Origin of the sequence: Phytobacter sp. RSE-02 (assembly GCF_040578655.1) — a bacterium.
Lineage (GTDB): Bacteria > Pseudomonadota > Gammaproteobacteria > Enterobacterales > Enterobacteriaceae > Phytobacter > Phytobacter diazotrophicus.
In genome coordinates this window covers 1-56,692 of record NZ_JBEULY010000007.1, presented here as the reverse complement: position 1 = coordinate 56,692, position 56,692 = coordinate 1, and the positions used below count along the sequence as shown (strand labels likewise).

At 52.7% G+C, this 56,692-nt stretch carries 57 protein-coding genes, 1 tRNA gene and 1 other annotated feature; of the genes, 32 read left to right on the top strand and 26 right to left on the bottom strand.

Features of this window, described 5'->3' with window-relative positions; translation table 11 throughout:
* The first annotated feature begins 59 nt into the window (after positions 1-59).
* From ABU190_RS15875 to hemH, 8 genes are all read left to right on the top strand, one after another.
* Positions 60-437 carry a DUF454 family protein gene (locus ABU190_RS15875; RefSeq protein ID WP_354691806.1) on the top strand — a complete coding sequence of 126 codons (378 nt, stop codon included), beginning with the start codon at positions 60-62 and terminating at the stop codon, positions 435-437.
* Between the two features lie 151 nt (positions 438-588).
* A complete protein-coding gene (gene apt / locus ABU190_RS15870) occupies positions 589-1,140 on the top strand; it encodes an adenine phosphoribosyltransferase (RefSeq protein WP_047371543.1) in 552 nt (183 codons plus the stop codon).
* Between the two features lie 178 nt (positions 1,141-1,318).
* Complete coding sequence (dnaX, locus tag ABU190_RS15865; RefSeq protein ID WP_354691805.1) at positions 1,319-3,259, top strand: DNA polymerase III subunit gamma/tau; 1,941 nt, start codon at positions 1,319-1,321, stop codon at positions 3,257-3,259.
* Positions 2,592-2,656 (top strand) — a sequence feature (DnaX frameshifting element). It overlaps the preceding gene by 65 nt.
* A 53-nt stretch (positions 3,260-3,312) precedes the next feature.
* Positions 3,313-3,645, top strand: a complete 333-nt coding sequence (locus ABU190_RS15860; protein ID WP_041852682.1) for a YbaB/EbfC family nucleoid-associated protein — start codon at positions 3,313-3,315, stop codon at positions 3,643-3,645.
* The gene (gene recR / locus ABU190_RS15855; protein WP_193795314.1) at positions 3,645-4,250 is read left to right on the top strand and encodes a recombination mediator RecR; all 606 of its coding nucleotides are present in this window, start codon (positions 3,645-3,647) and stop codon (positions 4,248-4,250) included. The genes ABU190_RS15860 and recR overlap by 1 nt, the downstream gene beginning before the upstream one ends.
* A gap of 146 nt (positions 4,251-4,396) precedes the next feature.
* Positions 4,397-6,271: a molecular chaperone HtpG gene (gene htpG, locus ABU190_RS15850; protein ID WP_354691804.1), complete on the top strand. Its 1,875-nt coding sequence runs from the start codon at positions 4,397-4,399 to the stop codon at positions 6,269-6,271.
* 227 nt (positions 6,272-6,498) lie between these two features.
* On the top strand, positions 6,499-7,143 hold the full coding sequence (gene adk / locus ABU190_RS15845) for an adenylate kinase (RefSeq protein WP_041852454.1): 645 nt from the start codon (positions 6,499-6,501) through the stop codon (positions 7,141-7,143).
* A 112-nt stretch (positions 7,144-7,255) separates the two neighbouring features.
* Positions 7,256-8,218: a ferrochelatase gene (hemH, locus tag ABU190_RS15840; protein WP_041852453.1), complete on the top strand. Its 963-nt coding sequence runs from the start codon at positions 7,256-7,258 to the stop codon at positions 8,216-8,218.
* Here the strand turns inward: hemH and aes are convergent.
* The gene (gene aes / locus ABU190_RS15835) at positions 8,215-9,180 is read right to left on the bottom strand and encodes an acetyl esterase (protein ID WP_354691803.1); all 966 of its coding nucleotides are present in this window, start codon (positions 9,178-9,180) and stop codon (positions 8,215-8,217) included. The genes hemH and aes overlap by 4 nt on opposite strands.
* Before the next feature lie 158 nt (positions 9,181-9,338).
* Here aes and ABU190_RS15830 point away from each other — a divergent pair, with 158 nt between their 5' ends.
* Positions 9,339-10,643 carry an inosine/guanosine kinase gene (locus ABU190_RS15830; RefSeq protein WP_110296098.1) on the top strand — a complete coding sequence of 435 codons (1,305 nt, stop codon included), beginning with the start codon at positions 9,339-9,341 and terminating at the stop codon, positions 10,641-10,643.
* 139 nt (positions 10,644-10,782) lie between these two features.
* Here the strand turns inward: ABU190_RS15830 and ybaL are convergent, their stop codons facing one another.
* Both ybaL and ABU190_RS15820 read right to left on the bottom strand, forming a co-directional pair.
* Entirely contained in the window at positions 10,783-12,459 is a 1,677-nt protein-coding gene (ybaL, locus tag ABU190_RS15825; RefSeq protein WP_041852451.1) for a YbaL family putative K(+) efflux transporter, read from the bottom strand.
* Between the two features lie 232 nt (positions 12,460-12,691).
* Positions 12,692-13,912, bottom strand: a complete 1,221-nt coding sequence (locus ABU190_RS15820; protein ID WP_354691802.1) for an MFS transporter — start codon at positions 13,910-13,912, stop codon at positions 12,692-12,694.
* A 168-nt stretch (positions 13,913-14,080) separates the two neighbouring features.
* Here ABU190_RS15820 and ushA point away from each other — a divergent pair, with 168 nt between their 5' ends.
* Positions 14,081-15,733 (top strand): bifunctional UDP-sugar hydrolase/5'-nucleotidase UshA, encoded by a 1,653-nt coding sequence (gene ushA, locus ABU190_RS15815; protein WP_041852449.1) that lies wholly within the window; start codon positions 14,081-14,083, stop codon positions 15,731-15,733.
* Between the two features lie 81 nt (positions 15,734-15,814).
* Here ushA and ybaK read toward each other — a convergent pair whose 3' ends face one another.
* The 3 genes from ybaK to copA form a co-directional block, all read right to left on the bottom strand.
* Entirely contained in the window at positions 15,815-16,294 is a 480-nt protein-coding gene (ybaK, locus tag ABU190_RS15810; RefSeq protein ID WP_041852448.1) for a Cys-tRNA(Pro)/Cys-tRNA(Cys) deacylase YbaK, read from the bottom strand.
* Positions 16,295-16,480: 186 nt separating this feature from the next.
* A complete protein-coding gene (locus ABU190_RS15805; RefSeq protein ID WP_354691913.1) occupies positions 16,481-17,281 on the bottom strand; it encodes a TraB/GumN family protein in 801 nt (266 codons plus the stop codon).
* Between the two features lie 84 nt (positions 17,282-17,365).
* On the bottom strand, positions 17,366-19,867 hold the full coding sequence (copA, locus tag ABU190_RS15800; RefSeq protein WP_354691801.1) for a copper-exporting P-type ATPase CopA: 2,502 nt from the start codon (positions 19,865-19,867) through the stop codon (positions 17,366-17,368).
* A gap of 108 nt (positions 19,868-19,975) precedes the next feature.
* Between copA and cueR the strand changes: the two genes are divergently transcribed.
* Positions 19,976-20,398: a Cu(I)-responsive transcriptional regulator gene (gene cueR / locus ABU190_RS15795; RefSeq protein ID WP_354691800.1), complete on the top strand. Its 423-nt coding sequence runs from the start codon at positions 19,976-19,978 to the stop codon at positions 20,396-20,398.
* On the opposite strand, the gene ABU190_RS15790 is transcribed toward cueR, so the two are convergent.
* From ABU190_RS15790 to tesA, 7 genes are all read right to left on the bottom strand, one after another.
* Positions 20,382-21,083: a DUF3142 domain-containing protein gene (locus tag ABU190_RS15790; protein ID WP_071195806.1), complete on the bottom strand. Its 702-nt coding sequence runs from the start codon at positions 21,081-21,083 to the stop codon at positions 20,382-20,384. The genes cueR and ABU190_RS15790 overlap by 17 nt on opposite strands.
* Entirely contained in the window at positions 21,053-23,209 is a 2,157-nt protein-coding gene (locus ABU190_RS15785; protein WP_354691799.1) for a hypothetical protein, read from the bottom strand. Before ABU190_RS15785 ends, ABU190_RS15790 begins: the two co-directional genes overlap by 31 nt.
* A 22-nt stretch (positions 23,210-23,231) precedes the next feature.
* On the bottom strand, positions 23,232-23,690 hold the full coding sequence (locus ABU190_RS15780; protein ID WP_041852442.1) for an NfeD family protein: 459 nt from the start codon (positions 23,688-23,690) through the stop codon (positions 23,232-23,234).
* Positions 23,687-24,604 carry an SPFH domain-containing protein gene (locus ABU190_RS15775; RefSeq protein ID WP_271850326.1) on the bottom strand — a complete coding sequence of 306 codons (918 nt, stop codon included), beginning with the start codon at positions 24,602-24,604 and terminating at the stop codon, positions 23,687-23,689. The genes ABU190_RS15780 and ABU190_RS15775 overlap by 4 nt, the downstream gene beginning before the upstream one ends.
* A gap of 85 nt (positions 24,605-24,689) precedes the next feature.
* On the bottom strand, positions 24,690-25,544 hold the full coding sequence (locus ABU190_RS15770) for a co-chaperone YbbN (protein ID WP_041852440.1): 855 nt from the start codon (positions 25,542-25,544) through the stop codon (positions 24,690-24,692).
* Between the two features lie 58 nt (positions 25,545-25,602).
* Entirely contained in the window at positions 25,603-26,373 is a 771-nt protein-coding gene (locus tag ABU190_RS15765) for an SDR family oxidoreductase (protein ID WP_110296092.1), read from the bottom strand.
* 28 nt (positions 26,374-26,401) lie between these two features.
* Positions 26,402-27,028 (bottom strand): multifunctional acyl-CoA thioesterase I/protease I/lysophospholipase L1, encoded by a 627-nt coding sequence (tesA, locus tag ABU190_RS15760; protein ID WP_125125191.1) that lies wholly within the window; start codon positions 27,026-27,028, stop codon positions 26,402-26,404.
* Between tesA and ybbA the strand changes: the two genes are divergently transcribed.
* From ybbA to ABU190_RS15730, 6 genes are all read left to right on the top strand, one after another.
* On the top strand, positions 26,996-27,682 hold the full coding sequence (ybbA, locus tag ABU190_RS15755; protein WP_071195803.1) for a putative ABC transporter ATP-binding protein YbbA: 687 nt from the start codon (positions 26,996-26,998) through the stop codon (positions 27,680-27,682). The two genes, tesA and ybbA, sit on opposite strands and share 33 nt — an antisense overlap.
* A complete protein-coding gene (ybbP, locus tag ABU190_RS15750; RefSeq protein WP_334749317.1) occupies positions 27,679-30,093 on the top strand; it encodes a putative ABC transporter permease subunit YbbP in 2,415 nt (804 codons plus the stop codon). Before ybbA ends, ybbP begins: the two co-directional genes overlap by 4 nt.
* 182 nt (positions 30,094-30,275) lie before the next feature.
* Complete coding sequence (locus ABU190_RS15745; RefSeq protein ID WP_110296114.1) at positions 30,276-31,421, top strand: porin; 1,146 nt, start codon at positions 30,276-30,278, stop codon at positions 31,419-31,421.
* 410 nt (positions 31,422-31,831) lie between these two features.
* Positions 31,832-32,668, top strand: coding sequence for a MetQ/NlpA family ABC transporter substrate-binding protein (locus ABU190_RS15740; RefSeq protein WP_071195801.1), 837 nt, complete (start codon positions 31,832-31,834; stop codon positions 32,666-32,668).
* Positions 32,669-32,725: 57 nt separating this feature from the next.
* Positions 32,726-33,742 (top strand): virulence-associated ABC transporter ATP-binding protein SfbB, encoded by a 1,017-nt coding sequence (sfbB, locus tag ABU190_RS15735; RefSeq protein ID WP_354691798.1) that lies wholly within the window; start codon positions 32,726-32,728, stop codon positions 33,740-33,742.
* Complete coding sequence (locus tag ABU190_RS15730) at positions 33,735-34,394, top strand: methionine ABC transporter permease (RefSeq protein ID WP_041852434.1); 660 nt, start codon at positions 33,735-33,737, stop codon at positions 34,392-34,394. Before sfbB ends, ABU190_RS15730 begins: the two co-directional genes overlap by 8 nt.
* Before the next feature lie 87 nt (positions 34,395-34,481).
* Here ABU190_RS15730 and purK read toward each other — a convergent pair whose 3' ends face one another.
* From purK to ppiB, 4 genes are all read right to left on the bottom strand, one after another.
* A complete protein-coding gene (gene purK / locus ABU190_RS15725; protein WP_354691797.1) occupies positions 34,482-35,549 on the bottom strand; it encodes a 5-(carboxyamino)imidazole ribonucleotide synthase in 1,068 nt (355 codons plus the stop codon).
* Positions 35,546-36,055: a 5-(carboxyamino)imidazole ribonucleotide mutase gene (gene purE, locus ABU190_RS15720; RefSeq protein WP_354691796.1), complete on the bottom strand. Its 510-nt coding sequence runs from the start codon at positions 36,053-36,055 to the stop codon at positions 35,546-35,548. The genes purK and purE overlap by 4 nt, the downstream gene beginning before the upstream one ends.
* Before the next feature lie 146 nt (positions 36,056-36,201).
* Positions 36,202-36,924, bottom strand: coding sequence for a UDP-2,3-diacylglucosamine diphosphatase (gene lpxH / locus ABU190_RS15715; protein WP_354691795.1), 723 nt, complete (start codon positions 36,922-36,924; stop codon positions 36,202-36,204).
* 2 nt (positions 36,925-36,926) lie between these two features.
* The gene (gene ppiB / locus ABU190_RS15710) at positions 36,927-37,421 is read right to left on the bottom strand and encodes a peptidylprolyl isomerase B (RefSeq protein WP_041852430.1); all 495 of its coding nucleotides are present in this window, start codon (positions 37,419-37,421) and stop codon (positions 36,927-36,929) included.
* 174 nt (positions 37,422-37,595) lie between these two features.
* Here ppiB and cysS point away from each other — a divergent pair, with 174 nt between their 5' ends.
* Positions 37,596-38,981, top strand: a complete 1,386-nt coding sequence (gene cysS, locus ABU190_RS15705) for a cysteine--tRNA ligase (protein ID WP_354691794.1) — start codon at positions 37,596-37,598, stop codon at positions 38,979-38,981.
* A 69-nt stretch (positions 38,982-39,050) separates the two neighbouring features.
* Here the strand turns inward: cysS and ABU190_RS15700 are convergent, their stop codons facing one another.
* From ABU190_RS15700 to folD, 5 genes are all read right to left on the bottom strand, one after another.
* Positions 39,051-39,575: a metal-dependent hydrolase gene (locus tag ABU190_RS15700; RefSeq protein WP_071195797.1), complete on the bottom strand. Its 525-nt coding sequence runs from the start codon at positions 39,573-39,575 to the stop codon at positions 39,051-39,053.
* Positions 39,576-39,917: 342 nt separating this feature from the next.
* Positions 39,918-40,934 carry a Mal regulon transcriptional regulator MalI gene (malI, locus tag ABU190_RS15695; protein ID WP_354691793.1) on the bottom strand — a complete coding sequence of 339 codons (1,017 nt, stop codon included), beginning with the start codon at positions 40,932-40,934 and terminating at the stop codon, positions 39,918-39,920.
* A gap of 92 nt (positions 40,935-41,026) precedes the next feature.
* Positions 41,027-42,526 (bottom strand): PTS transporter subunit EIIC, encoded by a 1,500-nt coding sequence (locus tag ABU190_RS15690; protein WP_354691792.1) that lies wholly within the window; start codon positions 42,524-42,526, stop codon positions 41,027-41,029.
* Between the two features lie 240 nt (positions 42,527-42,766).
* Entirely contained in the window at positions 42,767-42,979 is a 213-nt protein-coding gene (gene ybcJ, locus ABU190_RS15685) for a ribosome-associated protein YbcJ (RefSeq protein WP_041852425.1), read from the bottom strand.
* Position 42,980: 1 nt separating this feature from the next.
* Entirely contained in the window at positions 42,981-43,847 is an 867-nt protein-coding gene (gene folD / locus ABU190_RS15680; RefSeq protein WP_041852424.1) for a bifunctional methylenetetrahydrofolate dehydrogenase/methenyltetrahydrofolate cyclohydrolase FolD, read from the bottom strand.
* 222 nt (positions 43,848-44,069) lie between these two features.
* Here folD and ABU190_RS15675 point away from each other — a divergent pair.
* Positions 44,070-44,146: transfer RNA gene (locus tag ABU190_RS15675), tRNA-Arg, on the top strand.
* A gap of 165 nt (positions 44,147-44,311) precedes the next feature.
* Positions 44,312-45,481, top strand: coding sequence for a tyrosine-type recombinase/integrase (locus tag ABU190_RS15670; protein WP_354691791.1), 1,170 nt, complete (start codon positions 44,312-44,314; stop codon positions 45,479-45,481).
* A gap of 37 nt (positions 45,482-45,518) precedes the next feature.
* On the opposite strand, the gene ABU190_RS15665 is transcribed toward ABU190_RS15670, so the two are convergent.
* Together ABU190_RS15665 and ABU190_RS15660 are read right to left on the bottom strand one after the other, a co-directional pair.
* Complete coding sequence (locus ABU190_RS15665; protein ID WP_354691790.1) at positions 45,519-45,827, bottom strand: type II toxin-antitoxin system RnlB family antitoxin; 309 nt, start codon at positions 45,825-45,827, stop codon at positions 45,519-45,521.
* 40 nt (positions 45,828-45,867) lie between these two features.
* A complete protein-coding gene (locus ABU190_RS15660) occupies positions 45,868-46,941 on the bottom strand; it encodes a type II toxin-antitoxin system RnlA family toxin (RefSeq protein ID WP_354691789.1) in 1,074 nt (357 codons plus the stop codon).
* 1,252 nt (positions 46,942-48,193) lie between these two features.
* Between ABU190_RS15660 and ABU190_RS15655 the strand changes: the two genes are divergently transcribed.
* From ABU190_RS15655 to ABU190_RS15640, 4 genes are all read left to right on the top strand, one after another.
* Complete coding sequence (locus ABU190_RS15655; protein ID WP_354691788.1) at positions 48,194-48,499, top strand: hypothetical protein; 306 nt, start codon at positions 48,194-48,196, stop codon at positions 48,497-48,499.
* Positions 48,496-48,945 (top strand): hypothetical protein, encoded by a 450-nt coding sequence (locus ABU190_RS15650; RefSeq protein ID WP_354691787.1) that lies wholly within the window; start codon positions 48,496-48,498, stop codon positions 48,943-48,945. The genes ABU190_RS15655 and ABU190_RS15650 overlap by 4 nt, the downstream gene beginning before the upstream one ends.
* 213 nt (positions 48,946-49,158) lie before the next feature.
* Positions 49,159-49,356 carry an AlpA family transcriptional regulator gene (locus ABU190_RS15645; protein WP_354691786.1) on the top strand — a complete coding sequence of 66 codons (198 nt, stop codon included), beginning with the start codon at positions 49,159-49,161 and terminating at the stop codon, positions 49,354-49,356.
* Positions 49,357-49,460: 104 nt separating this feature from the next.
* Complete coding sequence (locus ABU190_RS15640; RefSeq protein WP_354691785.1) at positions 49,461-50,057, top strand: Rha family transcriptional regulator; 597 nt, start codon at positions 49,461-49,463, stop codon at positions 50,055-50,057.
* 70 nt (positions 50,058-50,127) lie between these two features.
* Here the strand turns inward: ABU190_RS15640 and ABU190_RS15635 are convergent, their stop codons facing one another.
* Complete coding sequence (locus ABU190_RS15635) at positions 50,128-50,310, bottom strand: YlcI/YnfO family protein (RefSeq protein WP_354691784.1); 183 nt, start codon at positions 50,308-50,310, stop codon at positions 50,128-50,130.
* A gap of 49 nt (positions 50,311-50,359) precedes the next feature.
* Here ABU190_RS15635 and ABU190_RS15630 point away from each other — a divergent pair, with 49 nt between their 5' ends.
* The 8 genes from ABU190_RS15630 to ABU190_RS15595 all read left to right on the top strand — a co-directional run bounded on the left by ABU190_RS15630 (position 50,360) and on the right by ABU190_RS15595 (position 55,520).
* On the top strand, positions 50,360-50,707 hold the full coding sequence (locus ABU190_RS15630; protein WP_354691783.1) for a host cell division inhibitor Icd-like protein: 348 nt from the start codon (positions 50,360-50,362) through the stop codon (positions 50,705-50,707).
* Entirely contained in the window at positions 50,700-51,140 is a 441-nt protein-coding gene (locus tag ABU190_RS15625; RefSeq protein WP_354691782.1) for a hypothetical protein, read from the top strand. The genes ABU190_RS15630 and ABU190_RS15625 overlap by 8 nt, the downstream gene beginning before the upstream one ends.
* Positions 51,141-51,143: 3 nt before the next feature.
* Positions 51,144-51,446 (top strand): hypothetical protein, encoded by a 303-nt coding sequence (locus tag ABU190_RS15620; RefSeq protein ID WP_354691781.1) that lies wholly within the window; start codon positions 51,144-51,146, stop codon positions 51,444-51,446.
* An 88-nt stretch (positions 51,447-51,534) separates the two neighbouring features.
* Complete coding sequence (locus ABU190_RS15615) at positions 51,535-51,918, top strand: hypothetical protein (RefSeq protein ID WP_354691780.1); 384 nt, start codon at positions 51,535-51,537, stop codon at positions 51,916-51,918.
* Positions 51,911-52,519 (top strand): hypothetical protein, encoded by a 609-nt coding sequence (locus ABU190_RS15610; RefSeq protein WP_354691779.1) that lies wholly within the window; start codon positions 51,911-51,913, stop codon positions 52,517-52,519. The genes ABU190_RS15615 and ABU190_RS15610 overlap by 8 nt, the downstream gene beginning before the upstream one ends.
* A gap of 9 nt (positions 52,520-52,528) precedes the next feature.
* Complete coding sequence (locus ABU190_RS15605; RefSeq protein WP_354691912.1) at positions 52,529-54,652, top strand: DUF927 domain-containing protein; 2,124 nt, start codon at positions 52,529-52,531, stop codon at positions 54,650-54,652.
* Between the two features lie 2 nt (positions 54,653-54,654).
* Positions 54,655-55,053: a single-stranded DNA-binding protein gene (locus tag ABU190_RS15600; protein ID WP_354691778.1), complete on the top strand. Its 399-nt coding sequence runs from the start codon at positions 54,655-54,657 to the stop codon at positions 55,051-55,053.
* A 53-nt stretch (positions 55,054-55,106) separates the two neighbouring features.
* The gene (locus ABU190_RS15595; RefSeq protein ID WP_354691777.1) at positions 55,107-55,520 is read left to right on the top strand and encodes an antiterminator Q family protein; all 414 of its coding nucleotides are present in this window, start codon (positions 55,107-55,109) and stop codon (positions 55,518-55,520) included.
* Between the two features lie 348 nt (positions 55,521-55,868).
* On the opposite strand, the gene ABU190_RS15590 is transcribed toward ABU190_RS15595, so the two are convergent.
* A complete protein-coding gene (locus tag ABU190_RS15590) occupies positions 55,869-56,255 on the bottom strand; it encodes a hypothetical protein (protein ID WP_354691776.1) in 387 nt (128 codons plus the stop codon).
* Positions 56,256-56,692 lie beyond the last annotated feature (437 nt).

Sequence of the window (56,692 nt, the reverse complement as noted above, 5' to 3'; positions counted from 1 at the left end):
CCTGTAAATGACGCCGACTATGCTACATTAGCCGCTCATCAATGATAATGATTCGCACTATGCAACGGACTATTTTAATCATCATTGGCTGGCTGGCGGTAGTGCTGGGTTCTCTCGGCATCGTTTTGCCATTGCTGCCGACCACGCCGTTTATTCTGCTGGCCGCCTGGTGCTTTGCGCGCTCGTCGCCCCGTTTTCATCAGTGGTTATTGTACCGCTCCTGGTTTGGCGGCTATTTGCGTCACTGGCAAACCTATAAAGCGATGCCGCCTGGCGCCAAACCCCGGGCCATCGCCGTGATACTGGTCACTTTCGCTATTTCGCTGTGGCTGGTGAAGATTATGTGGGTGCGATTGCTGCTGCTGGTCATTTTGTCTTGCCTGCTGATTTTTATGTGGCGACTGCCCGTGATTGACGCAAAGCAACAAAAACCATAAAGCTCACCGATGGAAGTTGCAATTGTCGCGTTCTGCCAGTAAATTCGAGCGTTTTCGAGCACAGGCGCGACTGGTTAAATGTTAACCGCAGGTTACATGCGAAACCTCAGTGTGCGCCGTGAGTAACACCGTTTCTATCAGGCAAAAATCCATGACAGCGACTGCGCAGCAGCTTGAATTTCTCAAAAACAGCATCAAAAGCATTCAGGATTATCCGAAGCCGGGCATCCTGTTCCGTGATGTCACCAGTTTGCTGGAAGACCCGAAAGCGTACGCTCTCAGCATTGAACTGCTGGTTGAACGCTACAAAGACGCCGGGATCACGAAAGTAGTAGGTACAGAAGCGCGTGGCTTCCTGTTCGGCGCACCAGTTGCGTTAGGCCTGGGTGTTGGCTTTGTACCGGTACGTAAACCGCGTAAACTGCCGCGTGAAACGATCGCGGAAAGCTACGAACTGGAATACGGTACCGATCAACTGGAGATCCACATCGATGCGATCCAGGCTGGCGATAAAGTCCTTGTAGTTGACGATCTGCTGGCGACCGGCGGCACCATCGAAGCAACCGTAAAACTGATCCGCCGTTTGGGTGGCGAAGTGACCGATGCAGCATTCATCATTAACCTGTTCGATCTGGGCGGTGAACAACGTCTGGAAAAACAGGGGCTGACCTGCTTTAGTCTGGTGCCATTCCCGGGGCATTAATTATCAGACTGCTTTATTTGTCATTTTAGCGCCGGGCAGTGCTCGTAATCCTCACGTACTCCGTGTACGTTCCGGTTACCGTGCGCTGTCCGTCACTAAGAGACAGCCTCGCTGATTAAGTGAGGTTGTGATAGCATTCCCCCCTATTAATCCACCTCCAGCGTTTCAGAGCCTGCCAATGAGTTATCAGGTCTTAGCCCGTAAATGGCGACCCCAAACTTTTGCTGACGTCGTCGGCCAGGAGCATGTGCTGACCGCACTGGCGAACGGCTTATCCTCAGGACGCATCCATCATGCCTACCTGTTTTCCGGTACGCGTGGCGTCGGTAAAACCTCTATTGCCCGACTGCTGGCAAAAGGGCTGAATTGCGAAACAGGTGTCACGGCGACACCCTGCGGCGTGTGCGACAGTTGTCGGGAAATCGAACAGGGGCGCTTTGTTGACTTAATCGAAATTGATGCGGCATCCCGCACCAAGGTCGAAGATACCCGTGACCTGTTGGATAACGTGCAGTACGCCCCCGCGCGTGGCCGTTTCAAGGTCTACCTTATTGACGAAGTGCACATGCTCTCGCGCCACAGCTTTAACGCGCTGTTGAAGACGCTTGAAGAGCCGCCTGAGCACGTCAAATTCTTGCTGGCGACGACCGATCCGCAAAAATTGCCGGTGACGATTCTGTCGCGTTGTCTGCAGTTTCATCTTAAAGCGCTGGACGTTGATCAAATCCGTCAGCAGCTTGAACACATTCTTGATGCCGAAAGTATTCCCCACGAACTGCGTGCGCTCCAGTTGCTGGCCCGCGCCGCAGACGGCAGTCTGCGTGATGCACTGAGCCTTACCGATCAGGCAATTGCCAGCGGTGATGGGCAACTGACTGCGCAAGTTGTCAGCACGATGCTCGGGACGCTCAATGACGACCAGGCACTGGCGCTGATTGAAGCGCTTGTGGCTGCTGACGGCGAACGGACGATGGCGCTGGTAAATGAGGCTGCCTCCCGTGGTGTAGAATGGGAAGCCCTGCTGGTGGAGATGCAAACGCTGATGCACCGCATCGCCATGGTTCAGCTCAGCCCTGCGGCGCTCGGCAGCGATATGGCACCCATTGAACAACGCATGCGGGAACTGGCGCGCATAGTGCCGCCGGGCGATGTGCAGCTCTACTACCAGACGCTGCTCATTGGCCGCAAAGAGTTGCCGTATGCGCCGGACAGACGCATGGGTATGGAGATGACCCTGCTGCGTGCGCTGGCGTTTCATCCGCGTGAGCCTTTAACGGTGCCGGATGCGCCCCTGGCTTCTTTCGCGCCAGCCGCGCCTGCTGCGGTGTTGCATTCGGCGCAGGTTCCGGTGCAGGCGGCGCCATCGCAGCTGCAACAGCAGCCGCAACATGATGTCGCTCTGCCCGATGCCACCAGCCAAGTGCTGGCGGCCCGTCGCCAATTGCAGCGCGCTCAGGGAGCGGACAAAACAAAAAAGAGTGAACCGGCAGCCGCAGCCCGCGCGCGGCCGGTGAACAATAGCGCGCTGGAGAGACTGGCATCAGTCACCGAGCGCGTGCAGTCGCGCCCGGCAACGTCTTCGCATGAAGAGGCTGCGGTAAAAAAAGAGGCCTACCGCTGGAAAGCGACAACCGTCACCGAAGAGGTGAAAGAGACGGTAGCCACGCCGAAGGCGCTAAAAAAAGCGCTTGAACACGAAAAAACGCCGGAGTTGTCGAAGAAACTGGCCGAAGAGTCGCTTGAGCGTGATGCCTGGGCGGCGGAAATCAGCCGACTCACCCTGCCAAAACTGGTTGAACAGGTGGCGCTCAACGCCTGGAAAGAGCAGGATGAGAGCCGAATTTGCCTGCATTTACGTTCTGCTCAGCGGCACCTGAATTCGCCGTCTGCGCAAAAAACGCTGGCGGACGCGCTTTCGGCATTACATGGCAACACGGTTGAATTGACTATCATTGAAGATGATAATCCGGCGGTGCGCACGCCACTGGAATGGCGTCAGGCCATATATGAAGAGAAACTTGCGCAGGCGCGCGAGGCGATTATTACGGATAACAACATTCAGACACTGCAACGCTTCTTCGATGCGGATCTGGATGAAGAGAGTATTCGTCCCATTTGATGGTAAGCTGGCTTGCTGTCAACCTTAACTATGACTTACTGAGAGAAGAGCCTATGTTTGGTGGAAAAGGCGGTCTGGGTAACCTGATGAAACAGGCCCAGCAGATGCAAGAAAAAATGCAGCAGATGCAGGAAGAAATCGCAAAGCTGGAAGTGACCGGTGAGTCTGGTGCTGGCCTGGTGAAAGTGACTATTAACGGTGCGCATAACTGCCGCCGCGTAGAGATCGATCCGAGCCTGCTGGAAGACGATAAAGACATGCTGGAAGATTTGGTGGCTGCGGCGTTCAACGACGCTGCGCGCCGCATTGAAGAAACCCAGAAAGAGAAAATGGCTTCTGTTTCCTCCGGTATGCAACTGCCGCCGGGCTTCAAGATGCCGTTCTGATGCAGACCAGTCCGCTGTTAACGCAGCTTATGGAAGCGTTGCGCTGCCTGCCGGGCGTTGGCCCGAAATCGGCGCAGCGCATGGCGTTTACGCTATTGCAACGTGACCGCAGCGGTGGAATGCGCCTGGCGCAGGCATTGACCCGCGCTATGTCGGAAATCGGCCATTGCGCCGATTGCCGCACCTTTACCGAGCAGGAGATCTGCAATATTTGCAGCAATCCGCGCCGTCAGGAAAATGGTCAAATCTGTGTGGTGGAGAGTCCTGCGGATATCTACGCCATTGAGCAGACCGGCCAGTTTTCCGGACGCTATTTCGTGTTGATGGGCCACCTGTCGCCGCTCGATGGTATCGGGCCGGACGATATTGGTCTCGATCGACTGGAGCAGCGTCTGCAGGCGGAATCGATGCAAGAGGTGATTCTCGCCACCAACCCGACGGTAGAAGGTGAGGCAACCGCCAACTATATTGCCGAGCTTTGCGCGCAATATGGAGTGGAAGCCAGTCGTATTGCTCACGGCGTTCCCGTTGGCGGTGAGCTGGAAATGGTTGACGGCACCACGCTGTCCCATTCGCTTGCGGGTCGCCACAAGATTAAATTCTGACCAAACGGAGGCTGCGACACGTGGCCTCCGCTTGAAAAAATCCTTCTCAATCCCCATCTCACCCTCATCATTTCAATAGCCTGTACATTCGCGGCGCGAAGAATGACGGCTATTACTTTTTAATGGCATTGTTGAGGTCGACTTACATGAAAGGACAAGAAACCCGCGGTTTCCAGTCAGAAGTAAAACAACTTCTGCACCTGATGATCCATTCCCTGTATTCCAATAAAGAAATCTTCCTGCGTGAGCTTATCTCCAACGCCTCGGATGCGGCGGATAAACTGCGTTTTCGCGCGTTGTCCAAACCGGATCTGTACGAAGGCGATGGCGAACTGCGTGTGCGCGTCTCGTTTAATAAAGACAATCGCACACTGACCATTGCCGATAACGGTATCGGGATGAGCCGCGACGAGGTCATTGAGAACCTCGGCACGATTGCCAAGTCTGGCACCAAAGCATTTCTGGAATCGATGGGCTCCGATCAGGCGAAAGACAGCCAGTTGATTGGTCAGTTCGGGGTGGGCTTTTACTCTGCGTTCATCGTTGCCGATAAAGTCACCGTGCGCACCCGTGCTGCGGGCGAAAGCGCTGACAATGGCGTGTTCTGGGAATCTGCTGGCGAAGGTGAATATACCGTTGCCGACATCAATAAACCGGAGCGTGGTACCGAAATCACGCTGCATCTGCGCGAAGGCGAAGATGACTTCCTGAATGACTGGCGTGTGCGCTCGATCATCAGCAAATATTCCGATCATATTGCGCTGCCGGTGGAAATTGAGAAGCAGGAAGAGGTCGATGGCGAGACCGTGGTCTCCTGGGAAAAAATCAACAAAGCACAGGCGCTGTGGACCCGCAGCAAGTCGGAAATCAGCGACGACGAATATAAAGAATTCTACAAACATATCGCTCATGACTTTACCGACCCGCTGGCCTGGAGCCATAACCGCGTGGAAGGCAAGCAAGAATATACCAGTCTGCTGTTTATCCCTTCGCAGGCGCCATGGGATATGTGGAACCGCGACCATAAACATGGCCTGAAACTGTACGTACAGCGCGTCTTTATCATGGACGACGCCGAACAGTTTATGCCGAACTACCTGCGCTTCGTGCGCGGCCTGATAGATTCCAACGATCTGCCGCTGAACGTTTCCCGCGAAATTCTGCAGGATAGCACCGTTACCCGTAATTTGCGTAATGCGCTGACCAAACGCGCCCTGCAGATGCTCGATAAGCTGGCCAAAGATGACGCGGAAAAATACCAAAGCTTCTGGAAACAGTTCGGCCTGGCGCTGAAAGAAGGCCCGGCAGAAGACAATGCCAACCAGGAAGCGATTGCCAAACTGCTGCGTTTTGCTTCTACCCACACGGACTCTTCCGAACAGACCGTATCGCTGGAGGATTACCTCTCGCGCATGAAAGAAGGGCAGGAGAAAATCTACTTCATCACTGCCGACAGCTACGCGGCGGCGAAGAGCAGCCCGCATCTGGAACTGCTGCGTAAGAAAGGTATCGAAGTTCTGCTGCTCTCCGATCGTATCGACGAGTGGATGATGAGCTATCTGACCGAGTTCAGCGGTAAGCCGTTCCAGTCGGTCTCTAAAGCTGACGAGTCGCTGGATAAACTGGCTGATGAAGTGGACGAAACCACCAAAGAAGCAGAAAAAGCGCTGGAGCCGTTTGTTGAGCGCGTCAAAACCCTGCTGGGCGACCGCGTGAAAGAGGTACGCCTGACGCATCGTCTGACCGATACCCCGGCGATTGTCACCACCGATAACGACGAAATGAGCACGCAGATGGCGAAATTGTTTGCCGCTGCGGGCCAGAACGTGCCGGAAGTGAAGTACATCTTTGAACTGAACCCGGATCATCCGCTGGTGAAACGCACCGCCGATACTCAGGACGAGACGAAGTTTGGCGAATGGGTCGAACTGCTGTTGGATCAGGCGCTGTTCGCGGAACGCGGCACGCTGGAAGATCCCAACCTCTTTATTAAACGTTTGAATACCTTGTTAATGTCGTAAATTCACCATTATCCTCTCCCCGCAGGGGAGAGGATATGGCACAGCGCACTTTTTTCTCCTTCGTTCCCCCGGAAGAGGACTGTTGTGGGGAGGATTGCCGCATTTTTTAAACATTCTTTCCCACTAACCGTTTCAGCCCCGTAGCCTTCCTTGAGCCATACTCATTCTGGTGGTATCGTTTAGCGCTTTTTTGAAAAATTGAATCGACATTTGAGGGGATTTCCGCAATGCGTATTATTCTGCTTGGCGCTCCAGGCGCGGGTAAAGGAACTCAGGCACAGTTCATTATGGAGAAATACGGTATTCCGCAAATCTCCACGGGCGATATGCTCCGCGCCGCTGTGAAATCTGGCAGCGAACTGGGCAAGCAAGCAAAAGACATCATGGATGCCGGTAAACTGGTGACTGACGAACTGGTTATCGCCCTGGTGAAAGAGCGTATTGCACAGGAAGACTGCCGCAATGGTTTCCTGCTCGATGGCTTCCCACGCACCATCCCGCAGGCTGATGCAATGAAAGAAGCCGGTATCAAAGTCGATTACGTCCTGGAATTTGACGTACCGGACGAGCTGATCGTTGACCGTATCGTAGGTCGTCGCGTACACGCCGCTTCTGGCCGTGTTTACCACGTTAAATTCAATCCGCCGAAAGTGGAAGGCAAAGACGACGTGACCGGCGAAGAGCTGACCACCCGTAAAGATGACCAGGAAGAAACCGTCCGTAAGCGTCTGGTGGAATACCATCAGATGACTGCGCCGCTGATCGGTTACTACTCCAAAGAAGCGCAGGCGGGTAACACCAAATACGCGAAAGTTGACGGCACCAAAGCCGTGGCTGACGTGCGCGCAGAGCTGGAAAAAATCCTCGGCTAATCGCCACTATCCCCGGTGTTCGCCGGGGATAATCTTCCAATCGCTGTGATTGGTTTCGTTTACGCGCTTTTCAGTTACAATCATTAGCCAGTTCAATGGTTAAGAGGCGCGAATGAGTCAGACGAAAGCAGGTATTCTGCTGGCCAATCTTGGTACCCCCGAAGCACCCACTCCCGAGGCCGTTAAGCGCTATCTGCGGCAATTCTTAAGCGACCAGCGCGTCGTCGATACGTCCCGTTTATTGTGGTGGCCTTTGCTGCGTGGCGTCATTCTGCCTATTCGCTCTCCGCGCGTCGCAAAGCTCTATCAATCCGTGTGGATGGAAGAGGGCTCGCCGCTGATGGTCTACAGCCGCAGACAGCAAGCCGCGCTGGCCGCACGTCTTCCTGATGTCCCCGTTGCGCTGGGAATGAGTTACGGTTCGCCGTCGCTGGCGAGCGCGGTGGAGGAACTCCAGTCACAAGGCGTTGAACATATCGTCGTGCTGCCACTCTATCCGCAATACTCCTGTTCAACGGTGGCGGCGGTATGGGACGAACTGGCGCGTATCCTTGCCCCAAAACGCCATATTCCCGGCATCTCGTTTATTCGCGACTATGCGGATGATCCCGCTTATATCAACGCGCTGGCAAATAGCGTGCGTGCCTCATTTGCTCGCCATGGCGAACCCGACTTGCTGCTGCTCTCTTATCATGGCATTCCGCAACGCTATGCGGATCAAGGTGATGATTACCCGCAGCGCTGCCGGGATACCACACGTGAGCTGGTTTCAGCCCTGGAACTGCCGCCAGAAAAAGTGATGATGACCTTCCAGTCGCGCTTTGGTCGCGAGCCCTGGCTAACGCCCTACACCGATGAGACCATGAAAATGCTCGGTGAGAAGGGCGTAAAACATATTCAAGTTATGAGCCCGGGTTTTGCCGCCGATTGCCTTGAGACACTCGAAGAGATCGCCGTGCAGAACCGTGAGTTTTTCCTCGAAGCGGGCGGCGAGAAATATGAATATATTCCTGCGCTTAATGATTCCCCGGATCATATCGAGATGATGGTCAGTCTCACGGAGAAATATCGCTAACGGCTGTTTTCGCAGAAAAATCGTGCGCCATCGCGTAGCGCACGATCTGCGGTCTCCATCATTCGTGAGTAATGCAGAAAAGCGTGCAGCGTTCCCGGATACATTTGATAACGACAATGCGCGTTATGTTCCCGAATGATCGCGTAGAGGGTTTTGCTGTCATCTATTAAGGGATCATATTCGGCACTGGCGATAAAACAGGGAGGGACAGCCTGCGTCAGGTCGTTGTTAAACATGCAGTAATAAGGTGATTCGCGATCCTGTTCATCGCGCAGATAAGCCTGATCGTAACTTTGCAAATCTTTCCGGGTTAAACCATCCCAGGTACCGCCATAGAGCCGGCGGCTACGTGAGTCCTGTAAACCATAGAGGCCGTAATAGAGCAGCAGCGCTGTCATTTGCCCGCAGTCAATGTTGTGATCACGTATCCATAATGCGGTTGCCATCGCCAGCATGGCGCCAGCAGAGTCTCCTGCGAGACCGAAACGCCGCATATTCAGGTTAAAGGTGTGAGCGTGTTGCGCATAAAACTGGCATACCGCTACGGCTTCCTCTATGGCTTGTGGAAAGCGCGCCTCAGGTGAAAGCGTGTAATCGATCCCGACCACCGTGCACTGTGTATAGTGCGCCAGCAGTCGCATGATACGATCGTGCGTGTCGAGGTTTCCCAGCACAAAACCCCCACCGTGAAGATAAAAGAGCGTTTCCTGACTCTCTGGTTTTGGCGAAGTGTAAATGCGCGTACGAACGGTGCTATAGGGCGTGGGTACGTCAACGTCGTTAGCTGGTATCTCTGGCCCTCCGGCGTTCCAGTAGCGCCGTTCTTCATTATAGGCCCGGCGCTGGGTGGGGTAATCATTGCCGTCTGGTTCAGGCTGCGGGTTTTCCTGTTGAAAGTGTAATACTTGCTGCATTTCAGCAGAGATACGCTCAAGGACGCGTATTTTATTCCCTTTATCCATGGTGTCCTCCGGTAAATAATCCTTCATTGTAAGGGGCAAGGTGACCTGAACCGGGATCTGCGTAGCCGATATTGAACATGTATGCGGTGTAATGCCGATCGCCAGGCGCGGGGAATGTGCTACCATTCTTCGCCCAATCCTCACCCGTAACGATGACCATGAAATTTCCCGGTAAACGTAAATCCAAACACTATTTTCCCGTTAACGCCCGCGATCCGTTATTGCAGCAAATTCAGCCAGAGAATGAAGTCAGCGCCTCCTGGGTGGTGGGTATTGACCAGACGCTGGTCGATATCGAAGCGAAAGTGGATGACGCGTTTATCGCCCGTTACGGTCTGAGCGCGGGTCACTCTCTGGTCATTGCAGACGATGTGGCCGAGGCGCTATATCAGGAACTGGTGCGCGAAAACCTGATTACCCATCAGTTTGCGGGCGGCACCATTGGCAATACCATGCACAACTACTCGGTACTGGCGGATGACCGTTCGGTCTTACTGGGGGTGATGTGCAGCAATATTGAGATTGGCAGCTACGCCTATCGTTACCTGTGCAATACCTCAAGCCGTACCGACCTGAACTATCTGCAAGGCGTAGACGGTGCAATAGGCCGCTGTTTTACCCTGATCAGCGAGTCGGGCGAGCGTACGTTCGCTATTAGCCCCGGTCATATGAATCAATTGCGTCCGCAAAGTATTCCTGAATCGGTCATCGCCGGTGCCTCCGCCCTGGTACTGACCTCTTACCTGGTGCGGTGTAATCCGGGTGAACCGATGCCGGAAGCTACCATGCAGGCCGTGGCTTACGCCAAAAAGCATAACGTGCCGGTGGTGCTGACGCTCGGTACGAAATATGTGATTGCTGATAACCCGCAATGGTGGCAGAACTTCCTGAAAGAACATGTCTCCATTCTGGCGATGAATGAAGAAGAGGCGCAGGCGTTGACCGGAGAAAGCGATCCGCTGCTGGCCTCGGATAAGGCGCTGGATTGGGTCGATCTGGTGCTTTGCACCGCAGGTCCGGTGGGGCTGTATATGGCCGGCTTTACCGAAGATGAAGCGAAACGCAAGACGCAGCATCCTTTATTGCCAGGGGCGATTGCTGAGTTTAATCAGTATGAATTTAGCCGCGCGATGCGCCATAAAGATTGCCAGCAGCCGCTACGCATTTATTCGCATATTGCCCCGTACATGGGCGGTCCGGAAAAAATCATGAATACCAACGGGGCGGGAGATGGCGCGCTGGCGGCATTGTTGCATGATATCACCGCCAACAATTACCACCGTATCAATGTGCCAAATTCCAGTAAGCACCAGTTTACCTGGCTGACTTACTCGTCGCTGGCGCAGGTCTGTAAATATGCCAACCGTGTGAGCTATCAGGTATTGAACCAGCATGCGCCGCGTTTGTCCCGCGGGCTGCCGGAGCGTGAAGATAGCCTGGAAGAGTCTTACTGGTCACGGTAGTTCTGTGCGAAGCCTTTTAATGGCTTCCCGGATGGCGCTGGCGCTTATCCGGGTTACCAATCGGAGGTGCGTGCGGGCTACGGTTTTTGCCCTTTCCCTGTGGGAGAGGGCGGGGTGAGGGCATCAGGCGGCCAGGCCCTTACCCGGTCATCGCTTCAACAACGGGGGGCTTCTCAATCAACGTCAGCATGGTGTTCGCAATCTCTCGTTCGCCCATCACCACCTGGTTTGCGCCACGTTCGACAATGTATTCCACCTCGTCGTCATAATGGGCGCGGGCGATAATCTCAATGTTCGGACACTTCTCGCGCGCTGTTGCGACAATCTCGCCCGCTTCATAGCCGTTCGGAATCGTCAGCAGCAACCAGCGGGCGCAATCCAGATGCGCGAGATTCATGATCTCCTCGTTGGCCGCATTCCCCAGCACGGCACGAATGCCACGCTCGCGCAGTTCATCCACGCGGGTGCGCGATGTCTCAATGACCACCAGCGGGATCCCCTGGGCCATCAGCTTCTCGCCTAACAGGCTGCCGACACGACCAAAACCCACCAGCAGCGCATGATTGCAAATATCCACCGGGATCTGCTTCTCGTCCTCAATGGCTTCTTCGAGGGTTTGCTCTTCCAGCGTTTCGGTTTTATCGAGATATTTTTCCAGCAGCGTGAACAGCACCGGGTTCAGCATAATGGAGAGGATTGCCCCTGCCAGCACCAGGTTTTGCCCTGCCTGCGGCAGTAAATCCAGCGCCATACCCAGCCCGGCAAGGATAAAAGCAAATTCACCAATTTGCGCCAGACTGGCGGCGATAGTCAGGGCCGTACGGGGCGAGTGACCGAACAGGCGAACAAGGAAAAAAGCGGCAACCGATTTACCGAAAATGATAATTGCCAGCGTGGCCAGCACCGCCAGTGGTTGATTAATCAGTACCATGGGGTCAAACAACATGCCCACGGAAACAAAGAAGAGCACTGCGAAGGCATCACGCAGCGGCAGGGTATCGTGTGCGGCGCGGTGGCTCAGTTCGGATTCATTCAATACCATCCCGGCGAAAAATGCACCCAGTGCGAAGGAGACATCAAAAAGCTCGACAGCCCCGAAAGCGATACCGAGCGCCAGTGCCAGAACCGAAAGGGTAAAAAGTTCGCGAGAACCTGTTGCCGCGCTGCGCGCCATAATCCACGGCACCAGGCGGCGGCCCACCAGCATCATAATGGCGATAAAGGCGACCACTTTACCGATGGTTATTCCCATATCGACGGCGAGCGTCGCCAGCCCCACATTGCCTTTTTCCACCATTCCGGCAACGGCGGGTAACAGAACCAGCGTCAGGACCATCACCAGGTCTTCGACAATCAGCCAGCCGATGGCGATTTGCCCGCGCTGGCTATCAATTAACTGTCGTTCTTCAAGCGCACGCAGCAGCACCACGGTACTGGCGGTGGAAAGACACAGCCCAAACACTATGCCGGTCATCAGCGACCAGCCTAATGTTGCGGAGAGCGCCATACCCAGGAGCGTGGCGACGGCAATTTGCGCTATCGCTCCGGGAATGGCGATGGACTTTACCGCCATCAGATCCTTTAAAGAGAAATGTAGCCCCACACCGAACATCAGCAGGATCACGCCTAGCTCCGCCAGTTCCGGCGCCAGCTTGGTATCGGCGACAAAACCTGGCGTAAAAGGTCCGGCCAGCACACCCGCTAACAGATAACCCACCAGAGGAGAAATTCGAAGTTTATTGGCAAGCATGCCGAGGATAAAAGCGAGAACAAGCCCGCCGACAATGGTGGTGATAAGCGGTGTGGCGTGATGCATTCCGTCTCCTTTCGTTGATGCGTGGATCCATTTTGGTTTATTAACCAAAACCCAGGTTACAGTTTATGACAATTTTAAGCATCGTGTTCATGAATAATCGTTGAATTCTGAAGAAAATGGCACGTTGGGTGAAATTAAACGGCAACCCGGCTATAGAGAGCAGAGATCTCGTTGTAAGTGCATGTTTGCCTGAGAAGTATGAGGCCAAAGCCAGGCTTTGGCCGGAGGGAAATCACGCTTTATGGCGATTATCGGGCAGGAATATGGTCAATATCCCCAATAAGGGCAGGTAAGCACAGATTTTATAGACCAGATCGATACTGGTATGGTCGGCAACGACCCCAAGTACTGCTGCTCCAAGCCCACCCATACCAAAGGCAAAACCAAAAAACAGCCCGGAAACCATACCGATACGCCCTGGAAGTAGCTCCTGAGCGTAAACCAGGATGGCGGAAAACGCGGATGCCAGCACAAAACCAATGATCACCGTCAATATACCCGTCCAGAACAAGGTTGCGTAGGGTAAAAGCAGGGTAAAAGGCGCAACGCCAAGGATAGAGCCCCAAATCACATATTTTCGCCCGATCTTATCGCCGACAGGCCCGCCAATCACCGTGCCTGCCGCAACGGCGAACAAGAAGATAAACAGGTGAATCTGCGCATTCTGGACGGATAAATCGAACTTATGCATCAGATAAAAGGTGAAATAGCTGCTGATACTCGCCATATAGAAGTATTTCGAGAAAATCAGCACTAACAGGATGCACACTGCCAGAACCACTTTATTGCGCGGCAGTGGATTGATTACCGTCGCCGCTTTTTTCCCTTTGTTGACCCGGTGCTGTGCGGCATACCAGCGGCTCACCTGCGCCAGTACCACGATAGCCAGCAGCGCCGCGAGCACGAACCAGGCGACGTTACCTTTGCCGTAAGGGGCAATGATAATGGCCGCCAGCAGAGGGCCAAGCGAGCTACCGAAATTCCCGCCTACCTGAAAGATAGATTGTGCCAGCCCGTGACGTCCGCCAGAGGCCATACGCGCCACGCGAGAGGATTCCGGATGGAACACCGACGATCCCGTGCCCACAAGTGCGGCGGCAATCAGCACTGTTTCAAAACTGCCCGACAGCGCCAGCAGAACCAGGCCGCTGAGGGTAAAGCACATGCCGACAGGAAGCGACCAGGGCATCGGATGCTTATCCGTCCAGTAACCGACAACCGGCTGTAGCAATGATGACGAAAGCTGAAAAGTCAGGGTTATCATCCCAATCTGTAAAAATGAGAGAGAAAACTCATTTTGTAGCAGCGGGTAAATCGCCAGAATCAGCGACTGGATCATGTCGTTAAGCAGATGGGAAACGCTAATCGCACCAAGGATGCCAAAGGCGGTGCGCGCCTTAGGGACTGCCCCGGAAGACGGGGGCAGTGGCTGAGGAGTTTCACTGATTGCCATAAATACTCTGTCAGGTTGAGCGATGTAAGAATTGTCAGAACTGAAATAGTTATCTGGCTAACATACCTGCGGATAAGGTTTGAAGGAAGTCGCAATTCTGAAAACTTATTTGTCTATTCTTTCAGAGCACAGTACTTTTGCGGTTGTTAATGAATCAGGGAGAGAAGCATGAAATTGTTAAAAAAGAGCATGGTGCTGGCGCTGCTGGCCGCCTTTACTCTGGCAAGTGGTTCGGCTCAGGCTTATGAGCAGGACAAAACCTATAAGATAACCATCCTCCATACCAACGATCATCACGGTCACTTCTGGCGCAACGATTATGGCGAGTACGGCCTCTCAGCACAAAAAACGCTGGTGGATGGGATCCGCAAAGAGGTGGCGGCTGAAGGTGGCAGCGTCCTGTTGCTCTCTGGCGGCGACATCAATACCGGCGTGCCGGAATCCGATCTGCAGGACGCAGAACCTGACTTTCGCGGCATGAATCTGATTGGCTACGACGCAATGGCGGTGGGCAATCACGAGTTTGATAACCCGATGAGCGTGCTGCGCCAGCAGGAAAAGTGGGCCAAATTCCCGTTCCTCTCCGCCAATATCTATCAGAAAAGCACCGGTGAGCGTCTTTTTAAACCGTGGATGATTTTTGACAGGCAAGGGCTGAAAATCGCCGTGATCGGTTTAACCACCGATGACACGGCAAAAATCGGTAATCCCGAGTATTTTACCGATATCGAGTTCCGCAAACCGGCGGACGAAGCAAAGCTGGTGATTGAAGAGCTGCAACAAACCCAGAAGCCGGATGTGATCCTTGCCACCACCCACATGGGGCACTATGACAATGGTGAGCACGGTTCCAATGCGCCGGGCGATGTGGAAATGGCGCGCAGTCTGCCTGCCGGGTCGCTGGCGATGATTGTGGGTGGTCACTCACAAGACCCGGTGTGCATGGCATCGGAAAACAAAAAGCAGGTGAATTACGTACCGGGTACGCCCTGTGCGCCGGATAAGCAGAATGGTATCTGGATTGTTCAGGCCCACGAATGGGGCAAGTACGTAGGACGTGCAGACTTTGAGTTTCGTAATGGCGAAATGAAGTTGGTGAATTATCAACTGATTCCGGTGAACCTCAAGAAGAAAGTCACCTACGATAACGGCAAGAGTGAGCGCGTACTCTTTACCCCGGAAATTCAGGAAAACCAGCAAATGCTCTCCCTGCTGACGCCGTTCCAGAATAAAGGTAAAGCGCAGCTCGAGGTTAAAATCGGCAATACCAACGGCCACCTCGAAGGCGACCGCAGTAAAGTCCGCTTTGTACAGACCAATCTGGCGCGTCTGATTCTGGCCGGGCAGATGGCGCGTACCAATGCCGACCTGGCAGTAATGAGCGGCGGCGGTGTGCGTGATTCCATTGAAGAGGGTGCTATTACCTATAAAGATGTGCTGAAAGTACAGCCTTTTGGCAACACCCTGGTCTATGCGGACATGAGCGGTAAAGAGCTGACGGACTATCTCACTGCGGTGGCGAAAATGAAGCCGGATTCCGGTGCTTATCCGCAGTTTGCCAATGTCGGGTTCGTGGCGAAGAACGGCGTACTGAGCGACCTGAAAATTAAAGGTGAGGCTATCGACCCGGCGAAAACCTACCGTCTGGCAACGTTAAGCTTTAACGCCACCGGTGGTGACGGCTATCCGCGCATTGATAATAAACCGGGTTATGTCAATACCGGCTTTATTGATGCCGAGGTGCTTAAGCAATTTATTGAGCAGAACTCGCCGCTGGATGCGAATGCTTACGAGCCGAAGGGTGAGGTGAGCTGGCAGTAACACTCAAGTAGATCCTCTTGTCCTGTTCCCTCTCCTCTTTGGGGAGAGGGCCTGGGTGAGGGGAAAACCTGCGCTGAGCGGTTAATCCCGGCGGGCGATATCGGCAAACTTCGCGTCCAGCATTTTTGCCAGATCGCTCGCCGCCAGTTCAATATCCAGCCCGCGTTTGCCGCCGGAGACAAAAATAGTGGCGAATGTCTGTGAAGGGGCGTCAATCAGCGTAGGCAAACGTTTCTTTTGCCCCAGTGGGCTGATACCACCCACCAGATAACCGGTTGTGCGCTGTGCCACCATCGGGTCGGCCATATCCACTTTCTTCGCACCCAATGCTTTCGCGACCTTTTTCAGATCCAGTTGCCCGGCAACCGGCGTCACCGCAACGGCCAACTGTTTCATATCGCCATTGACCGCAACCAGCAGCGTTTTGTACACCTGATCGGCATTCAGACCGAGCTTGCGGACCACCTCGTCTCCAAAGTTTGTCTCGTTCGGATCGTGGTCATAGGTGTGTATCTGGAAAGGAACCTTGTTTTTTTCTAATAACTTAACGGCGGGAGTCATAGCAATCCTTCAAACCACAGTAATTTCACGCAGCCAGCTTACGCCCGATTTATCACGCAAAAATAGTACTATCTTGCGCAATAGTATTGGCAGTGGCGAAAAGTTTGAGCGACAATCCGCTAGTCCGAAGCACGAGCTTCGGTATAACTATAAAAACTGAAATTCCTCTTTGACGGGCCAATAATCTTATTGGCCATTTTTTTGCACTAACAGCGACGGCAAATTCCCTTCACCATACAGATGCAGCGCACCTGCGGCGACCACATAACGCCCCGGCGGTAACGCCAGCAGCCGTTCACACCAGGCGCGGTTACGCTGATGCATCAGCACATCATGCAGCGACTGACTAAACGTCGACGGTAGCGACAGCGGCTCACTGATGGGTGGCGAGTCCAGCCACCAGCTCATCATCACCTGCAGCAGCCGCGCATTTTCACGCCAGTGGGTCAGCGTATCCTGTAACAGTTCAAGACCGCCATCCGCCAGTTGACGCAAAATTGCGACCTGGTTCTCCGTCCCTTCCAGTTCAATCACCGGCGTTGAGAACTGACGCGCCGCCAGTAGCAACTGATAATCGATGCCGTAGTCGGGGCGAAGGCCCAGCCGCTGTGCCTGCATGGCCTGTAACACCAGCGCAATATGCCAGGCGGGACGCGTTTCAAACTCACTCTGCGACAGATCAAGACCTTCGATGGTTTCTCTCAACTGGGTGAGAAGCGCAGGGCTCAGGCGTTCGGCCAGGGGTGGGCTATCGGGGATATCGGCAAAGGGTGAACCGCTGCTGGCGACATCGGCTTCAACAATCAGCGCATCGGCTTTGCGCAGTTTTTGCAGCAGTTGGGCGGGCAGGGGGGACATCCCCTGGGTACCCATATGGATGCTGCCAATCAGATGCAGATGGCGATTGCCCGACAGCGTAATATCCACCGCGGGCCATGGGTAACGGCGCGTGCGAAAAAAGCTTTTTAACCAGTCAAACAGGCCCATACGCGCTTCCTGAAATGAAAACGCCATGCTAGCGCGTAGGGGAGAAAGGTGCAATTGCCCCGCCGGATGGCGGGGCGGCCGCAGTCAGTCTTTCGGCGTAAAGCGCAGCAGGCGGTTAGCATTGCTGACCACGGTAATGGAGGAGAGCGCCATCGCGGCCCCCGCCACCACCGGGTTAAGCAGGGTTCCCGTCAGCGGCCATAAGATCCCGGCGGCAATGGGAATACCAAGCGAGTTATAGACAAACGCGCCAAGCAGGTTCTGTTTCATGTTGCGCAGCGTCGCCTTCGAAATAGCCAGCGCGTCCGCAACGCCCGTAAGGCTATGGCGCATCAGGGTGATGGCGGCAGTTTCAATCGCGACATCACTCCCGCCGCCCATGGCGATACCAACATCGGCCTGAGCCAGCGCCGGGGCATCGTTGATGCCGTCACCGACCATCGCCACACGGCGACCTTCGCGCTGTAATTTGGCAATGGCCTCGGCTTTACCATCCGGTAAAACCCCGGCAATCACTTCATCGATCCCGGCTTCTTTTGCAATGGCTTTAGCCGTAGTGGGATTATCCCCGGTCAGCATCACCAGGCGATAGCCAGCAAGATGCAGGCGTTGCAGGGCGTTGACGCTGTCTTCGCGCAGCGGATCGCGAATGGCGAGCAGGGCGGCAATTTTGCCATCAACTGCCAGCAGTACCGGGGTGGCACCTTGCGCTGCCTGGGAGGCCATCTCGTCTTCCAGTTCGCGTATGGTGATCTGCTGTTGCGACAGCAGCGCCTGGTTGCCGAGCAGTAAGCGACTGCCTTCTGCTTCGCCGCTCACGCCAAGGCCGCGCAACGTGCGGAAGTTCTGCACCGTCGGCAACGCCTCAGCGCCCGCTTTTTCGAGGATGGCGTGCGCCAGCGGGTGGCTTGAGCCTTGTTCCAGCGCGGCGGCAAAGCGCAGCGCCTGGTGTTCGGTAAAGCCATTCGCTGTTTTGATGGCCACAACTTGCGGTTTGCCGCGGGTCAGGGTGCCGGTTTTATCAAACACCAGCGTGTCGAGAGTGCTCGCTCTTTGCAGCGCATCGGCATCGCGCACCAGCACGCCAAACTCCGCCGCGCGACCCACGCCCGAAATGATCGACATCGGCGTTGCCAGCCCTAATGCACAAGGGCAAGCGATAATCAGAACCGTGGTGGTAATGACCAGCGTATAGACGATTTGCGGCGCCGGGCCGAAGAGATACCAGATAGCGCCGCTGAGCAGGGCTATCGCTACGACGACGGGCACAAACACCGCCGAAATTTTATCGGCCAGTTGCCCGATTTCCGGTTTACTACTTTGCGCCTGCCGCACCATGCGAATAATGCGCGACAGCGTTGTCTGGCTGCCTACCGCGCTGGCGGTAAACAGCACGCTACCGTCCTGTACCACCGTTCCGGCGTGCACGGCATCGCCAATGCTTTTCTCCTGGGGAATCGGCTCGCCCGTGAGCATGGCTTCATCAAACCAGGCATCGCCCTGGCTTATTTCTCCATCGACAGGCACCCGATCGCCGGTGGTTAAACGCAGCGTCATGCCGGGGTGAACGTCGGCGAGGGGGAGCATTTTCTCTCCCTCTTCGGTTACCACACGGGCGGTGGGGGGCGTCAGATCGAGTAATTTTTCCAGCGCTTTTGAGGACCGCTGGCGCGCACGCGCTTCCAGCATATGGCCGAGGTTGATCAAACCAATGATCATCGCACTGGCTTCATAATAGAGATGGCGTGCTTCCATCGGGAACCACTGCGGCCAGATGTTTACGCTCATCGAGTAAAGCCAGGCTGCACCGGTACCGAGCGCCACAAGGGTGTCCATGGTGGCGGTGCCGTTGGTCAGGCTTTTCCACGCGCTACGATAAAAATGGCCGCCCGCGACAATCATCACGCCCAGCGTCACCAGGCCAATAAACAGCCACAGGGAGCGGTTGGCGTCGGTGACCATCATATTGTCACCCATCATCCCCCAGACCATCACCGGTACGCCGACCAGCAGGGCGACAATGGCCTGCCAGCGAAAACGTTTCATGGTCGCGTTGGCCGTTTCCTGCTGACGTTCGCGGCGTTTTACGTCGTCTTCTATGGCTTCCGCACCGTAACCGGCACCTTCGACGGCGCTCACTAAATCCTGTGCGGAGGCGCTACCCATCACCAGCGCAGTGCGCTCCGCCAGATTGACCCGTGCCTGCGTAACGCCCGGAACCGCCTGGAGGGCTTTCTGTACGCGGGAGACGCAACTGGCGCAACTCATGCCATTGATTAACAGTTGTTTGCTGTCATCAAGGTCATCCGTTGCCGGAAGCTCAGGGGTGGCCGCTGTCAGTGCTTCCGACGGGGTTGATGACTCTGCCAGCGGTTTAGCCTTTGGGTGGCTAATGCTCGCTCCGTACCCGGCTTGCTTGATGGTATCGATAAGCGCCGAAGCGTCGGCGCTGCCGGTGATCTGCGCATGGGTAAGGGTAACGTCTGCCTGCTCAACGTCAGCACGTTGTTCCAGACTCTCTTTAACACGTTTAACGCAGTGGCCGCAGGACAGTCCGTCCAGCTCCAGCTCTGTAATGTGAGACATAATTAATTTCCTGTATGATGGGTCGTATAAAGATTGACCTGATTAATTACATGTACTAACTGTGTAACAGGTTAAACCTTCCATCAAGGGGAAGGTCAAGGGGGAAAGGTGAATATCAGTATTGTGGCGAAAAAGACCGGCTTAACCAGCAAAGCGATTCGCTTTTATGAAGATAAGGGGCTGGTGACGCCGCCGCTGCGCGGGGAAAACGGCTACCGCAGCTACACGCAGCAACACATCAATGAATTGACGCTGCTACGCCAGGCGCGCCAGGTGGGGTTCAACCTCGAAGAGTGTGGCGAACTGGTGAATCTGTTTAACGATCCGGCCCGTCACAGCGCGGATGTCAAAGCCCGCACATTGCAAAAAGTGGCGGAAATTGAGCGTCATATTGTCGAACTTGAAGCGATGCGCAAGCAGCTTGTGTCGCTGGCGGAATCCTGCCCTGGTGATGACAGCGCCGACTGCCCGATTATTGATAATCTTTCCGGCTGCTGCCATCACAAGGCACACGCTAAGGGTTCAGCATAAAGATCACCGTGCCGCGATACCATGGCGAGGCGGCAAGGCGCTGTTCCTCTTGCGGATCCCAGACGCCGTTTTGCACGCGTCCGACTTTAAACGGAATGCGTAACCCGGCCAGCGCAGGAAGGTAGGCGGTATAATCCTCGACGGTGTTGCGCCCCTGATAGCTTTGCACCACCAGTTCATCCACCGGCAGGGCGTTCAGCGTTTTCACGCTGCCGGTTTTCGCCCAGTCCAGCAGCCCCGTCACGCCCAGTGCGAACTGCGGAGAGAGGATTTCCCGCAACCGGTGCAGAAACTGCGCGTAATGATCGAGGCGGTGTGTGGCGGCATCAAAATCAATCTGCAGACCCGTCACGTTGTTACCGGCGGCCTGCCAGCGCAGTAACAGACGGTTCAGGCGTGCCAGCATCTCATCAGAAACATCCAGCGTCGTCAGGCGCACGGTCAGCCAGATATGGGGAAACGTCAGGCGGCTAACCGGTAATCCTTTGCGTTCAAATACAGCGGTGCCTGAAAGGGCAATCACATCGCCCTGATGCAGATAGACGGTGCGGGCGTCGCGCAGTGCGTCACCTGTCTTAACGCCCGACCATAACCAAAAATCCTGCCCGTCTGCGGCATTCGCCACAGACATAAACAGGGAACTGATAAAGGCGATTACCAGTAATACTTGAGGCTTTTCGCCCATACGCTTCCTGGATATTCGCGCTTGAGTTGCAGGAACCAGGCTTTACGCACGGCTTTATCGACATCTTCGCCACCGCAATCATTGTAGCCCGATGGCGCATAGCACATCACCGCGCGGTAAAGCGCATAGCTCTTGTCTTCCGGTTCGGCCTTCGTGTCATTAATCACCTGTTGGTACCACGCCAGACGATGTGGTTTTCCGGAAAAATCGTCCTGACGTGTGGCGACATCCAGCGCATCGTTGCCGCCACGGTCTTTCGCCAGGCTGACTTCGGTTTGCGTGGTGCGGAAAAACTCACCCAGGCAGTTAAGGGCATGGCCATCCTGCGGATTCTTGCTCAGCACGCCAACGGTGTCATTCAACGATGCGCAGGCATAGGCTTTTTCCGGGTCTGTGCCTGTCCATTTAAAGACGCTGACATCCACATCGTCAAACGCTTCGCCGGAAATGGCGGCGGTGATGGCCGTGAGCAGGGATTTATCCTGCAACCAGTCGGCATAGTGGCCCTGTGCCAGATCCTGCGTCAGTAAGGTATGCAGGGCAATGGTGCGCTCTTCGTTGTTTGGCCCCTTGCCCGCCTGCTGGCGTAACAGTTCAGGAGTGGCTTTGGTCTTCAGCACCAGTGAGCGATAGCGCAGATTCGTTACGCGGCTATCGGGAGCGAAAATCTTCTCCAGCGCATTGCTGTTGACCAGCGTGGCCGCCAGCTTCGCCTGCAGTAACTGTTGTTGCTCAACATCTTTGCTGAGATCCAGCAGGTGCAGCCAGTGATCGCGTGCGGCATCCCATTGCTGCTGACCCATCAGTGCATCGCCGTAGAGCACCTGTTCGCTAAACGCGAGGATATTGTGCTCGGGCAGGCTCTGCGCCGGAGTAATGTCTTTCACCACCGTCGCGTAATCCTGCTTGTTGTAAGCGAGCATCAGGCGCAAATAGTTCCACAGATCGGCGCGTTTGTTTTTTTCGAAATCGGCTTTAAGGCCATCGAGATACGCCTGATCGACACAGTGGGCGTGATTTTCGCACTGATTATCGCGCATCAGCCTGAGCGTCTGGATAAAGGTCAGCAGCGACGCATCGGGCGCACTTAGAAAATAGCTGTCTGCCCAGGTCAGGTCTTTGCTGAGCAACTTATTGTCGCTTTCGTTAATCAGAGCGCTCAGCGCATCGCTGTCGGCAGCCTGTGGCAGAATCTGTTCATAGAGTGTTGCCAGCGTATTCCAGTCCTGCAGATACCAGTTGATACGGCGCAGCAGCCCCTGTGTTGAGTCGGCGTATTTTCCCTGCGGCCATTTTTTGAGGTAGGTATCCGCGCTGTCCCGCGCCTGTTGCGCCAGGGTTTTATCCACTTTGGTGACGTCAAAATCACCGTATTCGCCGTTGGCATTTTCACTGCTGGCGTTGAGCGCGTTACGCATCAGCATATAGCTGGCGGTTTCGGCGATCCACGGCTGCGGGTTCGTGCTAAGGGCGGTAAAGCTCTGCCTGGCTGCGGTGTAATTCCCGGCATAAAACTGGTTTGCGGCCTGCAAATAGTCACGAAACGCAGCGGCAGAGCCTTCCGGTACGGTGAGTTTGTTGAGTTCTTCCTGAGCATTGCTGCTGCCATCGACAAGCAGGCGCGTCTTCGCCAGCGTCTGACGTTGCTCGGGGGTCAGTGTTGTATCGGCCAGCAGCGCGGCGAAAAAATCCGATAGCGTATCGCTATTGAGCGACACAAAGCGGTTTTCGTTTTCGTCCTGCAACGCCGTCAGGTGAGTGATTGCCTCGGCGTCAAGGCCCAGGGTCGCGATTTGCTGGCTGAGGGGATCCTCGCCAGGCGTCGTGTCCGAGTCGTCATCCACCGGGGGATCGTAATCCAGCATATGCATGCCGAAATAGAAATCCCGACTGCGGGTAATATCCGTCGGGACAGGCTGGCGCAGGGATGAAAAGCCTTTTTGCTCATCCAGCAGTCGCAGCAGGTTATCGCGGGTATCGTTCGCCACGCCAAGAACCGGCGGGCTGACCAGAAAACAGCCCGGGCTCGCCCAGGCACAAGAATCCATATCCATTGACGCCAGCGCAGCGCTGCTGGTGGCAAATGAGAGGCACAGGCCCAGCGTGAGGTGGCTTTTTTTCACCATCTTTCCTTGCGTATTATTACGATTATTCGACCGCAGCTTTGATGTGCAGCGTAATGCCTTCGACGGCGATAACTTCTACTTTGCTTCCTGCCGGTAAATCTGATCCGGCACTCACCGGCCAGGAGCTGTCTCCCACCCGCATGTGCCCGCGCCCGTTGACCAGCGCATTATCGAGGATAAAACGGCGGCCCACCAGTTGCTGTCCGCGCTGATTAAGCGACGCATCTGCCGGTTTCTGGTCACGTACCCGTCTGGATAGCCACAGCCACCACAGCCAGGCGGCGATAAGCGTGAGTACCGCGAAGATCACCCCCTGTAATTCCCAGCCGAACGGAACCAGCCAGACCAGCAGGCCGGTGACCACTGCCGCCACGCCGCTCCACAGCAAATAGCCGTTGCCGCCGAGCATCTCAGCGGCCAGAAGCAGGCCGCCAAGACTTAACCAGAAAATGTAGGCATGTTCAAAGAGCACGGCTATCATGGTTTTTTCCGTTCACTGGTGCTGTCTTTTACCAGCTCCGCGATCCCGGCAATCGAGCCCATCAGGCTGCTGGCATCCAGCGGCATCATCACGACTTTACTGTTATTAGCAGAGCCAATTTGTTGCAGCGCTTCGGTGTATTTTTGCGCCACAAAGTAGTTAATTGCCTGCACGTCGCCCGCCGCAATCGCCTCGGAGACCATTTTGGTCGCCCGTGCTTCTGCTTCTGCCGAACGTTCACGGGCCTCTGCTTCAAGGAACGCCGACTGCCGTTCACCTTCGGCTTTGAGGATTTTGGCCTGCTTTTCACCTTCTGCTTTGACGATTTCCGCCTGGCGAATCCCTTCGGCTTCCAGGATGTAAGCACGCTTGGTACGTTCGGCTTTCATCTGGGCGTTCATGGAAGAGACCAGCTCCGCCGGTGGGCGAACATCGCGGATTTCGATGCGGGTGACTTTGATACCCCACGGATTGGTGGCTTCGTCCACGATATGCAGCAGGCGAGTGTTGATGCTGTCGCGCTGAGAGAGCATTTCGTCGAGCTCCATCGAGCCGAGCACAGTACGGATGTTGGTCATGGTGAGGTTAATGATCGCCAGTTCCAGGTTGCTCACCTCATAGGCGGCTTTCGGGGCGTCGATAACCTGAATAAAACACACCGCGTCGATGGTGACGTTGGCGTTATCTTTGGAAATGACTTCCTGGGAAGGGATATCGAGAACTTGCTCCATCATATTGATCTTACGACCAATACGGTCCATAAACGGTACCACAAGGCTCAGGCCTGGCTGGAGCGAGCGGGTATAACGACCGAAGCGTTCTACCGTCCACTGATATCCTTGCGGAACGATTTTGACACCCGCGCCTACAATGACCAGCGCGACGAAGATAAGAACGGGGATGACGATGAGCATCAAATAAACCTCCTGTTTAATTTGATGTCATTCTAACCAAATTTGGGGATCTTAACAGCGCGATCCCCAAATTTAGCGGGCGGGACTAGTAAAGCAGGGAGTAGAGCTGGCGACGGTATTTCGAGGCCAGTGCATCGCCGGTACCCAGCGCGGCCAGGATCTCCTGCAACATTTTGCGCGCTTCACCGTCTGCTGCGCCTAAATCTTTACGCAGATGACTGAACAGCAGCTCCAGCGCCTCTTCATTGCGGCCAACCTGATGCAGTTGCAGCGCCAGTTGCGTTGCCAGTTGCGCATCCGCCGGGTTCTTCTCGACCTGCTCTTGCAAATGCTGAATTTCCGGGGTGTCCGCGGCTTTTTTCAGCAGCTCGATTTGCGCCACCAGCCCTTGATAGCGGGTGTCCTGATCCTGCAGCGGAATGGTTTTCAGCACCGCTTCGGCATCATCAGAGCGGTTGAGCGCAATTTGCGTCTCCGCCAGCAGCAGGCCGATTTCACTGTTCTGCTGCGATAACTGCCAGGCTTCTTTCAACAGCGGCAGCGCTTCGGCATGTTTGCCTTCTTCCATCAGTTGCATGGCCTGTTGCGCTTTTAACTCTTCTTCGCGCGGCAGGACTTTATCCAGCAGGGCGCGTATGGCCTCTTCCGGCTGCGGCCCCTGGAAACCGTCGACCGGCTGGCCGTTCTGGAACAGGTAAACCGTTGGGATCGCACGTAAACCAAACTGTGAGGCAAGCATCTGCTCAGCATCGCAGTCCACCTTCGCCAGAATAAATTGCCCGTTATATTGCGCCGCCAGGCTTTCCAGCACCGGGGTCAACTGCTGGCAGTGCTGGCTACGCTCGGACCAGAAATAGAACAGCACCGGCGTGGTCATTGACTGTTCAAGCGTCGGGTGAAGGTTTGCTTCGTTAATGTTGACGATGTTCTGTACAGACATGGGTCATTCTCTGTTTAAGTGTTTATTGATACATGGGGACAGGCGCTGTGCCTTCAACTCACCCGTGTAAAATTTTATCCATTGCGCGTCCCGGCAGTATGCGTTTCAGCAGGCTTACCACCCAGGTGACGACCGTGACCGGATAACGCAGTTTGGGTTTCGGACTTTCAAAAGCATGGCGTACTTTGGCGACGACCGCCTCCGGGCCGAGGGTAAAACGTGCGGCAATACCGGGGTTTTCCACCGGTTTGTCACTCTGCGTCTGGTTGACGTTCTCGGTAAAGCGGGTGCGGATAGGGCCCGGCTCAATCAGGCTGACCTTGATGCCGCTGTGGCGCAGTTCCATACGCAGCGCATCGGACCAGGCTTCCAGGGCGTACTTACTGGCCGCATAAGCGCCACGACCAGGGGTCGAAATCAGCCCCATTACCGAGGACGTCATCACAATGCGGCCTTCGCCGTGCGGGAGCATGGCGGGTAACAGACGCATGGTGAGCTGGTGTGCGCCAAAAAAGTTGGCGGAAAACTGTTTTTCCATTTGCTCGCGGCTGATGGTGGACAGCGGGCCGTACAGGCCAAAGCCCGCATTATTAAAAATGCCATACAGACGGTTTTCCGTCAGGGCAATGACCTCGTCAGCGGCACGTTCTACGCTTTCGGGGAGGTCGAGATCCAACAGTACGCCGGTAAATCCGGCCTGATTCATACGTGCAACATCCTCGCTTTTGCGGCAGGCCGCCAGGATGCGAAAGCCCTGACGCTTGAGTTCATGGGCGCTTTCCAGACCGATACCGCTGGAACATCCTGTTATTAAGATCGTTTTTTGCATAACTTTACCTGAAAGCGTCCCTGATAAATCAGGAGTCGTGATTAACTAATGGAGCCAACCGGGTCGCCATCCAGTCGGCAATAAAAGGCTGAGCGTCACGGTTTGGGTGGATCCCATCATCCTGCATCCACTGGGGTTTGAGATAGACCTCTTCCATGAAAAACGGCAACAGAGGAATATCAAACTCTTTGGCGAGCTTAGGATAGATGGCGCTGAATGACTCAGTATAACGGCGTCCATAGTTGGCGGGCAGCCGTATTTGCATCAGCAAGGGTTCGGCGTTTGCGGCTTTTACCGCCTGCAAAATAGTACGCAGCGTTTGTTCTGTTTGTTGGGGCGCAAAGCCGCGCAGACCATCGTTACCTCCCAGCTCAATCAACACCCAGCGAGGCTGATGCTCTTTAAGCAGCGCGGGTAAGCGTGCCAGCCCCTGTTGCGAGGTGTCGCCGCTAATGCTGGCGTTGATGACGGGCGGTTTTTGTTGCCACTTCTCATTGAGCAACGCAGGCCAGGCGGTATTGGCCGCCATGCGATAGCCCGCGCTCAGGCTGTCTCCCAGAACCAGTAACGTGTCCGCAGCGGCGGCACGCAGGCTAAACAGAAGCAAAAACAGGAAGGCCAAATGCCAGCGGAAAACATTGTTGAAGTTCATCATCTTAAGAAGTCCGTCGGTCAGGGGGAGCATGAACTTTCCATCCTCACCGGAGTTGAGCTTGTTGTCAAACGGGCGCAAACCATCGCCCTGATTGGTGAATCAGGCTCGGGTAAGTCAACACTGCTGGCGATTCTTGCCGGGCTTGATGATGGCAGTAGCGGCGAAGTGAACCTGCTGGGCCAGCCGCTTCACGCGATGGATGAAGAGGCGCGGGCAAAGTTACGTGCCGCGCACGTCGGTTTTGTTTTCCAGTCTTTTATGCTGATCCCCACCCTGAATGCGCTGGAAAACGTCGAGCTTCCGGCGCTGCTGCGGGGTGAAAACAGCGCGCAGAGTCGTGCCAGTGCTAAAGGGTTACTGGAAGAGTTGGGGCTGGGGAAACGTCTCGATCACCTTCCCGCGCAGCTTTCCGGCGGCGAGCAACAGCGTGTGGCGTTGGCCCGTGCGTTTAATGGCCGCCCGGCGCTGCTGTTTGCCGACGAACCCACCGGCAACCTCGACAGGCAGACCGGCGATAAGATTGCTGATTTGCTCTTCTCGATGAACCAGCAATATGGCACCACCCTGATTCTGGTGACGCACGATCCTCAACTGGCGGCGCGTTGCGACAGACGATTACGTCTGGTGAACGGCGAACTGCGGGAGGAAGCATGATCGCCCGCTGGTTCTGGCGCGAATGGCGCTCTCCCTCATTGCTCATTGTCTGGCTGGCGCTAAGCCTGGCGGTGGCCTGTGTGCTGGCGCTGGGCAATATCAGCGACCGGATGGAAAAAGGATTAAGCCAGCAGAGCCGCGAGTTTATGGCTGGCGACAGGGCGTTGCGCAGTTCACGTGAAATTCCGCAGGCGTGGCTGGAAGAGGCGCGAAAAGAGGGGCTTAAAGTTAGCGAGCAAATCTCATTTGCCACTATGACCTTCGCCGGTGACACACCACAACTGGCAAACGTGAAAGCGGTGGATGACAGTTATCCGCTCTATGGCGACCTGCAAACCACGCCGCCTGCGGTCAAACCGCTGGCCGGAACGGTGCTGCTGGCCCCACGGCTGATGGCGCTGCTAAACCTGAAAACCGGCGACTCGATTGATGTGGGGGATGCCACGCTGCGGATCGCCGGGGAGGTGGTGCAGGAGCCGGATTCCGGTTTTAACCCGTTCGAAATGGCGCCGCGATTATTAATGAATACGGCGGATGTAGCGAAAACAGGAGCGGTACAGCCGGGAAGCCGTGTCACCTGGCGGGTAAAATTTGCCGGGACACCCGCACAACTGGAGGCCTACGAAAAATGGTTACTGCCGAAGCTTAAGCCGGAACATCGTTGGTATGGCCTTGAGCAGGATGACGGCGCGCTCGGCAAGTCATTACAGCGCTCCCAGCAATTCTTGCTGCTGTCGGCGTTGTTAACCCTGCTGCTGTCAGTCGCGGCGGTGGCTGTCGCGATGGGGCACTATTGTCGCAGTCGTTACGACCTGGTGGCCATTCTCAAAACACTGGGGGCGAGCAGGGCGCAGTTACGCAAATTGATCATCGGCCAGTGGCTGATGGTGCTCGCGCTGGCGTCCATCACCGGTGGCGCGATGGGGCTGTTGTTTGAAAAAATCCTGCTGATCTTGCTCAAGCCGGTTCTGCCGGTGGCACTCCCTGCCGCCAGCGGCTGGCCGTGGCTCTGGTCGATTGGCGCCATGCTGGTGATTTCGTTGCTGGTGGGGATACGGCCCTGGCGCTTGCTGCTGGCAACGCAGCCTTTGCGGGTATTGCGGCGTGACGCTGTCGCCGATGTCTGGCCGCTGAAATTTTATATTCCCGTTATCAGTATCGTGTCTGTGTTGCTGCTGGCCTGGCTGATGGGGGCCAGTATGCTGCTGTGGTCGGTGCTGGCGGGGGCGGTGGTTCTGGCATTGCTGTGCGGCGTAGTCGGCTGGCTGCTGCTGCGGGTGATGAAAAAGCTTACTCTCAAAACATTGCCGCTGCGTCTGGCGGTCAATCGTCTGCTGCGCCAGCCGTGGTCGACGCTGAGTCAGTTATCGGCTTTCTCGCTGTCATTCATGCTGCTGGCAATGTTGCTGGTGCTGCGTGGCGATCTGCTCGACCGCTGGCAGCAACAGCTTCCACCGGAAAGCCCGAACTATTTCCTCATTAATATTGCCCCGGAGCAGGTCGAACCGGTGAAAGCGTTTCTCTCTGAGCACCAGGTGGTAACCCAGGCGTTCTGGCCCATCGTGCGTGCCCGACTGACGCAGATAAACGGTCAAAGTACGGAAGGGAACCCGGATGAGGCGTTGAACCGCGAATTGAATCTGACCTGGCAGGGGGCGGATGCAAACCACAACCCGGTTACCGCAGGCTCCTGGCCGCCAAAACCCGGTGAGGTCTCGGTCGAAGCAGAACTGGCAAAACGCCTCAAACTTAAGCTCGGCGACAGCGTGACCTTTATGGGTGATACCCAGGATTTCAGCGCTAAAGTCACCAGCCTGCGCAAAGTGGACTGGGAAAGTCTGCGTCCCAACTTCTTCTTTATTTTCCCGCAGGGGGCGCTGGACGGACAGCCGCAAAGCTGGCTGACCAGTTTCCGCTGGCAGAATGGCAACGGTATGTTGACCCAGCTTAACCGCGAGTTTCCCACCATCAGCCTGCTGGATATTGGCGCTATCTTAAAACAGGTTGGTCAGGTGCTGGAGCAGGTGAGTCGGGCGCTGGAAGTAATGGTTGTGTTGGTCACCCTGTGCGGCGTGCTGCTGTTGCTGGCCCAGGTGCAGGTGGGGATGCGCCAGCGTCATCAGGAACTTGTGGTGTATCGCACGCTCGGCGCCGGCAAGCGACTGTTACGCACCACGCTGTGGTGTGAATTTGCCCTGCTCGGGCTTGTCTCCGGGCTGGTGGCGGCGATCGGTGCGGAAACGGCGCTGGCGGTGCTGCAAACAAAAGTCTTTGATTTCCCCTGGGAGCCGGACTGGCGGTTGTGGGTAACGTTACCGCTGTGCGGCGCCGTTTTGTTATCCGCATGCGGTGGCTGGCTGGGCACACGGCTACTCAAAGGGAAAGCGCTGTTCCGCCAGTTTAACCAGTAAAACCATGTCATTTTGATTACACGTCGGTTAAATAATCGGCGTGTCTTTTTTTAAGTGCACAAATTGCTAACTACCTGATTTTTAAGCGCACAAAGTACGAAAAACTCGTCAACATGGCGTGCTTAATCGGCGTTAATATTCAGCTGGCAACTATTTGGCTGCTTATTAACCAAGGAAACAGCATGGCACATAAAATAAAAGCGCTGGCGATAACGATCGGCGCGGCACTGGCGATGGTCTCATTTGCAACGCAAGCAGAGATCACGCTGTTGAAACAAGATCCGCAGGCGGGCGATCCGTTAAGCCGTCTGAATTTCACCGTGGGCGGCAGTATTCGTCCGCAGTTCAACATGATGACGGGAGATGGGGATAAAGGCTCTTACAAACGTAACGGCTTCGACGGCGGTACCCGTTTCCGCTTCGCCAGTGATTACTACCTGTTTGATGACATCAGTTGGATTAACTACTACGAGCTGGGCGTCAATATTCCGGCGGTGTTTGACTGGGATAACCACTATGCAAAAGGTGCCCACGACACCACGCGCCGTATGCTCTATACCGGACTGAAAAGCAAAACCTGGGGGACATTAACCTACGGTCAGCAAAACAGCATTTACTATGATGTGGTAGGGGCGAAAACCGATATCTGGGATTACGACATGATCGGTCAGGCGCCGGGTAACGGTATCAACGGCGACTATGATGGCTCTTATCGCTCACGCAATATGCTGAAATATAAGAATACGTTCGGGGATGCGGATGTTTACGCCTCATATCTGTTCGATGATAACGAATATCTGCCGGGTAACGGTCTGCGTTACAAACGTAAAGGTGGTGGCTCGTTGGGCCTGGATTACCATCTGACTAACACCCTGACATGGGGCGCGGCCTGGAACTATACCCGTGCCGAAATGCGCAATCCGGGCAATGACGACAGCAAAACGTACGACCAGAATATTCTCGGTACTGCGCTGAGCTGGACGCCGGATAACTGGACCTTCTCCGCTGGCGGCGGCTGGTATCAGAACTTCCTGCTGAGCAAGAAAAACACGGTTCACAATTACTTCGCGGGTGATGCGTGGGGCGTTGAATATTTCGCCGGTTATAAGATCCCGGTTAATCAGTACGCTGTGAAATCTGTCCAGCCGTACTTTATGGGCGATCGCATCGAATACGTGAATGGACGCAACTATCAGCGTATCGATAACGGTGTAGGTATCAGCTTCCAACTGGATTATGGTTTCCGCGTGGATTACGAACACGTGTTTACCTCCAGCACCGATGATCTGGGCGATATGAACTTAGTGCGTCTGCGTTACGACTTCTAAAATTCCAGGCATTTGGCTATCTGACTTGCCAGTTTGAACCCGGGCAATGCTCGAAACCCCACGTACTGCGTGTCCGTTCCGGTTTCTGCGCGCTGTCCGTGTTCAACCTGTCTGCGCCGATAACGCCTACTGACCCCGGAATTTGCGTCCTGCACTTCTGCTTAGCAAAGATCTCACTTTGTTTATCTAAAAAAAGCATAAAGGAAGGCGACTGAATTTCGCTTTTCTTTATGCTTCATCGCCTTAGCTTTGCAAAATCTCCCATCATTCAGTGACATACTTCACAACAACATGAATTTATTTCAATTACCGCTGCGTTATGTTTATGCCATCTTATCCCTGTAATGAATATGGAGCGCGCCGCGTCGACGGTGCGCCACACAGCAGACACACTTCGTTAGGGAGAATGTATGGGACGTCGTCTCGGTTTACGCGCCACCGTTGGGGCACTACTTCTGGCATGCGGTTTATCTTCCGCGCAGGCCAATAGCGATCCGCACACCATTGTCTTCGGCGTTGCGCCGGGGCCATATGGCGATATGGTCAAACAGGCCATTGAGCCGTCACTGAAAGAAAAAGGTTACAAAGTCGTGGTGCGCGAATTCAGCGACTATGTGCAGCCGAATATGGCGCTGTCGAATGGCAGTATTGATGCCAACCTGTTCCAGCACTCGCTCTATTTCGATAAATTCACTGCGGATAAAGGGCTGAAGCTGACCAAATTGATCACCGTACCGACGGCGGGCATGGGCTTCTATTCCCACAAAATTAAAAGCCTCGATGAGCTGAAAAAAGGCGACATCGTTACGCTGTCCAACGATCCGACTAACCTGGCCCGTGGCCTGCGTTTCCTGAAATCGCTGGATCTGATCACTATTAAAGACAATATCGATCCGACCAAAGCCTCTGAACGCGATATCGCCAGCAACCCGAAAGGGCTGGTGTTTAAACCGCTGGAAGCCGCACAGTTACCGCGTACGCTGGATAGCGCCACCGCAGCCCTGGTTAACGGTAACTTCGCTATTGCCGCTGGGTTGGATCTTTCTACTGCGATCAAGCAAGAACATCTGGATGAGAACCTCAAAAACATCATTGCGGTACGCAGTGAAGATGCGGATAAACCCTTCGCCAAAGACATTGTTGAGGTCGTGAAATCTCCGGCTTACCGTGCGGTGATTGACGATCCGAAAAATGTTTACGGTGCCTTCCAGAAACCGGAGTGGATGACTGCCGCTGATAAGAAGTAAAGGCAGCGCTGGGTTAACAGGCAGGCTGCGGCCTGCCTTTTGCTATTTGAGGGACACATGATTGAGATAGATAAGGTGTGCGTGGATTTTCCCGCCGTACGGGGAGCGAAACCCATGCGTGCCGTGGACAACGTCAGCTTGCGTATTGCGCCCGGTGAGATTTTTGGCATTGTTGGCACCAGCGGCGCGGGGAAAAGCACCCTGTTGCGTACGTTGAATGCCCTGCAACGCCCGAGTGAAGGCTGCGTCAAAGTGAACGGCGTGGCGATTTCAAAAATGGAAGGCCTGACGCTGCGTAAAGCCCGTCAGCGTATCGGCATGATCTTCCAGCACTTCAACTTGATGCATACCCGCACCGTCGCGCAAAACGTGGCGTTCAGCCTGAAGGCGGCGGGGTGGGATCGCAGCAAGATCACCCCGCGCGTCACGGAAATCCTTGAACTGGTGGGGCTGAGCGACAAAGCAAACCGCTACCCGGTACAACTGAGCGGCGGACAGAAGCAGCGTGTCGGTATCGCCCGCGCTATCGCTAACCACCCGGACGTATTGCTGTGCGATGAGCCGACTTCGGCGCTGGATCTGGAAACCTCGGCCACTATTCTCGAACTGCTCAAGCAGATCAACGCACAGCTCGGTATCACGATCGTGCTGATCACCCATGAGATGAACGTGATCAAATCCATCTGTGATCGCGTGGCGGTCATGTCCGGCGGCAAGGTGGTAGAAACCGGCGATGTGTTTGATATTTTCGCCCATCCGCAGCATGCCTTTACTCAACAACTGGTTTCACGCACGTTGAATCTGACGCTGCCGGACCGTCTGCGGGAGCACCTGCCGGGACAATTGTTGAAAATCCTGTTTATTGGCGATTCGGCTGAGCAGCCGGTTCTCTCCGATGCGGCCATCAACTTTGGTGTGGCGGTTAATATTCTGCACGGGAAAATTGAGTATATCGGTGAGCGCGCGCTCGGCATTCTGGTGGTGCAACTTACCGCAGAAGACCCGGCTGTTGTCGAACAGGCGGTAGACTACATTCGTAACCGTACCGCTCAGGTGGAGGTGATCCGTGGATAATTTACTGGCCGATTTGAGCCTCGCGTTTGGTGAAACCTTCCAGATGCTGAGCATCTCAACGGTGCTGGCGATCATCGGTGGCCTGCCGCTGGGGTTTCTGATCTTCGTGACCGACCGAAACCTCTTCTGGCAAAACCGCGCGGTCTATCTCATCAGCTCCGTGCTGGTGAACATCATCCGCTCCGTGCCTTTTGTCATCCTGCTGGTTCTGCTGCTGCCGTTAACTCAGTTTTTGCTTGGCAACACCATCGGGCCGATTGCCGCATCGGTTCCGCTGTCCGTGGCGGCGATCGCCTTCTATGCCCGTCTGGTGGACGGCGCGTTGCGTGAAGTGGACAAAGGCATTATTGAAGCGGCGGAAGCCTTTGGTGCCAGTCCGATGCGCATCATCTGCACGGTGCTGTTGCCGGAAGCCAGCGCGGGTCTGCTGCGTGGGTTAACCATTACGCTGGTGAGCCTGATCGGTTACTCGGCGATGGCGGGGATCGTGGGCGGCGGCGGTGTCGGTGACCTGGCTATCCGTTACGGTTACTACCGCTATGAAACCCAGGTGATGATTGTCACCGTGGTCGCGCTGATTGTGCTGGTGCAGGTCGTGCAGATGTTGGGCGACTGGCTGGCACAAAGGGCGGACAAGCGCGACAGGCATTGAGATGTTCCCGGATGGCGGCGTGACCGCCTGATCCGGGCTACGAGTTGAACCGTAGCCCCGGCAAGCGCAGCGCCGCCGGGGAGCCAGTCAGGCAAGTTTTGCCTGTGCCCAGGCGATGCCGCTGGCATATTCCGGCGGCAGCAGCGGCACCAGCGCTTCCAGCGTCGCGCTCAGGAGGCCGGTGTCGCTGTCGTTCAGGTTAAGGTGCCCCACCTTACGGCCCGGACGCACCTCTTTGTCGTACCAGTGCAGATGCACCAGCGGCAGTTTTAACCAGTCATAATTCAAATTGCTGCCGATCAGGTTGACCATCACCGATGGACTATTAACCACCGGCGGCGGCAGTGGTAAATCCACCACCGCGCGCAGATGCAGCTCAAACTGACTGATAGACGCGCCGTTTTGCGTCCAGTGGCCGCTGTTGTGCACACGTGGCGCCAGCTCATTGATCAGCAAGCCCGCCGGGGTCACAAAGCACTCCATCGCCATCACGCCCACATAATTCAGCTCGTGCATAATGGCAGATAGCATGCTTTCCGCTTGCTGTTGCTGGCGCATGTCGGCCTGCGGAAAGACCACGCTGGTGCGCAGAATACCGTCCTGATGCAGATTGTGAGTCAGCGGATAGAACACCGTGCTGCCGTCATGGCCGCGTGCGCCCACCAGCGATACCTCACCGGAAAAATTGATGCCCTGCTCAACGATGCATTCGCCGTAGCAGTCATCCGGCAACTGTTCTGTTTCGTCTGCACGCAGACGCCACTGACCGCGGCCGTCGTACCCGCCCACGCGGCGTTTGACAATCGCCAGCTCGCCCAGCGTATTGAAGACCGCAGGCCATTCGCTTTTGTCTGCCAGCAACTGCCACGGTGCGGTGGCAAGCTTAAGTTTGTCGAACAACTGCTTTTGCGTCAGGCGGTCGGCAATAATCGGGAACACATCGCGATTCACAAACGCCGGATGACGCGCCAGCTCGCGGGTCAGCGCGGTTTCCGGCCAGCGTTCGATCTCTGCGGTAATCACACTCTGGGCGAACGGCACCGCTTCCGGGTCTGCATCGAGCCCCACGGGCCACACGGCGATGCTCAGCGGTTCGCCTGCCTGGCGCAGCATGCGACCAAGCTGACCGTTACCTAAAATGCAAACCTGCTTCATGCCGCACCCCGTGGATCCGGGTTTTCCAGCACTTCATCGGTCTGGGCGCGACGGAAGTCGGCCAGGCGCTGATGCAGTTCGGCGTCGTGCTGGGCCAGAATTTGGGCGGCCAGCAGGGCGGCATTCGCGGCCCCGGCTTTGCCAATCGCCAGCGTACCGACCGGAATACCGCGCGGCATCTGGACGATAGAGTAGAGGCTATCCACACCGCTCAGCGCGGCGCTCTGTACCGGCACACCCAGCACCGGCACTAATGTTTTCGCTGCAATCATCCCCGGCAAGTGCGCCGCGCCGCCTGCACCCGCAATGATCACCTGAAAACCGTTCTCTTCGGCGCTTTCGGCAAAGCTGAACAGTTTATCGGGGGTGCGGTGAGCGGAGACGACTTCAACGTGGTGCGGGACATTCAGGATATCGAGAATTTCGGTGGCGAACTGCATGGTCGCCCAATCGCTTTTCGATCCCATGACAATGGCGATACGCGCCGGTTGGTTAACAGAAGACATGCGTTAAGAAAACTCCTGTGGGTGTGACTACGGACAGCTTTTGAGGGCACAAAGAATAGCACGGAAAACGGGCAAGGAAAACGGTTGCGTGGCGATGAATGCTGCAATCCGCTGTTGCGGAGCATGCGCATCAGCGGTTCAAATTCTTAGAACGGAAAAGGGATCAACTCGACGTCGTCTGCGGTCACTTTCACCATAGAGCCCTGGGTGTGCCAGGCGCCGAGGACAACGCGCATGGCGGGTTTACCGTTTGCGATAAGCTCGTGCACGTCCGGGCGATGAGTGTGACCGTGGATCAGGCACTGAACCTGGTGTCTTTCCATCGCGACAACCACTGCGTGCGGATTAACGTCCATAATGGCCAGCGATTTGCTGCTGTTGGCGGCTTTGCTTCCCGCGCGCATTCTGGCTGCGATACGTTGGCGAACAAACAGCGGCAGGGTGAGAAACAGCCTCTGTAGCCAGGGCTTGTGGACTTTGGCGCGAAACGCCTGGTAGCCTGCGTCGTCCGTACAGAGTGTGTCGCCGTGCATAATCAGCACCTTGCGACCATACAGATCGAGCACTTTCTCTTCCGGCAGAAGCTGCATGCCGCTTTCGCGCGCATAGCGTTTGCCGAGCAGGAAGTCGCGATTGCCATGGATGAAGTAACAGGGCACGCCACTGTCGACCAGCGCCTTAATGGCGGCGGCGATGTCACGGTGCAGGGGAGTGGGGTCATCGTCGCCAATCCAGGCTTCGAACAGGTCACCCAAAATATAGAGCGCGTCAGCCTGTCGGGCTGTGCCTGTCAAAAAACGCAGAAAACCGGCGGTGATCGCCGGTTCTTCTGTTTGCAGATGAAGGTCTGCGATAAAAAGTGTCGCCACGATTACTCGCTGACGGTCACGCTTTCAATCACGACATCTTCTTTCGGCACGTCCTGATGCATACCGCTGCGGCCGGTAGGAACGGCTTTGATTTTGTCTACCACGTCCATGCCTTCAACCACTTCGGCAAACACACAGTAGCCCCAACCCTGCAGGCTTTCGCCAGAGAAGTTCAGGAAGTCGTTATCCACGACGTTGATAAAGAACTGTGCAGTTGCGGAGTGCGGAGCCTGAGTACGCGCCATTGCCAGGGTGCCACGGGTGTTTTTCAGGCCGTTGTTAGCTTCGTTTTTGATCTGGTCTTTGGTTGCTTTCTGATGCATGCCCGGCTCGAAGCCGCCGCCCTGGATCATAAAGCCATTAATGACACGGTGGAAAATGGTGTTGTTGTAAAAACCTTCACGGCAGTAGTCCAGGAAGTTTTTAACTGTTTCAGGCGCTTTATCATCAAAAGTTTTGATTACGATGTCGCCGTGATTAGTGTGGAAAGTAACCATTTTTGCATCCTGTTCCGGTAGAGTAGTGCGCAGACCCGACTGTGGGTCAGTGATAGTCGCTTGTTATAGCATAACCGGGAGGTTGGATCACCTTGCAAAGTGTGCTGCTTCGGGATTGAATTACAGGTAATATATGCGTTTTTCCGTTCCACACACGTCTACATGGAATCTTCGATGTTAAAAATCTTCAATACACTGACGCGCCAAAAAGAGGAATTCAAACCTATCCATGCCGGGGAAGTCGGCATGTACGTGTGTGGTATCACTGTTTACGATCTCTGTCATATTGGTCATGGCCGTACTTTCGTGGCGTTTGATGTGGTCGCTCGCTACCTGCGTTTTATCGGCTATAAGCTGAAATACGTGCGCAATATTACTGACATCGACGACAAAATTATCAAACGCGCCAACGAAAACGGCGAAAGCTTTGTGGCGCTGGTTGATCGAATGATCGCGGAAATGCACAAAGATTTTGATGCCCTCAATATTCTGCGTCCGGACATGGAACCGCGTGCGACGCACCATATCCATGAGATCATCGAAATCACTGAACAGTTGATCGCTCGTGGTCACGCCTATGTTGCTGACAATGGCGACGTGATGTTCTCTGTGCCGACGGACCCGAACTACGGTCAGTTGTCGCGCCAGGATCTCGACCAGTTGCAGGCGGGGGCGCGCGTAGATGTCGTTGACGTGAAGCGTAACCCGATGGACTTCGTGCTGTGGAAGATGTCCAAGCCGGGCGAGCCGAGCTGGACCTCGCCGTGGGGCGAAGGGCGTCCAGGCTGGCACATTGAATGTTCCGCGATGAACTGCAAACAACTCGGCAGCCATTTCGATATTCACGGCGGCGGCTCTGATCTGATGTTCCCGCACCATGAAAATGAAATTGCCCAGTCAACCTGTGCCCATGACGGCGAGTATGTGAACTACTGGATGCACTCCGGCATGGTGATGGTCGATCGCGAGAAGATGTCCAAATCGCTGGGTAACTTCTTTACCGTCCGTGATGTGCTCAAATATTACGACGCCGAGACTATTCGCTACTTCCTGATGTCCGGCCACTATCGCAGCCAGTTGAACTACAGCGAAGAGAACCTCAAGCAGGCGCGTTCAGCGCTGGAACGTCTGTATACCGCGCTGCGCGGTACCGACAGGTCTGTTGCGGCGGCCGGTGGCGAGGCGTTTGAAGCGCGCTTTGTTGAGGTCATGAACGATGACTTCAACACGCCGGAAGCCTATTCGGTGCTGTTTGATATGGCGCGCGAAGTGAATCGCCTGAAATCAGAAGATATGGCGGCGGCGAATGCGCTGGCCTCGCATCTGCGTAAGCTCTCTTCTGTGCTGGGGCTGCTGGAACAGGATCCCGATGCGTTCCTGCAAAGCGGTGCGCAGGCAGACGATAGCGAAGTGGCTGAGATTGAAGCGTTGATTCAACAGCGTCTGGATGCGCGTAAAGCGAAAGACTGGGCAGCAGCAGATGCGGCGCGCGACCGTCTTAATGAGATGGGCATTGTGCTGGAAGATGGCCCGCAGGGTACGACCTGGCGCCGTAAGTAATTACTGCTTCTGAGGGGAACGCGATGTTCCCCTCTCCCCACAGCGGATAAGGCGGTTACGCAGCCTGAGTTATCGGGAGCGCCAGTGCCACAGCACGCCCATCAGAATGAGCCCCGGCACCCACACCCACAGTAATTCCGAAATGATCACCTGATGCCCGTAAGGCGTCATATACCGCGACAGGGCAAAAGGCGCGACCTTAATCACCTGCCAGGGCGCAAAAAAGCGCTCATCTGACCATGGCCAAAGCCAGCCGACCCCTTTGCCGCCGGTGGTGATCGAATCCAGCAAACTGTGCGACAGCAATGAGACGGTCAAAAAAGCCCAGCAGCGCATCAGGCTCGCTTTAAACCAGCGTCGCCCCAGCCATGTCACCAGAATCGGCACTACAAAGGCGAATAACAGCGAATGGGTGAAGCCGCGATGACCAAACACGTTGCCGTACGCCACGCCAAACTTGAATGCCAGCACATCGGCATCCGGCAACATCGCAAGGGCAACGCCTGCCAGCAATAATCCCCTGGGGATCACCTTGTTGCCGAGTCCCAACCCCAGGCAAAGTGGTACGGCGGCGTGAGTAATAACGGTTGGCATTGTCAGTCCTTGAACAAAAGAAAAGAGTATAAACGAGACGGCTTACATCGCCGGATGTGTGTTTTCTGAAAAGTCAGGATATAAAGGAAAAATTATTTTTGCGATGCGGCAGGAAATTAACATCAGCGTTTTCTGATAGTTGGTCTGTTGCATAATGAGGGGGATATTTTTCCGGGGCATGTCGAAACCGAAATATCCGGTCTGATGCATGGGGTGACTTATCCGGCAGAGTGCGCCATGACACCTGAAAAAAATGGGGGAGGTGGCGAATGCTGCCGCCGTAATGCAACGCGAATGACTCAGTGCATGCATCCATTAAAATGTGGGCCAATACTCGCGTTATTATGCGGATTCCCGCACCACCAGTTGCCCGGAAAGGGTAATCGTCTGCGTCAGCAAATCTGGCTCTTTCAGCTTACGTATAATCAGCCCCGCAGCCTGACGGCCCGCCTCTTCACTGGCCGACGAGACATAGGTAAAAGAGGGGGAGGTGAGGTTCACGTGGAGCATATCCTCGAAGCCTATCAGCGCCACCTGTTGCGTCAGGAAGACATCTTTGCCGATGGTGCGCCCCACCTGATGAATACCGCTGATAGAACCAATCACCGCGTTCGGCGAATGGCATAGCAGGGCGGTGATGGTGTTGTTTTTTTCCAGCAAATGACGCGTTGCCAGGCTGGCTGATTCGGTCGATTCACTGCAGGCGGGAGCATATTCATCGCGCAGCACCATACCGTATTGCTTGAGGGCGCTGTGTACGCCCAACAAACGCTGGTGGCGTACCAGGTCTTTTTCCATACCGCCGATATAGGCGATGCTGCGATGTCCGCGTTCGATAAGGTAGCGCGTGGCAAGGCTTGCGGCCTGACGGCTATCGCGCATCACCAGATTGCAGCTCTCAGCAGGCATGGACTGGGATACCACCACCATCGGCAGCGGACACTGGCTGATTCTTTCCGGTAAATGCGGATTAAGGGGATCCGACGAGAGATATATCACGCCCGCCACGCCCTGTTGCTTAAAAGAGAGCAGGCAGCGTTCCAGGTGCTCATGATCATCCAGCGGCTGCCCCAGGAAGACCATATAGCCCTTACGCTCCAGCTCCTGGACAATGCTCGCCATCACCTTGATGGAAAAGCTGTCGCTGAAATCACGCAAGATCAGGCCAATCAGGTTCGAGGTATTGGCGCGCAGATTAGCGGCCGCGACGTTGTGCACATATCCCAGCTCATTGATAGCCGACTGAACTCTCTCGATGGTGGCATCGGAGATTTTTCCCTTTTGGCGCAACACCAGAGAGACGGTTGAAACCGAAACGCCCGCCAGTTTAGCGACATCAATGATGCTGACCTTTTTCAATCGTGCTCCCTGAAAGTACAGAATAATCAGTCAGAAATAGTAAAGCCTCCTGCATAAATACAGGAGACTTATTTCACCTTACCAGCACAAGGTTATTTGCCAAGCGATGTCGCCATAGCCTGAGCAATAAACTGGGCTCTGGCGCCGAAGATCACCTGCACGCCTTTATCCCCGACAAAGACCACGCCGCGTGCACCCACACCGTTAAGTCCTTCTTTATTCACCTGGCTGCCGTCCAGCACTTCAATACGCAGACGGGTAATACAGGAACCAACGGAATCAATGTTTTTCGCGCCGCCCAGTAGGTCAACAATCTCGATAACCAGCTCCTCGTCCGTTTTGTCTTTCGCGTCCGCAGACACTTCGGTACGGCCCGGTGTTTTGATATCAAACCGACGGATAACAAAGCGGAAAGTAAAGTAGTAGATCAGCGCCATTGGCACACCAATGATCACCGCATTCAGGTAGTTTGTCTCATAGCCATTAAACGACGGCAGAATACCAAACGAAATGTAGTCGATAAGACCGGCTGAGAACGACTTCGCGATATGCGCATGCATCAGGTACATGGACATGTAGGCCAGGCCCGCCATGATCGCATTGAACACATACAGAATCGGCGCGACGAAGATAAAGGTAAATTCGACCGGCTCAGTGATGCCTGTTAAGAAGCAGGTCAGCGCGGCGGAAAAGAGAATACCCGCAGCGATTTTTTTATTTTTGGTATGCGCTTCGTGGTACATCGCCAGACAGGCGGCAGGCAGTGCGAACAGCATCAGCGGGAACTCGCCCTGCATGAATTTACCGGCGTTCTGATAGGTGTCGCTGCTGAACGACTTGGTGCCTTCTTCCAGCATTTTGAACCAGATTGTCTGGTCGCCGTGGATAACCTGGCCTGCCTGAGTGGTGTAGTCACCGAAGGAGTACCAGAACGACGGATACCAGATATGGTGCAGGCCGAGCGGGATTAACGCACGTTCTGTCAGGCCAAAGATAAAGGTTGAGGCCGCCTGATTATCGCCGTTAACAATAACGGAGAGCGCGTCAATGCCCGCCTGGATATGTTGCCAGACGTAGGGCAGCAGCAGGCCGAGAATAAACGACATAAACGCAGTGGCGATGGCGACAAAACGCTTACCGGAGAAGAAGCCCAAAAACTCAGGCAACTGCATGGTGTGGAAGCGGTTATAGCACCAGGCTGCGAGGATGCCGCAGATTAAGCCGCCAAACACCCCCATTTGCAGCGACGGGATACCGACCACCATCGCATATTTCCCGCCCTGTGAAGCCATTTCCGGCGTAATTGATAGCACGGTGCTAATGGTAATGTTGGTGACAAACACCGACACGGCCGCAGAAAGGGCGGCAATCCCGGATTCAGAGGCCAGACCAACCGCAGAGCCGATGGCGAACAGCAGCGGCAGGTTATCGAAAATAACCCCACCGGCATTCATCATCAGCGGTAAATGAAACTTATCGCCAAACGCCAGCAGCAGACCGGCAGCCGGCAGTAATGAGATGGGCAGCATTAATGCACGCCCAATCATGGACAACTTTGAGAGTGATTTAATAAACCCTGATAACACATTCATCGTGTGATTCCCCCGAATCCAGGCTTTTTGTTGCGCGAAATACGCACATTTATTGTCAGTAGAACGTTCTAGTAAAACGTTCTACTTATCGTGTTAGAAGCGATTCTTCTCCGCAACTGAAATTTCACTTTCGGTCATAGCAAAATGTGATTATTTGAAGGCGATCAATTATTGACCGTGCGGATGGTAAGGGTAATGGGGAGGGAAACAGGCCCGGTGAACGGGCCTGTAGAAGGGATATCAGGCGACTACGGTAACGCTTTGTCCCTGAAATACAACGGTTTGTCCGGCGACGATCTTGCAACGCTTACGGGTTTCGACCTTGCCGTCGACCTTGACCAGACCGTCATCGATTGCGATCTTCGCCTGCGCGCCGCTTTCGCTCCAGCCTTCCAGTTTCAGCAGATCGCAGAGTTCAACGTGCGGATGCTTGCCCAGTGAGAATGTTGCCATCTTATGCTTTCTCCACGTCGTGGTACTCTTCGCACGCCTGTAATGTGTTCTGAATCAGGGTTGCGACAGTCATCGGGCCTACACCGCCCGGCACCGGCGTGATGTATGAGGCACGCGCCGCGGCGTCTTCGTAAACCACATCGCCAACCACTTTGCCGCTTTCCAGACGGTTGATACCAACATCAATCACGATGGCACCTTCTTTGATCCACTCACCAGGAATAAAGCCTGGTTTGCCGACCGCAACGACCAGAAGATCGGCGTTTTCCACATGGTGGCGCAGGTTTTTGGTGAAGCGGTGGGTCACGGTGGTGGTGCAACCGGCCAGCAGCAGCTCCATGCTCATCGGGCGACCAACGATGTTAGATGCGCCGATGACCACAGCGTTCAGGCCGTAGGTATCAATGTTGTAACGCTCAAGCAGCGTCACGATACCGCGCGGGGTGCACGGGCGCAGACGCGGCGCACGCTGGCACAGGCGGCCAACGTTATACGGGTGGAAACCGTCGACGTCTTTATCCGGCGAAATGTGTTCCAGCACTTTGACATAATCGATACCGGCAGGCAGCGGTAACTGAACCAGAATACCGTCGATTTCGTTATCGGCATTCAGCTTGTCGATAAGTGTTAGCAGTTCGGCTTCGGTGGTGGTTTCCGGCAAATCGTAGGAGCGGGAGATGAAACCCACCTCTTCACACGCTTTGCGTTTGCTGCCGACATAAATCTGCGACGCAGGGTTGCTACCGACGAGGATAACGGCCAGACCAGGGGCGCGTTTTCCGGCTGCCAGGCGGGCTTTCACCTTTTCAGCAACCTCAGAGCGCACCTGCTGCGCAATCGTTTTACCATCTATAATCTTTGCTGCCATCAGAGAGAAGATTCCATCTGTAACTAAAAAGAAGTGGGGATGTGTATATTTTGTCAGAAGTGGGCGGCGCTGTCAGTTACCGTTTATGTTTCGTGCGTAAAGGCAGGGCGGAGAAAGTGCGCAATGGTGCTCACTTCGCGAGCATCTGAGAGCAAAGTCATTGACTCGACAGGTGTTGACCGTATAATCCCGATCCGCAACTCTCCCGTAAGGGATATCAGTGCGCCCTTAGCTCAGCTGGATAGAGCAACGGCCTTCTAAGCCGTAGGTCACAGGTTCGAACCCTGTAGGGCGTACCATCCTATCTTCTACTCAAGTCTTCCCAAGTCTACTAAATCCAGCCTCCACGCCGTTTATTAATGATTGATCGTCTCTCAACGTCTATCAACATATCTTGAAATCTACAGTAATGTGGGGGTACATTTGGGGGTATATCCTGTTCAATGAAATGTGATACCCCCAAAATGAAGCTCACGGCACGTCAGATAAGCACAGCAAAGCCTCAGGATAAGCCCTATAAGCTTTCGGATGGAGGCGGTATGTACCTGCTGGTAAATCCAAATGGTTCTCGATACTGGCGACTAAAGTACAGATATGCCGGCAAAGAAAAATTGTTGGCACTGGGCGTTTATCCTGACGTTACTCTGGCTGATGCCCGAAACAAACGCAATGAAGCAAAACGGGTACTCGCAGCAGGTGCTGATCCTTCCGATGTGAAACAATCAATAAAAGAAGCAAAGGCTATTGCAATGCAAAACAGCTTTGAGCTGATTGCAATTGAATGGCATAAGCATAAAAAGCCTAACTGGTCATCCGGTTATGCCGATGACATCCTCGAGTCTCTCCGGAAAGACATTTTCCCTTTCGTTGGTAAGCGCGCTATCACCGATATCAAACCAATAGATATGCTGGCTGTTCTAAAGAAACTCGAAGAGCGTGGTGTACTGGATAAGCTCAAAAAAATACGACAGGCCTGTAAGCAAATATTCACTTATGCAGTGATTACCGGGCGTGCTGAATACAACCCGGTTGCAGACTTGGCAGGTGCACTTAAGCCACCTAAGCAACAACATTATCCTCATCTGCAGCGTGATGAACTCAGTGGGTTTATTGAGGCGTTGAAAAATTACAGTGGAAGTAAGTTAACTCAGACTGCTACGTTCCTGCTGATGTACACCGGTGTACGAACAATTGAGTTGCGGGCCGCTGAATGGAAAGAGTTCGACTTCACTAATAACCTTTGGCAGATCCCGAAAGAGCGTATGAAGATGCGCCGTCCTCATCTGGTTCCGTTGTCTAGCCAGGTGAAATCTATGCTACTGGAAGTTAAAAGCATAAGTGGTCGAGGAAAGTATGTTTTCCCCGGGCGTAACGATGCTGGTAAACCGATGAGTGAGGCCAGTATCAACCAGGTCATCAAGAGAGTAGGGTACGATGGCAGGGCAACAGGTCATGGCTTCCGGCATACAATGAGTACCATTCTGCATGAGCAGGGATTTAACACTGCCTGGATTGAGGCTCAGCTAGCACATGCCGATAAGAATACTATCCGTGGAACTTATAACCATGCACAGTATCTGGATGGCCGCAGAGAGATGGTGCAATGGTATGCGGATTTTTTAGTTTCACTATAATAAGGGCTTTATGGGTTAGTGAAGGTATTAATTTTAGTTATTGAAATTGAAGTATTTCATTGGTACTTAAGACAGAATTATCAAGTATCCATCTATGGTTAGCAAAGTAAATGTTTTGGATTTCAACAATTTCTGAAGGGAAAGAACCTTCAAATTCAACCTTGAAAGAAGTATGGTTGAAATTGCTTCCATCAAAAAAAACCGACATGAAACGGTTACTCTCCAACCCGTTAGAGCACAATAAGTCAAAAATAACTTTCCCTTTGAACTTTTTAGCATGGAGAGATTTAGCAATAGAATTCAGACATGACAAGGGATTGTTGTAGCTTGTTGCTACAACAATCACCGGGTACTCTTTGTTGTCTATCTGTCTGATATTGAACATATTAGCTATATAAGTTATCTAAGTGAATGTAAGCATCTGCAGACAGGCTAAGCAATTGTTCAATTGAGGTAATTTGTCTGCTTGCTTCTTCCACGCTCTGCATGTGGAAGAGCCCATGGCGATGTTTGTTGAAGAAAGTGTAGGCCCTACCTAGCATATTTCTAGTTTGTTGGTTTGTTATGTGACCATCAAAGGAGCGATCGAGTTCAAAAACGCCGTTACCTACATGGCTAAAAAAGTACCCGAAATCGTTGCTATCTGAATCAAAGTTATAGCTCGCGAGCTTGGCTTTCAACGCACCTTCGAGAGATCTTAGCTCTGGGAAGAAGAGCATCGAATACTCCGGCAAAGCAGGGCTCGCGATTTTGACACACTGGCCAGCAAGTAGCAAATTTTTGGTTATACTTGGTAGGTTATCATATGACTTTGGTAAACATTTGCGCAGAAAGTCAGCTGCAACCTCCTGCCGTATAATTTCTGTAACACTTTCCTCTCGGCGGCTAAGGACCAGCTCTAATCCGGACATATCTAAAATGTCCGTCATCAAATAAACCAATTTCCTATAGCATGTTAAAGGTCTGCCTTGAATCTGCAGACGTAAGGACGAGTGATGCGTTACAACGAGACTATCTCCATGGTCCTTACAAATGATTCTAATCTGCAAACTGCCATTATGTTCAATCTGAGTCATTTCGAACGCTGGGCGCTCAGTTTCGGCCATTAACTGAAGTAATGATACTATTTGTTCCCTATCTATCCCTTTTAATACCATATTTACATTATTAAATTCGTTAGGATTAATAGTTTCGAACAATTTATCAGCTAGCGCATGACTGAGTTCTTTATTTTTCCCCATGTCCCACTGTAGCGTTGAAGTTCCGTCTTTGATAAACAGGATATCCAGGGTTCCATCTTCAATACCTACCTTGCCGATCACAATCCTTATTCCGGGGGTGCCTGGTTTATCTGCAATGCTTCGGATTTGCAAACTTTGTTCAGAACAAAAATCGTTGGTAACAGGCTCTATAAGATCCCTGTCAAGATTAAGGCCTTTGTAATTGCGTTCTTCAGTCATGATGAATAGGTCCATTATCAAAATGATGATTCCCCTGTATAGCTTAACCAAGGGCATAAACAGCCTTATTAAACCACCTATTCATGTGCAAGGCTAACTACTTGTTCCAGTTGTTCAGGTTGTTCCATATACCTTATTTATTCAGTAACTCTATGTATTTATTGATTTATATGGGTTATGCATGGAACAACTCTGGAACAATATTGAGGGCGTTTGGAACAACATATACTGCGAATCGATAGTGATTAATTGATATGCAAGATACTGGACAAGTAGACAGCTGTGTTCTACATTACACTTCAATCGACAATGATTGTGTTATTGCAATCTCCGGCGCTGAAAAGCGCACTGCTCTTTTCACAATGGCCGTTCGGCCTACACCGCTGAAAAGCGAATGTTCTATAGCATTGCATGCTAAAGAAGGGGAGTAAGCAACACCGCTCTTTATCAATCTGCCCCGGGGTGAAGCATCCCATCAACGCAACACTACAGAAACCTGTGGTGAGGCGCTGGTAATGAAAATGGTAAAGAGGGCGAGGGCTGCACATTTTTGCTTAATGAATAGTGAGCGAAATGGGTGTTGTATGTTGTAAATGGCAAAGATCTTTAAAAAAAATGGGAAGTTCTACCGAAATGTAGAACATGCTACGCCCTTGTGTAGCAGTCTTCCAGAAGATTTGGAAGAGATTAAGCTATAGGATAATAGCTCTTTAAAAACTGGATTCTCAGCCCTAAAAGGGATGAGCATGTGCGCTTCCTAAGCGCATTTGAAAAAATCCACTGGTTGGGGATGGTTCGTCCCCAGTTAAGTACCTAAGTACAGACATTTATCTTTGGTTCACTTTTGTTAGCTCTTTAAAACATACGGATCATGGCCTCTAGCAGGGTCATATTCTTCCCTTATCAAGGGTGGAAATATTTGTCTTCTTTAATAGTCTTCTGTTTTAACCGTACATAAAAATCTGTATTCAAAACCCAAACAGTTCCAAGAAACCTGCCATTTAATGGACAGGTTTTTTTGTCGTATCTATTGCTAAGGAATAGCTCTGCGTCTTGAGATAATCATTTTTATTAACCATTGCCACTTTTGCTATTTTTTACTGGTTTTGCATACAGTGATTGATGGACTAATAGACGACAGAAGACGATAATAGACGTAACGAATAAGGCTATGTCTAGGTTGATCCCCGAAAACCCGTACACCTCTGCGGGCTGGCATAGCCCCCAAAATCAGAGGGCGTGAGGTGGCGTTTTGTTAGATATAGTTTCCGAACTAAAGGAAAAGAAAAGCGAAGTTATTTCTTTGCATGAAGTTATTACAAGCTTGAGACAGCAATCTCCAGGTGCGACTTTACCGCAAATAGCAGAGTGGTTGTTAATTCAACTAGCTGATGATGAAAATGCTCCAGAAATGGGAGTATTGACAGTCGGCGGCGGTTATGAATCCATTCCACCATCTTGGGGAACGCCTCAGGGCAATGAGCATTTTTCACTGCGAGAATTATTGCTGGAGTTATACCACAATAATGGCATTTGGCCTGGAGATATACCATTTTGAGCACAAGAAAAGAGATTATTGAAGAAACATACTTAGGTTATGGTTTTAAACGCCAAGAGCTGACTGATTTTCTTCATTCTAAAGGGAAAAATGTAAATTTCGGTTTGCCTCCAATGCATTTTGAGGGGGTAGACGAGACTATTAGTACTACATCTATTACTCTTAAGGAAGCTTTAGAAAAAATTGAACAACTTCAAGAAAAAGTAAAAAATCTGGAATCTTTACTGCCAATTTTTCTCGGCAAATACAGAGATGATGATCCGCTTATGATTGCCATTCAACTACGTAACTCCGAGTGGAAAGACTATGATGTGGATGATAGGAAAACAGTACCATCGCAGGAAGCATTAGTTGCTCAGATCAAGCAGCAGTATAAGAAGTTTGGCATGCCAGATGTTCAGGCGCGAGCTATTGAAAAAGTAGCATGCCCTTTAAAAAGAAAGTAATCATTAACCCTCAGGGGTAGGGTATCGCTTAGGATATCTGTACTAACCCTGAGGGTAGATCATACTTATGGTTATAGTTATTTCCCACATAAAAGGCTCTCACCCTCATAGTCTTTTTCTCTATCCTACCATTAGCCCTAATGTTGCGATGCGTTGCATTATTTTTATGTCATCATTTATTTCGTAAACCGTAATAGACGCTACGAGGTAAACATGTCTCAATCTTTAATTCGGCTCTCTGAAGTTCTGCGGAGAGCACCGATAAGTAAGGCCTGGCTCTACAAGCTTATCTCTCAAGGGAAGTTCCCAAAACCTATCAAAATTGGCTCCCGAGCCATCGCCTTTGTTGAAAGTGAAGTCGATGACTGGATTAACCAACGTATCGAAGAGTCTCGTAAGGAGATTGCCTAAATAAGTACCTTACATGTGCATTAGTTGCGTGTCGTTTAATTAGCATCTGGTTAAGATCTGATTGATGCGACAGTTATCAGCGAATTAAATACAGGTAAATAATCATGACTAAATTAAATGCACTCTCTGTGCAGGGGTTCCTGCAACCCGAAATCAGTCAACAAGGTATTGCTACGCCAACCATGAGTAGTCTGGAAATGGTCGATTATATCAATGCCGACCGTCAGGTGAAAGCGGAAGAGGAGGGGATGTCATTCCCATGCAAGAAATATCGCAAGCTTCGCCACGACAGTTTTATGGCGAAAGTGCCAAAAGTCTTGGGTGAAACTCAATCTCCAAAATTTTTTGGAGATTACATTGATGGCAAAGGGCGAGCCCAATCTTGCTACAACTTCCCCAAACGCGAAGCTTGTCTGATGGCGATGAGTTACAGCTATGATCTGCAGGCTAAGGTGTACGACTACATGGAAGAGTTAGATCGCCAGGCTCATGGCTACCTCAGTTACTCCGTGCAAGAACTGCAAGATATCGTGGCTGGTGCCCGTAAGGTTTCTGATGAGGATTCAAGTGATGCCGGTCGTCGTTTGCGTCAACGTCAGGATGACCTTGTGGTCCTCGAAAAGGCAGAGTCCTTAGTTCAAAGCCTGAGCCAGTTAAAACTAGATCTTATTGGTGGTGGCAAACAACTGGAGGTTCGCTAATGTTGTGTGTGGCCGGAATGAACAAAAAAGGCAGCTATAATGGCGCTGCCTTACATCACCATAGCGATCACTACTCAGATGCTTCTTTGGCTTTCTTTCTCTGTCGACGTTTAATCTCGCCTTCCATGGCGGTCACGATAAATTGCGCCTTACTTTCGTCAGGCTCTCTTACTTGTTCCATTGCATCTACAACTTCATGCGGAACGCGAGCCGTCATAAATTGCGATTTTGAATTTTTATTACCTGTTGCCACAAATGAACTCCAGTGTATTGGGTGTGTATCAGTATACACCAAAGAGTCGATGAAAAAAAACTTGAAGTGTGTATCACTTCAATCTAAAGTGATACACACCTTGGTTGTGCTAAGGTATGAAAACAGCGAAGCCCAGAAGGACGGCAATCCTTGCTGGGCCTCTAACCACAACGTAAGTGAGGCTTACACTATGGCATATTTACATAGTACCCAAACTCGCCCTGAAAAAACATATCAGTGGCGCTTTCTGGCATTAAATCGCTCTGACATGTCAGCGAAATTCTGCCGTGTATCACTGGAAGCACCAACTGAGCATGATGCTCGTATGGTGCTTGCACCGTTCTTTATTCTTTCTTTTGCTGGCCGTCTTCCTGTTCAGGAGGTGGCTAATGTCTGAATCAACAAAACTCCGGTTTCATAAAAACCGCAGGTCTGTATGGGCACGACTCCCTTTCGTCGATCGTCAGGAAGCTAAAAGCGGCTATTGTTCCTGGGCTATACCTCGCCATGGAGGTTACTTTGGTGGCTGTGAGGCAGGTAAAGCGTTAGCGATGATTTACCTGAAACATTTACGTGAGAATGGTCGTGGCTTGGGCGGTGGCCTGCAATACGTTGTTCTTGATATGTGCAACCTTGGCTTTTCTACTCGCAAATTAACGGAACAAGAAAATGCCCTTAAAGGCCAGATTGTTGGTTTCTTCTGTCTCCTTGAAGACTGGCTTGCTGCAGCTGTGAAACTTGGAGGGCAAAATCTCGACAAAGTCGAAAATGCAAAATTGCTGAAACAAGCCAATCAATGGCTGTCAGTACAGGACAAGACAAGGAGATAACCCATGAGCCAGATTGAACAGATTCTTACTCGTTGTTGTGGCCGGGACGAGTCGCAGGAAGAGTTGCATAAAATCAGCATGCATTCCGATGGTGCCTATGAAGGCATTATGTCTGGTCTTGGTTCTGTTGGTAATGTGATTTTCTGGGCTTGCGATAATGAAAATTATGATGACAAGACAGCACGTGAAGACCTGAGAAATATTGGCGAAATGCTGATGTATTTACCCGGTATTGCGACAGCTCTGAAATTCAATGCCGGTGAAGCTGATGCCGTATTGAGGGAAGTCAGAAACAAAAAAGCCTGACTATTTAACTAACCATCCCGACATTATCAAAAAATTACAGCCATCAGGCTGGGGAATCGCTCGGCCTGAACACAGGAGAACGGTAATTATGAAACCGGCAAACAAGAATCTGGAAAATAACAGAAAGCATATGGCAGCAGCATTTATTGAATACTGCTGTTTAAACAACAATGGCGAGCCTGCCCTGAAATCGGTTGTTGGCAGAAGGGTTGTTGAATTAAACAACCTGACCGTGCAATCAGTTTCCCGCTGCCTTAAAGAAAGCATTGAGAAACAGTGCTCAGCCCGTTACGGACAGGAGCAGGGCGCAATCATTATGAGCGAGACCTATTCATCACTAATGAGCCGTGACAACAGCAAACTTACTCTTGATGGCATTGATTTAATGAATGAGGTGATGTCTGAGGCGATCAAGGCTGCTCTTAAGGCACCAAAAACTAATAAATTCGGGCTGGAGATTGAAAATGTATAACAACATTAATACCGCCAGGTTTGTTGATTCGTTTCATGTCGAAGCTCATTCTGGTTGCATCAATATCTTATGTCTTAACAATGAACAAATTTATGAGCTAAAGGAACAAGTACCTTTCATAGATGTAGTCAGAAGACTAGATGCTGGTGACTGGGATGATCATCTTTTTCTTGGGATGAAAATTATCCATAAACTGGGATATTCAGATTATGCAAGCTCTGCTCAGGAGACATTGATTATCTGGCGATGGCTTATTGCATCGCTCTTCTTTCTCGATCAAAAAGAGAAAAATGGTTCAATTATTGCTCCGAGCCTTAAAGGACCAGAAGTAGAAAGTGCTATCTATATTGGTAAGAGTGGAGGCATGAATATTTTCCCTGCTACTGAACGTTTTGCCATGGCAAATAATATAGAGGCAGCGCTAATCGAACGCTACGGTGTCGAGCAGGGGACAGCGAATGCAATCAATTTCTACATCGCGATGAGAAGCGATGACGGCGAGCTGTCTGATTTGGGACGAGAGATTTTGTCTTCACTCCATGATGAGTTCGTTATTCAAATTCAGGAAAAAGGTATTCCTGAATGGCCGGCAGAACACTAAGGGGGCATGATGAAAAATGCACCTAACATAAAGAAATTACCTTCTGATCTGTGGGAGGAGATAATTATCTTTGCCGGTGATGATGCGTGGACTTTCGCCAAAGCATGGGAAGAGTCAAATCCAATAAAAGACACCGTTCCTCCCGTTGTGCTGGGCAAGCAACAACTCGCTGAGCTGAATAAACTGAACATAGTCGATGAGGGGCGCCGGTCTGTTCGTATCTATCGGGGCGGCGCCCTGAGCGAAATACAGATAAGCATCATTGCCACAAAGCTTGCAAAAGCGGGAGTGCAGGAAGCCCGTTTTTATTCGGAAGCATATCACTTACTGGAAAACTGGACTGACCAACTTCATCGGATCAAGGTACAGGCAGAGACAGGGGAAAGCGCCCTGGCTCAGGTCGCGGTTGAGGTAAACGAGAATGAAGTTATTAAATCTGATCCACTTAAAGCCCATGTTGAAAGCCGCAAAGATGGGATTTTTTGGGTCACTCCCCGTATGGATAAAGAGAGCGGGGAAATTAGTAAAAATGAAAGCTGGTTGTGTTCCCCTCTGGAGGTCGCCGGAATTGGTTCCGACGGTAAAGATCGCTTTTTAATCATGCGATGGATTCCCCATGGTTCCAGTTCCCCTGTTGTTCGCGCTGTTCCTCTGGCTGACATTGGCGAACGGGAGGGGTGGCGTTCAATGAAATCTGGCGGAGTAAACGTCACTACAAAAAGTAATCTACGCGCCATCCTTGCGGACTGGCTACAGTGCTCTGGTACAGGTCAGTTATGGCAAATTGCGCATGCCACCGGCTGGCAATGTGGCGCTTATATTATGCCTGATGGTGAAATTATTGGTTTTCCAGAGAGTCCGGTTCTGTTCAATGGACGTAGTTCGGCTGCTGCAGGGTATTCGTTGAAAGGCACAAGCGAAAGCTGGAAAAGCAGCGTAGCAAAGCTGGCTTATGGAAATTACTCGATGATGACTGCGGTTGCGGCCTCACTTGCAGCACCTCTAATTGGGCTAAGTGGTGCTGACGGTTTTGGGATTCATTTTTATGAGCAATCCAGTGCAGGGAAGACCACAACTGCTAATGTGGCAGCGAGTCTATATGGCAGTCCTGACATGCTTCGTCTGACGTGGTACGGCACTGCGCTGGGACTCGCGAACGAAGCTGCTGCACATAACGATGCCCTTATGCCCCTTGATGAAATTGGACAGGGGGCAGATCCAGTCGAAGTCTATAAATCAGCATATGCATTATTCAATGGCACCGGCAAATTACAGGGCGCAAAAGAAGGCGGGAACCGTGAATTGAAGCGGTGGCGAACTATTGCCATCAGTACAGGGGAAGTTGATATGGAAACTTTCATTTCAGGGGCGGGGAAAAAAGTAAAAGCCGGGCAACTGGTGAGATTACTGAATATTCCAATGAATAAGGCCATCAAATTTCATGGTTACCAGAACGGTAAACAGCATGCTGATGCATTAAAAGATGCTTACCAGAATAATCATGGCACAGCCGGGCGCGAATGGGTTCGCTGGCTGGCGGGTAATCAGGCCGAGGCAATTCAGGTAGTTCGGGAAACAGAAGAGCGCTGGCGTTCGCTTATCCCATCAGAGTATGGCGAGCAGGTGCATCGTGTTGGTGGTCGCTTTGCAATTCTTGAAGCCGCCTTGTTACTCGGGCGAAACATCACTGGCTGGGATGAACAAACATGCCGTGATGCTATCCAGCATAGTTATAACGCATGGATAGGTGTTTTTGGTACCGGTAATAAAGAGGTCGAGCAAATCATTGAACAGGCAATGGCTTTTCTGAGTTCGTATGGCATGAGTCGTTTTGCTCCGTTGCCGTATGACGAACTCAGTCTCCCCATCCACAACCTTGCCGGATATCGGGATAAAGGGGGTAATCAGAATGAACCAGTATCGTTCTATGTTCTTCCTGCAGCCTTTAAAACCGAAGTCGCCAAAGGTTTTGATGCATCCCAATTTGCAAAAACGCTTTTCAAAGCAGGTGTTCTAAAAAAACCAGCTTGTGCTAACGGTTATCAAACATTAACGCCGAGGTTACGTCACCTGAATGGTCAGCGTCTTCGGTCCTATTTGTTGGTCCAGCTTGATGAAAGTGAGGAGAAATAATTATGACAGCTCATATCGCAGCACATGGACGACTGGTGGTTGATGTTCAGAGTAAAAGCATATCGAACGGTAACCTGATGTCGTTTGCCCGCATGGCTGTGGCACTCCCATGCCAGAAAGCGGAGGGCGGTGAATCAACGTTATGGCTGGCTGTGACATCGTTTGGTCGTCCGGCGGAACTGCTCGCAAAGCATATGAAAGGGGACATTATCAGTGTTTCCGGTAACTTGCAGGTAAGTCAGTGGGTTGACGGTAAGGGACAAACGCAGTCTGGCCTGCAGCTTATTGCTGACTCGGTAATCAGCGCGAGAACGGTTCGCTCTGGTGGCAACCGGAAACAAACAGGTAGCAGTAAAGCACAACAACCTGATGAGCAATTTCCAGACGATGTGCCGTTCTGATATTTGGGTGACAAAGATGAAAATTTCCTGTGTGAAATCCCTGGGGGTCTCAAATGCGTGATATTCAGATGGTGCTTGAACGATGGGGAGTATGGGCCGCTGGTGGAGAAGCAAATATCGGTTACCCGCGTACAGCTGCTGGGTTATCACGTTTGCTAGCAGCCAGTCGCCAGGGTAAGCCATCATGCTGTGATGATGACGGCATGTATATTAACGAAGCAATGATCCGTCTCAGAAAGCATGATGAGTATCTTTGCTCATTACTGGAATGGCATTACATCGACAATATGACGTTACGTGCGATGGCAACGAAATTGGGCATTTCCCACAATCACGTTTCGGTGCGACTCCAGGCCGCTGAAAGCTTTATCCAGGGTTCACTTTGCACACTTGAAATTAAACTCGAAATGGACAAGGAATGCCGAAGGGAAAATATTCTTCCACCTAAGCTGAAAAGAGTTGTGTAATTACAAAACCGGATTTATTCTGCTATGAGTTGTCACTACGCACTGACACATAACATTCGAAACCTCGCCATATGGCGGGGTTTTTTCGTATTCAGGCCTCACTGACGGCGGCTCACCAACCGTCAGGCGCTTGCGCTGAGGCCGCCATCTTTGGTCGCTGGACCATTGCTTCTACTGGTCTGGTTGTGATGCCTCCCGTGAGCGGAACATTAGGCTATGCAGCGTATCCCCATACATGAATGGATTTCTGGCTCTTAAGGACTCATATGTATAACGACATATTGTTGCCAGATAGCGTGCTATTGGGATATGCCCGCGACTCATTAGCCCCTGATTTTCTGCAATACATTATTTCCTGTACAGGCTTCCTTCGCCTGAACGTGCTCTGCTCCAGATTTCGTCATCAGAGAGTTTTGTTTCAATAAGTTCAATGGGCACGCCTGAGTCATTGATAATGGCAACGAAGTAGCCGTCAATAGGTTCGTAGGGACCAAGAAGAATCTCTTCACCAGCTATAGCTTCGGCAAGGTTATCGACCTTTAGCGCCACATGGGGCACGGTTTTAATGAGAGGGTGTAGTGTTGAGTCAGCGGTAAAACGGTGCCACTGCACTCGGAATTTTCCCGGGTTATCTGTTGTATACATCCCCGCTTTTTCACTGAAAATACCATCAGTATTTCCGTCCTGAATGGGAATGCCTAAGTGGTGAAATTCGTAATTTATTCCAGCTTTCATTATTTCTACTCCTCGTTGTCTGGCGGATTGCTGGTGTGCTGATGGATCTCGCGTTATTGGTCGTGATCATCAGTGCGGTGGCTTTATATCAGCGTTGGCCTGGTAAGACAAAACAATAACAATGCGTAAAAGGTCGCCAGTCGGAGGCCTTTGTCAGAGTGTTTTATTGACGAAACAGATTGAAATTTCTACATTTCGTGCGTGGTGAATCTCGTCTAAGCGGCGGGGCGTGAACGGCTAAGCTTCCTAACCAGATGACGCGGGTCAGTTTTTGCTGTTAAAAGACTCACCGGGAGGCACCCGGCGCCACAGATAACAATAGGTAATTGGTTGTGCCATAGTCACTTAGCCTGTTCGCCCGAGCAGGCTTTTTTTATGCTATTAAGAAGGATGAGCAGCAAACGCACCGCAGCTCTCTGGATGAAAAAGCTTTAGCG

What these genes read in the sequence shown, in the direction of transcription:
- adk (WP_041852454.1), top strand. Translation starts at nt 6,499, where the DNA reads ATGCGTATTATTCTGCTTGGCGCTCCAGGCGCGGGTAAAGGAACTCAG.
- ABU190_RS15830 (WP_110296098.1), top strand. Translation starts at nt 9,339, where the DNA reads ATGAAATTTCCCGGTAAACGTAAATCCAAACACTATTTTCCCGTTAAC.
- ABU190_RS15765 (WP_110296092.1), bottom strand. Translation starts at nt 26,373, where the DNA reads ATGCAAAAAACGATCTTAATAACAGGATGTTCCAGCGGTATCGGTCTG.
- ABU190_RS15670 (WP_354691791.1), top strand. Translation starts at nt 44,312, where the DNA reads ATGAAGCTCACGGCACGTCAGATAAGCACAGCAAAGCCTCAGGATAAG.
- ABU190_RS15620 (WP_354691781.1), top strand. Translation starts at nt 51,144, where the DNA reads ATGAGCCAGATTGAACAGATTCTTACTCGTTGTTGTGGCCGGGACGAG.
- purE (WP_354691796.1), bottom strand. Translation starts at nt 36,055, where the DNA reads ATGTCTTCTGTTAACCAACCGGCGCGTATCGCCATTGTCATGGGATCG.
- ABU190_RS15690 (WP_354691792.1), bottom strand. Translation starts at nt 42,526, where the DNA reads ATGAATGTGTTATCAGGGTTTATTAAATCACTCTCAAAGTTGTCCATG.
- copA (WP_354691801.1), bottom strand. Translation starts at nt 19,867, where the DNA reads ATGTCTCACATTACAGAGCTGGAGCTGGACGGACTGTCCTGCGGCCAC.
- cysS (WP_354691794.1), top strand. Translation starts at nt 37,596, where the DNA reads ATGTTAAAAATCTTCAATACACTGACGCGCCAAAAAGAGGAATTCAAA.
- ABU190_RS15860 (WP_041852682.1), top strand. Translation starts at nt 3,313, where the DNA reads ATGTTTGGTGGAAAAGGCGGTCTGGGTAACCTGATGAAACAGGCCCAG.
- ABU190_RS15700 (WP_071195797.1), bottom strand. Translation starts at nt 39,575, where the DNA reads ATGCCAACCGTTATTACTCACGCCGCCGTACCACTTTGCCTGGGGTTG.
- ABU190_RS15745 (WP_110296114.1), top strand. Translation starts at nt 30,276, where the DNA reads ATGGCACATAAAATAAAAGCGCTGGCGATAACGATCGGCGCGGCACTG.
- ABU190_RS15875 (WP_354691806.1), top strand. Translation starts at nt 60, where the DNA reads ATGCAACGGACTATTTTAATCATCATTGGCTGGCTGGCGGTAGTGCTG.
- ybbA (WP_071195803.1), top strand. Translation starts at nt 26,996, where the DNA reads ATGCCAGCGGAAAACATTGTTGAAGTTCATCATCTTAAGAAGTCCGTC.
- ppiB (WP_041852430.1), bottom strand. Translation starts at nt 37,421, where the DNA reads ATGGTTACTTTCCACACTAATCACGGCGACATCGTAATCAAAACTTTT.
- ABU190_RS15805 (WP_354691913.1), bottom strand. Translation starts at nt 17,281, where the DNA reads ATGGGCCTGTTTGACTGGTTAAAAAGCTTTTTTCGCACGCGCCGTTAC.
- ABU190_RS15625 (WP_354691782.1), top strand. Translation starts at nt 50,700, where the DNA reads ATGTCTGAATCAACAAAACTCCGGTTTCATAAAAACCGCAGGTCTGTA.
- ABU190_RS15820 (WP_354691802.1), bottom strand. Translation starts at nt 13,912, where the DNA reads ATGGCAATCAGTGAAACTCCTCAGCCACTGCCCCCGTCTTCCGGGGCA.
- hemH (WP_041852453.1), top strand. Translation starts at nt 7,256, where the DNA reads ATGAGTCAGACGAAAGCAGGTATTCTGCTGGCCAATCTTGGTACCCCC.
- sfbB (WP_354691798.1), top strand. Translation starts at nt 32,726, where the DNA reads ATGATTGAGATAGATAAGGTGTGCGTGGATTTTCCCGCCGTACGGGGA.
- ABU190_RS15600 (WP_354691778.1), top strand. Translation starts at nt 54,655, where the DNA reads ATGACAGCTCATATCGCAGCACATGGACGACTGGTGGTTGATGTTCAG.
- dnaX (WP_354691805.1), top strand. Translation starts at nt 1,319, where the DNA reads ATGAGTTATCAGGTCTTAGCCCGTAAATGGCGACCCCAAACTTTTGCT.
- recR (WP_193795314.1), top strand. Translation starts at nt 3,645, where the DNA reads ATGCAGACCAGTCCGCTGTTAACGCAGCTTATGGAAGCGTTGCGCTGC.
- htpG (WP_354691804.1), top strand. Translation starts at nt 4,397, where the DNA reads ATGAAAGGACAAGAAACCCGCGGTTTCCAGTCAGAAGTAAAACAACTT.
- ybaK (WP_041852448.1), bottom strand. Translation starts at nt 16,294, where the DNA reads ATGACTCCCGCCGTTAAGTTATTAGAAAAAAACAAGGTTCCTTTCCAG.
- ushA (WP_041852449.1), top strand. Translation starts at nt 14,081, where the DNA reads ATGAAATTGTTAAAAAAGAGCATGGTGCTGGCGCTGCTGGCCGCCTTT.
- ABU190_RS15630 (WP_354691783.1), top strand. Translation starts at nt 50,360, where the DNA reads ATGAAAAAAAACTTGAAGTGTGTATCACTTCAATCTAAAGTGATACAC.
- ABU190_RS15770 (WP_041852440.1), bottom strand. Translation starts at nt 25,544, where the DNA reads ATGTCTGTACAGAACATCGTCAACATTAACGAAGCAAACCTTCACCCG.
- ybaL (WP_041852451.1), bottom strand. Translation starts at nt 12,459, where the DNA reads ATGCATCACGCCACACCGCTTATCACCACCATTGTCGGCGGGCTTGTT.
- ABU190_RS15740 (WP_071195801.1), top strand. Translation starts at nt 31,832, where the DNA reads ATGGGACGTCGTCTCGGTTTACGCGCCACCGTTGGGGCACTACTTCTG.
- ybcJ (WP_041852425.1), bottom strand. Translation starts at nt 42,979, where the DNA reads ATGGCAACATTCTCACTGGGCAAGCATCCGCACGTTGAACTCTGCGAT.
- ABU190_RS15785 (WP_354691799.1), bottom strand. Translation starts at nt 23,209, where the DNA reads ATGGTGAAAAAAAGCCACCTCACGCTGGGCCTGTGCCTCTCATTTGCC.
- ABU190_RS15640 (WP_354691785.1), top strand. Translation starts at nt 49,461, where the DNA reads ATGACTAAATTAAATGCACTCTCTGTGCAGGGGTTCCTGCAACCCGAA.
- ABU190_RS15780 (WP_041852442.1), bottom strand. Translation starts at nt 23,690, where the DNA reads ATGATAGCCGTGCTCTTTGAACATGCCTACATTTTCTGGTTAAGTCTT.
- aes (WP_354691803.1), bottom strand. Translation starts at nt 9,180, where the DNA reads ATGGATAAAGGGAATAAAATACGCGTCCTTGAGCGTATCTCTGCTGAA.
- ABU190_RS15595 (WP_354691777.1), top strand. Translation starts at nt 55,107, where the DNA reads ATGCGTGATATTCAGATGGTGCTTGAACGATGGGGAGTATGGGCCGCT.
- purK (WP_354691797.1), bottom strand. Translation starts at nt 35,549, where the DNA reads ATGAAGCAGGTTTGCATTTTAGGTAACGGTCAGCTTGGTCGCATGCTG.
- ABU190_RS15615 (WP_354691780.1), top strand. Translation starts at nt 51,535, where the DNA reads ATGAAACCGGCAAACAAGAATCTGGAAAATAACAGAAAGCATATGGCA.
- apt (WP_047371543.1), top strand. Translation starts at nt 589, where the DNA reads ATGACAGCGACTGCGCAGCAGCTTGAATTTCTCAAAAACAGCATCAAA.
- ybbP (WP_334749317.1), top strand. Translation starts at nt 27,679, where the DNA reads ATGATCGCCCGCTGGTTCTGGCGCGAATGGCGCTCTCCCTCATTGCTC.
- ABU190_RS15660 (WP_354691789.1), bottom strand. Translation starts at nt 46,941, where the DNA reads ATGACTGAAGAACGCAATTACAAAGGCCTTAATCTTGACAGGGATCTT.
- ABU190_RS15790 (WP_071195806.1), bottom strand. Translation starts at nt 21,083, where the DNA reads ATGGGCGAAAAGCCTCAAGTATTACTGGTAATCGCCTTTATCAGTTCC.
- ABU190_RS15590 (WP_354691776.1), bottom strand. Translation starts at nt 56,255, where the DNA reads ATGAAAGCTGGAATAAATTACGAATTTCACCACTTAGGCATTCCCATT.
- tesA (WP_125125191.1), bottom strand. Translation starts at nt 27,028, where the DNA reads ATGATGAACTTCAACAATGTTTTCCGCTGGCATTTGGCCTTCCTGTTT.
- ABU190_RS15610 (WP_354691779.1), top strand. Translation starts at nt 51,911, where the DNA reads ATGTATAACAACATTAATACCGCCAGGTTTGTTGATTCGTTTCATGTC.
- ABU190_RS15775 (WP_271850326.1), bottom strand. Translation starts at nt 24,604, where the DNA reads ATGCTCATCGTCATCCCCGTTCTTATCTTCGTCGCGCTGGTCATTGTA.
- ABU190_RS15605 (WP_354691912.1), top strand. Translation starts at nt 52,529, where the DNA reads ATGAAAAATGCACCTAACATAAAGAAATTACCTTCTGATCTGTGGGAG.
- ABU190_RS15645 (WP_354691786.1), top strand. Translation starts at nt 49,159, where the DNA reads ATGTCTCAATCTTTAATTCGGCTCTCTGAAGTTCTGCGGAGAGCACCG.
- folD (WP_041852424.1), bottom strand. Translation starts at nt 43,847, where the DNA reads ATGGCAGCAAAGATTATAGATGGTAAAACGATTGCGCAGCAGGTGCGC.